At 56.6% G+C, this 50,865-nt stretch carries 41 protein-coding genes and 2 pseudogenes; 12 read left to right on the top strand and 31 right to left on the bottom strand.

Features of this window, described 5'->3' with window-relative positions; genetic code table 11:
- The first annotated feature begins 248 nt into the window (after positions 1-248).
- The 3 genes and pseudogenes from ABD76_RS28720 to ABD76_RS28710 all read left to right on the top strand — a co-directional run bounded on the left by ABD76_RS28720 (position 249) and on the right by ABD76_RS28710 (position 3,259).
- Positions 249-1,483: pseudogene (locus ABD76_RS28720) on the top strand (IS110 family RNA-guided transposase).
- Positions 1,484-1,710: 227 nt separating this feature from the next.
- On the top strand, positions 1,711-2,295 hold the full coding sequence (locus tag ABD76_RS28715) for a putative ABC transporter permease (RefSeq protein ID WP_197260265.1): 585 nt from the start codon (positions 1,711-1,713) through the stop codon (positions 2,293-2,295).
- Positions 2,296-2,500: 205 nt separating this feature from the next.
- Complete coding sequence (locus tag ABD76_RS28710) at positions 2,501-3,259, top strand: MBL fold metallo-hydrolase (protein WP_242069870.1); 759 nt, start codon at positions 2,501-2,503, stop codon at positions 3,257-3,259.
- A 54-nt stretch (positions 3,260-3,313) separates the two neighbouring features.
- On the opposite strand, the gene ABD76_RS28705 is transcribed toward ABD76_RS28710, so the two are convergent.
- The 3 genes and pseudogenes from ABD76_RS28705 to ABD76_RS28695 all read right to left on the bottom strand — a co-directional run bounded on the left by ABD76_RS28705 (position 3,314) and on the right by ABD76_RS28695 (position 5,313).
- On the bottom strand, positions 3,314-3,769 hold the full coding sequence (locus ABD76_RS28705; protein WP_197260270.1) for an SgcJ/EcaC family oxidoreductase: 456 nt from the start codon (positions 3,767-3,769) through the stop codon (positions 3,314-3,316).
- A gap of 95 nt (positions 3,770-3,864) precedes the next feature.
- Complete coding sequence (locus ABD76_RS28700; RefSeq protein ID WP_197260264.1) at positions 3,865-4,449, bottom strand: nucleoside/nucleotide kinase family protein; 585 nt, start codon at positions 4,447-4,449, stop codon at positions 3,865-3,867.
- A gap of 174 nt (positions 4,450-4,623) precedes the next feature.
- A pseudogene (locus tag ABD76_RS28695) lies at positions 4,624-5,313 on the bottom strand (MerR family transcriptional regulator).
- A 169-nt stretch (positions 5,314-5,482) separates the two neighbouring features.
- Here ABD76_RS28695 and ABD76_RS28690 point away from each other — a divergent pair.
- Complete coding sequence (locus ABD76_RS28690) at positions 5,483-6,574, top strand: MFS transporter (protein WP_197260263.1); 1,092 nt, start codon at positions 5,483-5,485, stop codon at positions 6,572-6,574.
- 616 nt (positions 6,575-7,190) lie between these two features.
- Here the strand turns inward: ABD76_RS28690 and ABD76_RS28685 are convergent.
- The 6 genes from ABD76_RS28685 to ABD76_RS28660 form a co-directional block, all read right to left on the bottom strand.
- Entirely contained in the window at positions 7,191-8,207 is a 1,017-nt protein-coding gene (locus ABD76_RS28685) for an MBL fold metallo-hydrolase (RefSeq protein ID WP_197260262.1), read from the bottom strand.
- Positions 8,208-8,349: 142 nt separating this feature from the next.
- Positions 8,350-9,084, bottom strand: a complete 735-nt coding sequence (locus ABD76_RS28680) for a methyltransferase domain-containing protein (protein WP_197260261.1) — start codon at positions 9,082-9,084, stop codon at positions 8,350-8,352.
- A 457-nt stretch (positions 9,085-9,541) separates the two neighbouring features.
- Entirely contained in the window at positions 9,542-10,264 is a 723-nt protein-coding gene (locus ABD76_RS28675) for a ThuA domain-containing protein (protein WP_197260260.1), read from the bottom strand.
- 121 nt (positions 10,265-10,385) lie between these two features.
- Complete coding sequence (locus ABD76_RS28670) at positions 10,386-11,354, bottom strand: sugar phosphate isomerase/epimerase family protein (protein WP_197260259.1); 969 nt, start codon at positions 11,352-11,354, stop codon at positions 10,386-10,388.
- An 84-nt stretch (positions 11,355-11,438) separates the two neighbouring features.
- Positions 11,439-12,521: a Gfo/Idh/MocA family protein gene (locus ABD76_RS28665; protein WP_197260258.1), complete on the bottom strand. Its 1,083-nt coding sequence runs from the start codon at positions 12,519-12,521 to the stop codon at positions 11,439-11,441.
- 88 nt (positions 12,522-12,609) lie between these two features.
- Positions 12,610-13,368, bottom strand: a complete 759-nt coding sequence (locus ABD76_RS28660) for a sugar phosphate isomerase/epimerase family protein (RefSeq protein ID WP_197260257.1) — start codon at positions 13,366-13,368, stop codon at positions 12,610-12,612.
- Positions 13,369-13,576: 208 nt separating this feature from the next.
- Here ABD76_RS28660 and ABD76_RS28655 point away from each other — a divergent pair, with 208 nt between their 5' ends.
- From ABD76_RS28655 to nagA, 4 genes are all read left to right on the top strand, one after another.
- Complete coding sequence (locus ABD76_RS28655) at positions 13,577-14,434, top strand: AraC family transcriptional regulator (RefSeq protein ID WP_197260256.1); 858 nt, start codon at positions 13,577-13,579, stop codon at positions 14,432-14,434.
- A gap of 282 nt (positions 14,435-14,716) precedes the next feature.
- Entirely contained in the window at positions 14,717-15,574 is an 858-nt protein-coding gene (locus ABD76_RS28650; RefSeq protein WP_197260255.1) for a MurR/RpiR family transcriptional regulator, read from the top strand.
- A gap of 10 nt (positions 15,575-15,584) precedes the next feature.
- Positions 15,585-16,313, top strand: coding sequence for a glucosamine-6-phosphate deaminase (gene nagB / locus ABD76_RS28645; RefSeq protein WP_197260254.1), 729 nt, complete (start codon positions 15,585-15,587; stop codon positions 16,311-16,313).
- The gene (nagA, locus tag ABD76_RS28640; protein WP_197260253.1) at positions 16,306-17,490 is read left to right on the top strand and encodes an N-acetylglucosamine-6-phosphate deacetylase; all 1,185 of its coding nucleotides are present in this window, start codon (positions 16,306-16,308) and stop codon (positions 17,488-17,490) included. Before nagB ends, nagA begins: the two co-directional genes overlap by 8 nt.
- 112 nt (positions 17,491-17,602) lie before the next feature.
- Here the strand turns inward: nagA and ABD76_RS28635 are convergent, their stop codons facing one another.
- From ABD76_RS28635 to ABD76_RS28625, 3 genes are all read right to left on the bottom strand, one after another.
- Positions 17,603-17,857 carry a hypothetical protein gene (locus ABD76_RS28635; RefSeq protein WP_197260252.1) on the bottom strand — a complete coding sequence of 85 codons (255 nt, stop codon included), beginning with the start codon at positions 17,855-17,857 and terminating at the stop codon, positions 17,603-17,605.
- Between the two features lie 1,398 nt (positions 17,858-19,255).
- Positions 19,256-19,480 (bottom strand): helix-turn-helix domain-containing protein, encoded by a 225-nt coding sequence (locus tag ABD76_RS28630; RefSeq protein WP_006288225.1) that lies wholly within the window; start codon positions 19,478-19,480, stop codon positions 19,256-19,258.
- A 237-nt stretch (positions 19,481-19,717) separates the two neighbouring features.
- Positions 19,718-20,713 carry a YhcN/YlaJ family sporulation lipoprotein gene (locus ABD76_RS28625; RefSeq protein WP_197260251.1) on the bottom strand — a complete coding sequence of 332 codons (996 nt, stop codon included), beginning with the start codon at positions 20,711-20,713 and terminating at the stop codon, positions 19,718-19,720.
- Positions 20,714-20,983: 270 nt separating this feature from the next.
- Here ABD76_RS28625 and ABD76_RS28620 point away from each other — a divergent pair, with 270 nt between their 5' ends.
- Positions 20,984-21,985 (top strand): ketoacyl-ACP synthase III, encoded by a 1,002-nt coding sequence (locus ABD76_RS28620; RefSeq protein WP_197260250.1) that lies wholly within the window; start codon positions 20,984-20,986, stop codon positions 21,983-21,985.
- A 47-nt stretch (positions 21,986-22,032) separates the two neighbouring features.
- Here the strand turns inward: ABD76_RS28620 and ABD76_RS28615 are convergent, their stop codons facing one another.
- From ABD76_RS28615 to ABD76_RS28530, 18 genes are all read right to left on the bottom strand, one after another.
- Entirely contained in the window at positions 22,033-23,022 is a 990-nt protein-coding gene (locus ABD76_RS28615; protein WP_197260249.1) for a DUF4340 domain-containing protein, read from the bottom strand.
- Positions 23,019-24,401 (bottom strand): GldG family protein, encoded by a 1,383-nt coding sequence (locus ABD76_RS28610; RefSeq protein ID WP_197260248.1) that lies wholly within the window; start codon positions 24,399-24,401, stop codon positions 23,019-23,021. The genes ABD76_RS28615 and ABD76_RS28610 overlap by 4 nt, the downstream gene beginning before the upstream one ends.
- Before the next feature lie 7 nt (positions 24,402-24,408).
- Positions 24,409-25,122, bottom strand: coding sequence for an ABC transporter permease (locus ABD76_RS28605; RefSeq protein ID WP_197260247.1), 714 nt, complete (start codon positions 25,120-25,122; stop codon positions 24,409-24,411).
- On the bottom strand, positions 25,115-26,266 hold the full coding sequence (locus ABD76_RS28600) for an ABC transporter ATP-binding protein (RefSeq protein WP_197260246.1): 1,152 nt from the start codon (positions 26,264-26,266) through the stop codon (positions 25,115-25,117). Before ABD76_RS28600 ends, ABD76_RS28605 begins: the two co-directional genes overlap by 8 nt.
- A 151-nt stretch (positions 26,267-26,417) precedes the next feature.
- Positions 26,418-27,971, bottom strand: a complete 1,554-nt coding sequence (locus ABD76_RS28595) for a glycosyltransferase family 4 protein (RefSeq protein ID WP_242069869.1) — start codon at positions 27,969-27,971, stop codon at positions 26,418-26,420.
- A gap of 95 nt (positions 27,972-28,066) precedes the next feature.
- Entirely contained in the window at positions 28,067-29,164 is a 1,098-nt protein-coding gene (locus tag ABD76_RS28590; protein ID WP_242069871.1) for a CgeB family protein, read from the bottom strand.
- A gap of 260 nt (positions 29,165-29,424) precedes the next feature.
- On the bottom strand, positions 29,425-29,694 hold the full coding sequence (locus tag ABD76_RS28585) for a hypothetical protein (RefSeq protein WP_197260244.1): 270 nt from the start codon (positions 29,692-29,694) through the stop codon (positions 29,425-29,427).
- Positions 29,691-29,999: a hypothetical protein gene (locus ABD76_RS28580; protein ID WP_197260243.1), complete on the bottom strand. Its 309-nt coding sequence runs from the start codon at positions 29,997-29,999 to the stop codon at positions 29,691-29,693. The genes ABD76_RS28585 and ABD76_RS28580 overlap by 4 nt, the downstream gene beginning before the upstream one ends.
- A 19-nt stretch (positions 30,000-30,018) precedes the next feature.
- Entirely contained in the window at positions 30,019-30,354 is a 336-nt protein-coding gene (locus ABD76_RS28575; RefSeq protein WP_197260242.1) for an alpha-helical endospore appendage domain-containing protein, read from the bottom strand.
- 20 nt (positions 30,355-30,374) lie between these two features.
- Entirely contained in the window at positions 30,375-30,662 is a 288-nt protein-coding gene (locus ABD76_RS28570; protein WP_197260241.1) for a nucleoside-diphosphate sugar epimerase, read from the bottom strand.
- A gap of 161 nt (positions 30,663-30,823) precedes the next feature.
- Positions 30,824-32,200: a glycosyltransferase family 2 protein gene (locus ABD76_RS28565; RefSeq protein ID WP_197260240.1), complete on the bottom strand. Its 1,377-nt coding sequence runs from the start codon at positions 32,198-32,200 to the stop codon at positions 30,824-30,826.
- A gap of 24 nt (positions 32,201-32,224) precedes the next feature.
- On the bottom strand, positions 32,225-33,268 hold the full coding sequence (locus ABD76_RS28560; RefSeq protein WP_206765846.1) for a GT-D fold domain-containing glycosyltransferase: 1,044 nt from the start codon (positions 33,266-33,268) through the stop codon (positions 32,225-32,227).
- A gap of 77 nt (positions 33,269-33,345) precedes the next feature.
- Positions 33,346-34,338: a dTDP-glucose 4,6-dehydratase gene (rfbB, locus tag ABD76_RS28555; protein ID WP_197260239.1), complete on the bottom strand. Its 993-nt coding sequence runs from the start codon at positions 34,336-34,338 to the stop codon at positions 33,346-33,348.
- The gene (locus tag ABD76_RS28550) at positions 34,335-35,066 is read right to left on the bottom strand and encodes a sugar phosphate nucleotidyltransferase (protein WP_197260238.1); all 732 of its coding nucleotides are present in this window, start codon (positions 35,064-35,066) and stop codon (positions 34,335-34,337) included. Before ABD76_RS28550 ends, rfbB begins: the two co-directional genes overlap by 4 nt.
- 104 nt (positions 35,067-35,170) lie before the next feature.
- On the bottom strand, positions 35,171-36,370 hold the full coding sequence (locus ABD76_RS28545; RefSeq protein ID WP_242069868.1) for a glycosyltransferase family 2 protein: 1,200 nt from the start codon (positions 36,368-36,370) through the stop codon (positions 35,171-35,173).
- 4 nt (positions 36,371-36,374) lie between these two features.
- A complete protein-coding gene (locus ABD76_RS28540; protein WP_242069867.1) occupies positions 36,375-37,184 on the bottom strand; it encodes a glycosyltransferase family 2 protein in 810 nt (269 codons plus the stop codon).
- 196 nt (positions 37,185-37,380) lie between these two features.
- The gene (locus ABD76_RS28535; RefSeq protein WP_197260237.1) at positions 37,381-44,799 is read right to left on the bottom strand and encodes a WIAG-tail domain; all 7,419 of its coding nucleotides are present in this window, start codon (positions 44,797-44,799) and stop codon (positions 37,381-37,383) included.
- 141 nt (positions 44,800-44,940) lie between these two features.
- Positions 44,941-46,089: a glycosyltransferase family 4 protein gene (locus tag ABD76_RS28530; RefSeq protein ID WP_197260236.1), complete on the bottom strand. Its 1,149-nt coding sequence runs from the start codon at positions 46,087-46,089 to the stop codon at positions 44,941-44,943.
- A gap of 198 nt (positions 46,090-46,287) precedes the next feature.
- On the opposite strand from ABD76_RS28530, the gene ABD76_RS28525 reads away from it, so the two are divergent.
- Complete coding sequence (locus tag ABD76_RS28525; RefSeq protein ID WP_197260235.1) at positions 46,288-47,376, top strand: YheC/YheD family endospore coat-associated protein; 1,089 nt, start codon at positions 46,288-46,290, stop codon at positions 47,374-47,376.
- 161 nt (positions 47,377-47,537) lie between these two features.
- Positions 47,538-48,356, top strand: coding sequence for an archaetidylserine decarboxylase (gene asd / locus ABD76_RS28520; protein WP_197260234.1), 819 nt, complete (start codon positions 47,538-47,540; stop codon positions 48,354-48,356).
- 70 nt (positions 48,357-48,426) lie between these two features.
- Here asd and ABD76_RS28515 read toward each other — a convergent pair whose 3' ends face one another.
- Entirely contained in the window at positions 48,427-49,212 is a 786-nt protein-coding gene (locus ABD76_RS28515) for a helix-turn-helix domain-containing protein (RefSeq protein ID WP_197260233.1), read from the bottom strand.
- Positions 49,213-49,460: 248 nt separating this feature from the next.
- Between ABD76_RS28515 and ABD76_RS28510 the strand changes: the two genes are divergently transcribed.
- Positions 49,461-50,756, top strand: a complete 1,296-nt coding sequence (locus ABD76_RS28510; protein WP_197260232.1) for an aminotransferase class I/II-fold pyridoxal phosphate-dependent enzyme — start codon at positions 49,461-49,463, stop codon at positions 50,754-50,756.
- The last annotated feature ends 109 nt before the right edge of the window (positions 50,757-50,865 follow it).

Genomic DNA, 50,865 nt, shown 5'->3' with positions numbered 1-50,865 from the left:
AAAACCCCCACGGCCTGACGGCCACCACGATGGATGAAAATGGGGACTTGTAATTTTGAAGTTCTTCTGAGCAAATAAAGATAGGCAGATCAAAGGTCGAATTTTTTTTGGTGAGTCACATCCCGTACAGAAAACGGGCCTATTGCAGCTTTGAGCACCGCCGATTGTTGCCCTGAGCACGTGTACAAAAGTACACTTCTCGTTGCTGCATGTTCTGCTGAATCCAAAAGCAAGGAAGTGAAGCTGGAATGGATGCGATTTTGGAACGGTGCGCAGGGTTGGATGTGCATCAGGAAACGGTCGTCGCCTGTGTACTGGCAGGGCCACTCAACAAGAAACCACAGCAAGAAATCAAAACGTTTGGAACAACGACCAAGGAATTGCTAAAACTCCATGATTGGCTGTTGGAACAGAAATGTACGCATGTCGCGATGGAGAGTACCGGCGTTTATTGGAAGCCCGTATGGAACCTGCTGGAAGACTCGTTCGAACTTATCTTGGCCAATCCGCAGCGGATCAAGAATGTGCCGGGCAAAAAAACAGACATGAAAGACGCCGTCTGGATCGCACAATTGCTACGTTGCGGGTTGATAGAAGCCAGCTTCGTGCCACCAGAAGATATCAGGGATTTGCGTGATCTCACCCGGTATCGCCGGAAGCTAGTCAACGACGCGACAGCGGAAAAGAACCGTATCCACAAAATTCTTCAAGACGGGAACATCAAGTTGACCACCTATATCAGCGATGTATTTGGTGTTTCAGGTCGCGCTTTACTGGAATCAGTTATGAACGGCGTTGTTCTGTCACCGGAAGACGTGAAAACTATGGTCAAAACCCAAGTCAAGAAAAAAGTACCGCAGTTGGTTGACGCCTTGAACGGACGAGTGCGGGCCCACCATCGCAAGATGATCCGCAGGCATTACGACCATCTAGAGTATTTGGAAAAAGAAATTGCAGCTTTGGAAGCTGAGATCGAAGAACTGCTGAACCCTTACCAGAAGGAAATCGAACTGCTCGATACCATACCGGGGATTGATAAGGATGCCGCGGCGAGCATCCTTGCGGAAATTGGACCCGACATGTCGGTCTTTCCTTCGGAAGGGCACCTCGCCTCTTGGGGAGGATTGAGTCCAGGCAATAACGAAAGCGCAGGAAAAAAAAGAGCACGAGAACCCGTAAAGGGAATAAAGGTCTAAAGTCCGTGCTTTGTCAGGCAGCCTGGGCCGCTACCAAAACAAAAAACACGAGATTGTCCGCTTTTTATTACCGGCTGGTCAAACGACGAGGGCCGAAAAAAGCAAACATGGCGCTGGCTCACCTGTTACTACGAATCATCTTTATTATGCTGCTCACCGGTGTCCCCTATGAGGAACTGGGGCCGGATTATTTACCGAAAAAAGAGAAAGACGTCGACTTCTGGATACGAAAAATTCAACAGTTAGGCTACAAAGTGGACATTCAAGAGCTAGGAGACACCGGATAACCCCTATATTTCCCATTAGTTGGTAAAATTGACTTGTAGGGGGGCTTTTTGTGCTATTTTACAGAAACCTTCTACTCCGGTGCAAAGACCCATATCTTGCTACTTCGTGCATAGAGACATTTTCGTACAAAAAAGTTAGGAATGTGCCGGATCATGAATAATTCCAACATATGGAGAGAAATCTACTGCATAGAAGAGAAAACGATGATGAGAGGTGGTTTCGCGATATGTTTCATCCTGCAGGGGAACTGGTGCCGCAGACATCGTTCCTGCATGAAGCGGCGGCCGTTGGGTTCTTTTTTACTATCTACTCGTTGTTGGGCTGGTTGTTGGAAAATATGTATAGTCTGGCTACGACGCGCGTGTTTTTCAAGGATGGGTTTCTATGGGGGCCGTTCAAGCCGATGTACGGCTTTGCGCCGCTGCTTCTCGTCTATTTATCCGGGCCGGATACGCACTGGGCTGTCGTCCTCTTGCTCTGCTTCCTCGTGCCCACCGCAGTGGAATATGTGAGCGGCTGGCTGCTACAGACCTTTTTCCGGCGCCAGTGGTGGGACTACTCGAACCTGCCGCTGCAGCTTCACGGTCATATTTGCCTGTCCTATTCCGTTTGCTGGGTTTTCCTCTCCTATCTGTGCCTGCGGTGGATCCATCCCGTCCTGGTCTCCGTCTATCGGGCGGCGGAGCCTTTCTGGCAATGGGTATTCCCTGCTGCTATATTGTATTTCGCCATGGAGCTGCTGTTCGCTATCCGGCGCCATTCGCCGCCAAGCGAGTCTGCGGAGGAGCAGCAGCCGAGCCCGGCCCCGTAGCCGGCACCGCCGCGCCTGTCCTCCGGCGGCTCGCTTCCATACCGGTCCATCTGCCGCGACTTGCGCGAGCAGTGCCAGTATAAGCCCACACAAACTCACTCTTGACAAAATAATATTTTTGTGTTATAATAATAAATTTACTTATTTACAAAATGATATTCGACTGATACGATGTGATTGAACATGGGATTGGAGGGGATATCATATGACGCGCAAGAAGAGTGGAATTCACATGCTCGAGGTTACGGCGGACATGATGGGCCGAACCGTGACGATTCATCCGACCGTATTATGGGATGAGGACGATCTGGTACTGGTGGATACAGCCTACCCCGGTCAGCTTCCTCTGTTGACTTCCGAGGTGTCTCGTGCCGGCCTGTCCTTCGATCGGTTGAGCAAGGTCATTATTACGCATCAGGATCTCGATCATATCGGGGGCCTGCCGGCCATCGAAGAACGATTCGCCGCCCGGGTCGAAGTGATGGCCAGCCCGCTCGAGAAGCCGTTCATCGAGGGAGAACAGCAGCTGCTGAAGCTGACTCCCGCAGCGATAGCGGAAGCGGTCAGCTCTCTGCCCGCCAACGTACCGGAGCAATGGAGGCTCGGATTCAAGCATACGCTGGAGAACCCGCCCAGGGCTGCGGTGCATTCGATCCTAACGGACAAGCAGCGCTTGCCGATCTGCGGCGGAATGATCGTGATCGGCACGCCGGGGCACACTCCCGGACATATCAGCCTGTATCATGAACCGAGCCGCACCCTCATCGCGGGAGACGCCTTAATCGCAGAAGAAGGTCAACTGTACGGACCTGATCCGCAATACTGCATCGACTACGAATTGGCGCAGCAATCTCTCGCTATTCTGCTGGATTATGACATTCAACAGGTCATTTGCTTTCATGGCGGTCGGTTCGAGGGGGATGGCAGACATCGAATTGCCGAGCTGCTGAGACAGAAGCGATAGCGAAGCCAAGAGCTCACGCCAGGGCCCGTGTGACTCTGCCGCCGGCCTGCACCGTCATGTACGGTTCAGCTCTTTCGTCAATTCTTCCGTCATTTCCCGGACCAGCTCCGGCCGGCCATGGAACTGAGCCGGCGTATTCTGAAATAATTCAATCCGCCACTGTCCTCCGTAGCGAACCGCAACCAGCGTGTGATGGGTATTCACGTCCGGGTTCAGCTCCGATTGTCCGGGCGGCACCATGCCGGCAATCGCCCGCAATAAGGCGGTATTCGAGTCAAGCAAGCGGACATGTTTCACTTTGGCCGTAAAAGGAGCTGTCGAGTGATGTTCAAAGATGGGCTGAAGATGCCCAAGTATGTTATCCGGGCCGCTCGCCAGACTGCCGTCGAAGCCGATTAACTCGCCGTCCGCGGCGAACAGCTCCGCCATTCCGGCAGCATTGCGGCTGTTCCATGCGTCTATCAGTTGATGGTACAAATTCTCTGCTTCTTTGGTTGCCTGCGCTTGCATGGCGACTCCTCCTTTTCGTTCGGCAGCTTGCATCGACTCTCCTTCGCTGAGCCCAATTGTCTGATCCCTGCCTGTCATCGGTCTCATTATCGGCTCTAACGCTCCTTGTCATTCATCACCCGAACCTTGAATCTCGCCTCTGTCTCGTCCAAGATTCGCTTCACGATGTCATCCACCGGCAGCGAGCCGTCAATGACAAAGTCTGAGTTCGGCTTCACCGCGGACAGCATTTCGGCGTAGGCCATTCTCCCCTCCTGGAGGTAGCCCGTGACATCCTCTCGCACATCGTCGATGGACCCTTCGGAGTAATCCCTCAAGATGCGACGGGCCAAGGCAATATCCAACGGCGTATCAATGAAAATGGACAAATCAATATGACCGCGCAGGGCGCTGTTCAAATAAGCAAACGGGTAATCCAGTATAACGATAGAAGGCGGCGGCTGGGTCCGAAGAAGGGATTGCAGATCGCGGGCAAGCGGAGCCAGATTCCAATCGTCGTAATCCGCCCCGTTCTCCACCCATTCGCAAATATCCTCCGGACATTCCTCGAACGTATAATCATCAAAATAAAGTGCAGCGGCATGAGGCAACGTTTCCGTCAATCTTCGGGTAATCGTCGTTTTCCCTCCGCCGGAGACCGCGGCAATGGCAATGACGCGCGGAATAGAAGTCGTGTGCATAGCGGAACACCCCCCACTCAATTCGGTTGGCCGGAAGCCATTTTATACTATTCTCTCTCCCCCTCCCAATCCCTTGTCTGGCCTAGAAAAAATATCGGCTCCCGACTCAGCGGGAGAGTGAAACAGGGCGGGAAGACCAGCTCCCCGCCGTTCCCGCCGTTCGCACGGCCATCGTTATTCCGCGGCGCATGAGGCTGCGGCGGCGGCAAGGTAATAAGCCAGCCCGGTCTGCTGCCCTTCGAGCATGCGGAGATGGAAATCGTCCTGCAGGAAAAAGCGGGTCTGCGCGGCAAAATCGGCCGCGGACACCGCATGCCCGTGCCTGCTCAAAGCGGCGAGATGAGCCCGGATAGCCCGCTGCACTTGCTCGTCTTCGTGCTTCGCGCCGCTGCGCAGCGCTGCTGCCATGTCCTTCATAAACGCCATCGCTTCCTGCGCCTGTTCATTCAGATGCTCTCTCTGCTCGCTCAGCGCTTCCTCCCATTCTTCCTCGCTGGCAAATCCTGTGAACAGCTCGGATGGACTTTGCGGTTCGCCGCCGGCCATGCTGTGCTTAGAGGCTTGCAGCGTGTCAATAATCTTGTCCAGCCGGCGCTTGCGGGCAAGCAAGAGCTCCTCCTGCCGGCTCAATATCGTCTATCGATCGGATTCCGTCTCGAGCAGTTCTTTAATCGCTTCGAGCGGGAAATCCAATTCTTTATAGAAAAGAATGTGCTGCAGCCGTTCCAGTTCCTCCTTCCCATACAGCCGGTACCCCGCCTCGCTAATCTTACGCGGCTCAAGGAGGCCGATTTTGTGATAATGATGAAGCGCCTTGATGGTTACATTCGTCAATGACGATACTTCCTTCACCGTGTATAGCATGTGTCCTCGTTCCTTTCTGAGTTCAGGCTACAGGCTCCCCTAAGAGGAGAGTCAAGTCCTTCCCGGGAAACCGGCAACGGGTAATGCAGGCATCCGCAATTCCTGGTTGACTCTGCCCTTGCAGGAGGACGTAAGATGAGTCCGAATTCAACCAAGGAGGGTTATATGTATGTCCGGTTCCGTCCCGCATTCATTTGCGCTGCTTCGCCAATCGTTTGTGCGCGCCGTGTTTCTGTCCCAATTGTTCTCCCAATGCGGAATCTGGATTCGCAATTTCGCCGTGCTGCTCTATGTTACGGAGGTGACCGGCGGAGATGCGTTTGCCGTCTCGATGATTTCCGTGGCGGAATACGCGCCTATTTTCGTGTTTTCTTTTCTTGGCGGCGTCTTTGCCGATCGGTGGCGCCCCAAGCGGACGATCGTTTGGTGCGAGTGGTTAAGCGCCGGCTCGGCAATTATCGTATTTGTCATGCTCGTTTCCGGTTCGTGGGAAGCGGTATTTGCCGCCACGGCTTGCTCTTCTATTTTATCGCAATTTGCCCAGCCGTCCGGCATGAAGCTGTTCAAGCTTTACGTCAACGATGCCGAAGCGCCTCTGTGCATGTCTTTGCTCCAGCTTCTGTCTTCCGTCTTCATGATCATCGGACCGATTATGGGGACCTGGGTGTATCAGCAGACCGGCATTGGCTCGGCTCTCTTCGCGACCGGCACAGCCTTCGGACTGTCCGCTCTGGCGATGCTGGGCATTCCTGCCGATCCGCTCCCTGCGGACAAGGCAGCAGGCTCGGGCTCTGTGCTGCGGGAGATGGCCGATGGCATCCGCTACGTCGTCTCGGTCCGCATCCTGAGGTGGCTGAGCCTCTCCTTAATACTGGTCGGCCTGGGAGTCGGACTCATCGCGCCGCTGTCGATTTTTCTCGTAACCGAGCGGCTGGGGCTGACAGCCCGGCATTTGCAGTGGATTACGATTCCTTACGGAGCCGGAGAAATTATTGGCGGCCTCATCGCATTCCGCCTCGCGGCCCGCGTACCGCCCAAGCTGTTCCTGACAATCGGTCTGTTGGTCAATGGAGCCGGAATTGCCATATGCGGCCTCTCTGCCGAACTGTGGCTGACGATGGCCGCACAATGTCTCGTCGCACTTTTTCAGCCGGCTAGCTCTCGCTCAAATTCAAACACAGCTTGGAGCTGCATAGGGGTACTGTCAGCTTTTTTAGATTTACATTTTCTTGAAGTGTTTATTGGCATGTACAGTAATTAAACTAACATTGGACTGTAATAAGTCGACATGGGATCTCCTTCAGTTGATTCGCATCTATGCGGAAAAACCATGGGAAAATTTGATCGCTGCACTCAACCGCAAGCCGACCCGAACATCTAGGGGACGACCAAAGCGAAATGGGAGACGTCCGAAAAAGGCAACGAAGTCGATGAAACCGAAACTGATTGTGAGGTAATGACAAACGAAAAATACTTTTACATATAATGGATAACGCGCAGGGTCTATTTCCAGCTCGACTTTTTTAGACCTAGCGCGGACATTGCAGATGTAAATATATATCATATATAGATGTTAATTGAAATTAGATTATGAACTAACCGCTCGATGCAACGCTAGTGGTACTTTTGCAGGAATTTCATCAAATAGCGGCTTAAAGAGCGAAAATTGATGCATCCACGCAGGATTTCACTGCCTCATCCATCTTCCACCGTTTTGCGCGTCGCCGTTTTTCCCGTCTCCAAAATCTCGGTGCGCCCGTCGCCGTTTTTCCGCCTGCACAATCTCGGTGCCCCCGTCGCTATTTTTCCCATCTGTACAATCTCGGTGCCCCCGTCGCTCCAACCTTTTGGCGATGCCCATGGGAACCCCCATGGCGTCAGCCAGAGCGGAAGCGGATGGGCCCGGATGCGGACGGACGGCTCCGGAGCGCCTGTCCCCGCCGCTCCAGCTCCAGCAGATGAGCGAGCGCTTCCCCCATCGCGAAGCGGAATTGATGGGTGGTGAGGCGCTCCGGACTGCCGAAGCATCCCACGCATACGTCGTATGCGGTGCGTGATCCCTCCGCCAGCAGCGCCGCTATGGCTGCAAGCCGCTCCTCATGGTGGCGCAGCAGCTCATCGATGCGGGCCGTATAATGGCGGAACGGATGGCGGTGGCCCGGCAGCGCCAGCTCCACCTGGAAGCTCCTCAGCCTCGCGAGACCGTCCAAATATGATTGCAGCGGCTGCGGGTCGCTCCCCGGCATATAGCTCACATTCGGCGAAATCTGCGGCAGCACATGATCCCCTGCCAGCATCAAGCCGCTGGCGGCATGATAGAAGCTGAGATGACCGGGGGCATGCCCGGCCGTCTCCAGTACGTCCCAGGTCCGGCCGCCGAACGCGGCCTGCTCGCCGTCGCGAAGGAACTCCACCTCAGGAAGCGGCGCGACGAGCGGCAGGAAGCCGTCCATATGCGCCTCGATGGACGCGACGATCGGGGCCGGAACGCCATGCTCCGCGAACAAGGCCATCATCGCTTCGGCCATCCGCTGGCCCGGCCCCCACATGCGCAGCGCATGCTCCCACCCGGTCTCCGAGATCGATACCGGGATGTCCAACTGCCGCTGCAGCCGCCCGGCCATCCCGAGATGATCCGGATGGTAATGGGTCAACACAATCCGCTCGACGGGTCCGTCCAGCTCGCCCAGCAGCGCCGCCCAGCAGGCTTCCGCCTCCTCGGTTCCGAGGCCCGGATCGACAATCGTATATCCTTCCGGCCCGGTTAAGATATAGCTGTTCACCCAGCGCAGGGAGTACGGAACCGGAATGCGCGCCTGCAGCACGCCGTCGGCCGGACGGTGAAGCTGGACCGGACGGTCCCCTCCCTCCTGCGTATGTCGGATATCGCTCACCTATGTATACCTCCCTTTCCTGCCCGGGAACTGACTCCGGGAGCGCCGCGGATCCATGCGGCCGAAGCCCTCTTCCAGACGGATCATCGCCGTCCGGCAGACGGCGGAAGCCGATGTCCGGCGGGCTAGGCTGGACGGCTCGCTATGGCCGGCGTCCAACCATAATCATGCGCTTGGACTGTCCCTCGTCATAGGCGGCGCCGTCATAGCCGCCATATACCTGATCGATGACAAGCCCGGCCTCGTCCATCATGGTCCGGAAATCCGCCAGTTCATACAACCGGACACGTTCTTCATAGTGACGCGGCTCCCCGCCGGAAGCATCCGTCAGGGATATCTCCTTCTTGACGAAGCCGTTCTCGATGCGGCGCCGCTCCTCGATCCGCGTCCCGCCGTCCGCCCGTTCCGAATGCGGCACCAGGTGCTGCCGGACATAGGATGGATTCAGAAAATCGACGATAAAGCGGCCCTGCGGCTCCAAAACGCGATAAATCTCCTGAAAGACGCGGGCATTGTCCGCATGGTCCGCAAAATAACCGAAAGACGTAAATAAATTCACGACCGCATCATACGGTCCGTCCACAGGCAGCTCTCTCATATCGCCGCGGAGAAACTTCACCTGGCCGCGGGTGTCGTGCGCCATCGCCTCCTCCAGCAGCACTTCGGACAAATCTACCCCGGTGACCCGGTAGCCCGCTTCCGCCAGAGCCAGCGCATGTCTGCCCATGCCGCAGCACAAATCGAGGATCGATGAGGACGCCGGCAGCCGAAGCCACTCCATCATCCCGTGCACTTCCTGCGTCGCGCCCTGAAAATCCCGGTGGCGGTATACGAGCAAATAATCGCGGCCGAAGCTTCGTTCATACCATTCTGTCACTGCAATCACCTCTTCTATTCTATACCTCATTGTAACGGCTGCATTCGCTTTTGCATAGGTGTGCCAGGTGCGGATCCGCCGGTCTGTCGTGACCGTTCGGGAGAACGGAGGTGATTCTCCATGCATCCTCAGCCAGGCAATCCGGGGACGTTAGATAACGGCGCTCCGGCTGCCATCAGCCAAAAAGACCCCGCCTTCCCAGCGAAGTTCGCATAAGTTCCGTTCAATTGAGCAGCGCCCGGATCAAGCTCCATGCTGCATTGAAGATAAAGCGGAGATCCGGCCCTTCAATCCGCCCGTGCCGAGGCCTGCGGTCATCTGGCGCTGCAGCGGCGCGTAGGCGGTCTTTTTACTTCCCCCGGATCGTCAAAAAGCCCCGGGCGGAAAAGAACGAAGCTCGTCCTTCTCTCTGCCCGGGGCATTCATTGGCGTACCAAAGTGTGATCTTTTCTGCTATTCAGTTCATCGGTTCCAACGGCTTCGCATTGCCGTAATTCGGATAGGCCCGCTTCGTCGGCGCCGCCCACTCGACTGCGTTGGCGATGACCCGCTTCACGTTCTCGTTGTAATACGTAGGATACGTTTCATGGCCCGGACGGAAGTAGAACACTTTGCCCATGCCGCGATGGTAACAGCAGCCGCTGCGGAATACCTCGCCGCCCGTGAACCAGCTGACGAATACCAATTCGTCCGGCTGAGGAATATCGAAATGCTCGCCGTACATTTCCTCCCGCTCCAGCTCGAAGTACTCCCCGATGCCTTCGGCAATCGGATGGTTCGGAGCCACGACCCATAACCGCTCCTTGTCATTCGCTTCGCGCCATTTCAAATCGCAGCCTGTTCCCATCAGCTTTTTGAAGATTTTGGAGAAATGGCCGGAGTGCAGAACGATGAGCCCCATGCCGTGCAGCACCCGCTGATGCACGCGCTCCACGATGGCGTCATCCACCTCTTGGTGAGCCATATGCCCCCACCAGATAAGGACATCGGTATCGTTCAGCACCTCTTCGGTCAGGCCGTGCTCCGGCATGTCGAGGGTAGCGTAGCGGATATCGTAACCCGGGCCCAAGCCATCGCCAATCGCCTGATGAATGCCCTTCGGGTACACTTCGGCAACTTTGGGGTTGTTCTGCTCATGCCGGTATTCATTCCAAATCGTTACTTTGCGTCGCTGTGTCATCGTTGTCTGCTCCTTTCGCGCCCCGCAGGGCCCGCCATGCATCGGGTTGATGACGGGCTTGCGAAGCGCGGCTTCCATCTTGTATGTTGCGATGCTCCGTTGCGCAGCCTGTTCCGGCGGCTTACACCCACCACATCTCGCCGAGAGGCTCTTTCATCAGCAGCGGCTGCAGGTTTTGCACCGCTTTGGTGAAGCCTTCGTCAATGGACATCAAGCCGTCTTCATGCTCGATGCTAACCACATAATCGTAGCCGACCAGACGAAGCGCGCTGACGATATCCGCCCACGTTTTCACGTCATGACCATAGCCTACGGTGCGGAACTGCCAAGCCCGATCGAGCATCATCGTATACGACTGCATATCGGTAACCCCATGCTTGTTCACATTGATCGGATCGATGGTCGTATCCTTCGCATGGAAGTGATGAATCGCGTTTTCCTTGCCGAGAATGCGGACCGCCTGCACCGGGTCGATGCCCTGCCACCACATATGGCTCGGATCCAGGTTGGCGCCAATCGCTTCGCAGGTCGCTTCGCGGAGGCGAAGCATCGTGCCCGGGGAATGCACCGAGAACCCGCCGTGCAGCTCCAATCCGATCTTGACGCCCCGATCCTGGGCGTACTTGCCGACTTCCTTCCAATAAGGAATGATCTTCTCGTTCCACTGCCAGTCCAGAATCTCCTGGTAATCGTTCGGCCATGGCGCTACCGGCCAGTTCGGGTACTTCGCGCCCTCATGATCCCCCGGACATCCGGAGAAGCCGTTGACGACCGGCACGCCCAGCTTTGCCGCCAGATCGATCGTCGCCATGAAATCGTCATGGTATGCCTTGGCGATATCCTTCTGCGGATGGAGCGGGTTGCCGTGGCAGCTCAGCGCGCTGATGATCAAGCCGCGGGACTCGACCGCTTCCTTGAATGCCCGCTGCTTCGCTTCGTCAGCCAGCAGCTCGTGCGGATTGCAATGCTTGTTGCCCGGGTAGCCTCCTGTTCCGATCTCTACCGCTTCGACTCCTTTGGCCGCTACCGTATCGAGCGCCTCTTCCAGTGACAATTGTCCGTACAGTACCAAAAATACGCCTAGTTTCACGTCGCTTCCTCCTTCAATTATGCTGGTTCCTCATGAATGTCTTCGCCGTCCAAGCTATGGCTTATTGGCGGGCCAAGCTATGTCTTAGTCGAAATAGATGGCTTTGCCCGTGCGGGACGACTCGTAAATGGCCTCCAAAATTTCCGAGACCACGCAGGCCTGCTCCGGCGTAACGACAGGCTCTTTGTCCTGCTCGATCGCCTCGATCCAGAGGCGCATCTCCAGGTCCGGAGCATTTTCGGCCTCTCCGTCATAGAAGTCGACCCCGCCGGCGGTCAATTCGATCTTCTGGTCATACAGGCGGCCGTATTTCTCGCCGTTGATGTTGAGGCCGTTCCACATGTCGGCCCCGGCCTCGGTGCCGCACAGCGTGCACTTCGCTTCTCCGGACTGCGCAACGTTGAGCGCCCAGCTCGATTCCAGTACGATCGTGGCGCCGTTTTTCATGACGATCATGCCAAAGGCGGAATCTTCGACCTTGAATTTCTCCGGATCCCAGGAGCCCCATGCGTTGGCCGCGTTCGGACGGCTTCCGAGCTTGTGGAAGGAAGAGCCGAGCACGATCTTGGGCTCGTAGTTGTTCATCATCCACAGCGTCAAATCAAGCGCATGCGTGCCGATATCGATAAGCGGGCCTCCGCCTTGCTTCTCTTCGTCGAGGAACACGCCCCACGTTGGAACGGCGCGGCGGCGAAGCGCATGGGCTTTCGCATAATAAATGTCGCCCAGCGTTCCGTCCTCGCACAGCTTTTTCAAATATTGGCTGTCCGAGCGGAAGCGGTTGTTGTACCCGACCGTCAGCTTCTTGCCCGTGCGCTTCGCGGCCTCGACCATGCGGCGCGCATCCGCCGCCGTCTTCGCCATCGGCTTCTCGCTCATGACATGCTTGCCGCTCTCCAGGGCGGCAATCGTAATCTCCGCATGGGAGTCGTTCGGCGTACAGACGTGAACGATGTCGATGCTGCCGTCTTTCAGCAGCTCCTTGTAGTCGGTATATACTTTCGCGTCTTCCGCGCCATATTTCGCCTTGGCTTCTTCGGCACGCTCCGGAATAATATCGCAGAATGCCACCATCTGCACATTGTCCAGCTTCTTGAGGCTTGGCATATGCTTGCCGTTCGCGATTCCCCCGCAGCCGATAATTGCGATCTTGTAGATGTTAGACATATTCATTCTCCTCCTGTAGGCGTTGTTCGCTATATAAGTTACTTGGCATGTCATTTGCTTAAATGAGTGAAGTTCCTATAGGGCATTCTTAGCAGCCCAGATTGTTCTTGATCCATTGTCTGCTGTTGCCGATGCTCTCCAGACTCGGACGCTGGCATTCATCCTGCTCGACAATAAGCCACTCCGCGCCGGCTTCCTTCGCCGCGCCGGCAATGGAGACCAGATCGAGCTCGCCTTCTCCCAGTTCGACGGTAAGCGGGCGTCCTTGGTCATCGCGCCGCAGATCTTTATAATGGACCAACGGAATTCGCCCCTTATAGCTCGCGATGACGCTAAGCGGGTCGTACCCGGCATACTGCACCCAGCAGACATCAAGCTCCGTGAAGAGCTTCTCCGCGGGAACGAGCCGGAACAGTGTATCGAAGACCGTATCGTTTCCGAGTTTTCTCGTAAATTCGAAATCATGGTTATGATAGCCAAGCTTAATTCCATGCTCAGCAAGCCGGTCGGATGCGTTCGCCAGCTGCTCTGCCGTATGCAGCAGCGCTTCGAGAGAGCTGTACCGCGATTCCTGAATCCCCGGGCACGCAATGTACCGGTTGCCGATCGCCGCGTTCATCTCGATCTGCTCGTCGAGGTGGTCGACCAACTGTTCGATGCTGACATGGGACCCAGCTGCAGCAAGATTCAGCCGCTTAAGCGCGTCCGCCAGTTCTTGCGGCTTCAGTCCGCCGTAGCCGGCAAATTCAACGCCTTCGTAGCCCATCTCCGCGATTTTTTCCAGCGTGCCGATGAAGTTCTTTGCGGTCTCGTCTCTCACCGTGTAAAGCTGCACTCCGATTTTCATGGACCAAGCACCTCTTTTAAATTCAATATTGGATAGGCCGCCTTATTCATTCGCCGCGCATTCCTCTGAAAAGGTTTACATCGGACTTCATTCATTGTGCCACATTGTATCCGGGCTGTGAATGAAGGATATCTTTTTTACATGAACAATCTTGCTATTGTCTGATATAATCGATGTATACGACAACATGAGAAATAGGGGGATTCACATGTCTCAGTCCAGTGAACCGCGGCAGGACATCTCCTTGCTGTTCGCCGGACATGCCCGGCACAGCAAAGCAATGACGCTCGTCATTCCCGATCTGAAGCACTACCTGGTCCGGATCCAGCTGGAGGGCAGCGGCCACACGTGGCTGGACGGAGGGTACCGGGAGCTGAAGCCCGGCGATCTCCTGATGCTCGGCCCGGGGGAGTATTATGATCTGAAGATTGGCTACCGCAATCCCGAGGCATCCGATCCGCTTCGCAAAGTGCACAGTCTCGACTATTATATGATTCTGAACGGCCCTTGGGTCGAACAATGGTGGACCAAGCGCGAGCGCCCGGGCAAGTCCGCGATCGGCATCGACGACCATCTGCTGTCCCTCTGGCGCGAGATAATGCAGGAGCAGCGCCTCTTCGGCTCGATCAAGGTGAACGATATTGTCAAGCATCTCACCTTCGCCTTCTTCGGCATGCTCGAGCGGACGCTAACGGAACGGACGCATCCGTCCTTCGTGAACATGAACCGGACGGCGCAGCTTGCTCACAGCATCAAGCAATATGTCGAAGTGAATGCAACCGAGCCGTTCTCGCTCCAGGATGCCGCCGATTCCGTTCAACTGAGCGTATCGCGGGCGTCCCATGTGTTCAAGGAGACCTTCCAGCAGTCGATTATGGATTACGCGATCCAGGTCCGGATTACGCTCGCCTGCGAACGTATTCTGCATGGCTACATGCCGCTGGAGCAGATTGCCGAGATGTGCGGCTTCCAGAGCTACACCTATTTCTACCGGACCTTCAAGAACCGGATGGGCTTGTCCCCGCGCCAATTCCGGGATCAGCGCCAGCTTACCGCCGAAACTTAAGCGCTTGCTTTTCCCGCCGGCAAACCTCACATGAGCGGAAGATGGAGTCTTCCGCTCTATCGTTCCTCCTTTTCCGCCATGGCGATAGAACGCGTTTTCCGAACTTTCCGATCTCCCGTCCCGGATTCGATCAACAATTCGATATATTTGTGTCTTTCCTTCCGCTTACCTTGTATTCTTTTTACCGATTGACTATGATAAGAGTGAAAGAATAATTTTCATATCAGAGCACTAATTTATCAAAATTTTTTTCATCTATCTGACCGTAAAAGGATGATTGGTTTGTCCACAATATTGCAGGCGATCCGGCAAAAGTTCGAAGAATATCACCCGCAGGAGCGGAAGGTAGCCGATTACATTTTGCAATTTCCGGGAAATGTAGTGACGATGGGCATTACGGATCTTGCCGAACAATCGGGCACCTCGCCCGCGACGGTGACGAGATTCTGCAAATCGCTCCTCTTCCGGGGATATCCCGATTTCAAGACGAAGCTCGCTGCCGACCTGGCTCAACAGAGCGTTCCGCTCACCTACCAAGACATCATTGCAGGCAACCCGCTGCCAGACATCATTGCCGCTATCGAGACCAACCATATCCGTTCGATCTCCGATACGACCGGATTGTTGGATCTGGAGACCTTGGAGCAGGCCCTGCAGGCGCTTCTTCACGCCCGGCAAACCGATCTTTACGGCATGGCCACTTCCGGTATCGTGGCGTTGGATTTTTATCAGAAGCTCATTCGTATCGGCAAGCAGGCATCCTGCTTCTCGGACCCGCATATGCAGATTACATCGGCTTCCCGGCTCGGACCGGGGGATGTCGCGTTCGCCATCTCCTATTCCGGCGAGACGCCGGAGACGATCGAGGCGCTGTTGTGCGCGAAGGAACAGGGAGCGACCACCATTTCCTTGACGAAGGTGGGAGCGAACCGTCTCGCCTCGCTGGCGGACATTCGGCTTTTCGCTTCCTCGCTGGAGGAAGGCATCCGGCGCGGCGATATGGCCTCGCGCATCGCACAGCTCCATATCATCGACATTCTGTTCGCGGGCATGACGAGTGAGCAGTTCCACGAGCGCATTCCGATGCTGGAACATTCGTACCGGATGGTGCGGAAGTATCGTAAAGTTAAAGGGAGGTAACACCAACACAATGAACATTTTGACGTTCGAGACCAATGAAGAATTGAACCAGAACGGGGCCGGCATTATTGCGAGTCTCGTGCAGACGAAGCCCCAGGCCGTGCTTGGCCTGGCTACGGGAAGCACGCCGATCGGCATCTATCAGGAGCTGATCCGGCTCTGCGGGAAAGGATATGTCAGCTTCAAACAGGTCACCTCGTACAATCTGGATGAATATGTCGGTCTGCCTTCCGATCATTCGCAGACCTACCGCAGCTTCATGAACAAGCAATTATTTGATCACATTGACATTGATAAAGCGAACACCCACGTGCCTGACGGCAACGCGGCCGATCTGGAGGCAGAGAGCAAGCGCTACGACAAAATGCTCTCTGACGCCTCCATCGACCTGCAGCTGCTGGGCCTGGGCCACAACGGCCATATCGGCTTCAACGAGCCGGACCGCCACCTGCAGAGCGGCACGCATATCGTCACGCTTAAAGAAGAGACGCGACAGGCGAACAAGCGCTTTTTCAACTCGATTGACGAAGTGCCGACGCAGGCGATTACGATGGGCGTCGGCTCCATCCTGAAGGCGAAGATGATCATGCTCGTCGTCCGCGGCGCAGACAAGGCGGATATCGTTCACCGCGCGCTGACCGGGCCGATTACGACAGATATTCCGGCTTCTCTTCTTCAGACCCATCCGAACGTCGTCGTATTACTCGACAAGGAGGCGGCAAAACATTTCCATGAATAAGTCAACTTTTACGGTGAAGCATGCCCGCGTCGTGACGCCGAACGGCATCCTGGCGGATGGCGTCGTCCGCGTAGAGGAAGGGCGCATTGTCTTCATCGGGACACCAGGACAACTGTCGGACAAAGATCTCGTGTGGCTTGACGAGGCCATCGATGCCGAAGGCGGGTATTTGCTGCCCGGGTTCATCGATGTGCATGTGCACGGCGGCTTCGGCGCCGACTTCATGGACGCGACAGCGGAAGCTTATGACACGATTACGCGCTTCCATATGGAGCATGGCACGACGGCGATGCTCGCTACGTCCATGACGCAGTCCCGCGAAGCGCTGGACAAGGTCGTCGCGGCAGTAGACGCTTATATGAAGCAGGATATGCCTTATGCGCAGCTGGCGGGTCTTCACCTCGAAGGGCCGTTCGTCAATCCGAAGTACAAAGGGGCGCAGAACGAAGCCTATATGCTCGATCCGCAAATCGAGTGGCTGGAAGCATGGGATACAAACCATCCGGGCGTGATGAAGCAATTGAGCCTCGCTCCGGAGCGGCAGCATGCCATCGAAGCGATCCGCTGGTCCCGGGATCACGGCATTAACGTCGCGGCGGCGCATACCGACGCGACGTTCGAACAGGTGACCGAGGCGGTCAATGCCGGCCTGAACCAAGCGGTGCATACATTCAACGCGATGTCCCCGGTCCATCACCGCAATCCGGGCGTCGCCGGCGCGGTCCTGACCGACGATCGGATTACGGCCGAAGTCATCGCGGACGGTCATCACGTGCATCCTGCTTGCATCAAGCTGCTCGCCCGCTCCAAAGCGCCGGGCAAGCTCGTGCTCATCACGGATGCGATGTCCGCCGCGGGCATGCCGAACGGAGCTTACGAGCTGGGCGGCCTCCCGGTCACCGTGAAGGACGGAGTGGCCCGGCTGACGGAAGGCGATTCGCTGGCAGGCAGCACGCTGACGATGATCGGCGCCGTCCGCTTCGTCATCGAGCAGGTGGGCCTGTCCATCGAGGAAGCGTCCCGCCTCGCGAGCATCAATCCGGCGAAGCAGCTTCGTATCGATGACATCACCGGCAGCATCGAAGTCGGCAAGCAGGCCGATCTCGTCTGGACCGACCGCGATCTGAACATCCGCCGAGTCTGGGTCAAGGGGCGCAGCCATATGCAGCAAGCCTAAGCCCGCTTCACATTCATGCTATTTATTATCAAGGCCCGTGCTCCCGAGCACGGGCCTTGACTGTCGACAATGGCTTTGCCGAGATAGGCCCCCTTGTAGACGGTGTCATTCGTCAATTCCTGATAGGCGGTCGATTCCATTCCGTGAGAACCAACTCCTTGTCAGACAACCCTTGCTCGGCCAGCAGCCTCATCTCCTGCGCAAGCATGTCCCGCAAGTACACCGGATTCGGAGAGATCCCCATGAACTCCTCCAATATTCGGCGGTCCCGATGCAAAGGGAGCCCCAGCGGAGCGGCCAGTTCGGCGTGAAGCACCTCCTCGATATGGTCATGCGGATAGAAATGAAGCGGGATGAAGTCCGGCAATCACGGATTGCTGCGGCAGAACGCAAAAAATTCATCATTCAGCCGCGGCGAGCGGATGGTGATGATCCGCCCTGGCGCGCAGCGCTCCGAAAGACATCTCCATATCATCTTCCATCGTTCCCGGCCAGAATGTCTGCAGCTCCGGTCATCCACTCCACTAAAGCTGCAGTATCTCCCGCCACTCTAGTCATCTGCTCCGCCAATACTGCAAGAATGCAGCAATTTCATTGACACGAGGTTGCGAAAATACGATTACTGCAAAAATACAGCAATTACCGTGCGGCGAGGCATAAATAGCGTTTAAAATGTCGAAATAATGTAATTTTTCAGGATTTTCTCGGAATTTAGCCTATTGAGGTTAAAAATGCTGCGCCTGTGCAGCAATTTTATGCGGGGACCCGCTTGCTTCATGCGCGGACCAGCTTGCCCTAACCTAACCTGTTCTGCCTTCCCCGGCCCCTCCCTTCCTAAGAAAAAAGACTGTCGACAGGACTTTGTCGACAATCTGGGCCCGTGCTCCTGAGCACGGGCCTTCTCTATGCAGTTGAAGAGGACAAAAAAATTAGCGTCTAACTGCCAGACCCTGTGTGCAGGCAGCCGGCAGACGACGCTGTGATCTATGGAATGCAAGCCGTAACGACTTGTTCCGGTTGAAATGTCTACTTTACATTTTGAGACGAGCAAAGTTTCAGTTTCTCCATGTTCACAATAAAACCGTATGTTTTCAATATATCTAATCCAAGCAATCCGTTATGGGACTTCGGAAGAATTCCAGCTTCATAGACGGGGTCTCCATTCTCATATGTAACACCGATTTCCTCGAGTACAGTAGGGCTGAATACAGTATGAGACGAGCCTGTATCAATCTTTTCGAAGGTGAATGACACATTCCTCATTAGAGGTATGATAAACGATACTCCCCGGTTCGGCTTTAAAAAACTCTCTATTAGCATCCTTATCGGATATTGTGCGGACAGAAGCCAATTCTGTTATGATTTTTTGTCATCTTCCTCACGGTAATCAAGTATGGTAAGCAGTACAAATTGGTCGGGAGTCGGGAAACAATTCTCTGACTTGTTGCCATCTCATCGAAATTCCTCACCTTATATATTATTCGTATCCTGCTTTCAGCTTATCACAATTTGCTTTCAAGTCGAGGAAGCTGATAGAGATGGTATATATAATTCGCCAAGTGTCAGAAACAACTTCTCCGTTACGGGACATGAGCAAAAAAATTAGCGTCTAACTGCCAGACCCTGTGTGCGGGCAGCCGGCAGACGACGCTGTGATCTATTGAATGCAAGCCGTAACGACTTGCTCATTCAAGAACTTCTGTCCTTGGTTGAGATGCTGCCGCAGGAGCAGAAGTTAACAATGGTCAGGGCGATGGGCTCATCATCAGATTTTTAACTCCCCAAGCTTGATCAGTTCGACAACCGCTTGCGACCGACCTTTCACATTTAATTTTTGCATCACGTTGGAGATGTGGTTTCGGACTGTCTTCTCGCTAATGAACAGCAGTTGCGCGATGTCGCGGGTCGTTTTGTCTTGAACAAGCAATTCAAAGACTTCGCGTTCACGGTTCGTCAACAGGAACTTGCTTTTGTGATCGCTACCCTTCAAGTGTCACCCCTCCTTGCCCGAATTTTTGTTATTTAACAAGGTTAAGGGATACAGTCAAAGTTATAGTATGAAGGACATTCTCACTTGGTGCGGTGCTTCTCAAAAATGGGCCTATCCTCTGCGGTCCCGTCACCTTTGCATAAATTCGGACCAAATGCTGAACGATAAGCCTTAGTATGTAGCGAAAAGGACCGCGTCTCTCCGCCAGCAGCGCAGAACGCGGCTCCTTCCCGTTTGTTATCTCAATCCGGGAGCCATATTATTCAGACGTCTCGGATGAGTATTGGTCATTTGTCTCGTCGATCCATATTCTTGTGTCGGGAAGATACGATAAACCATTTCTTGGAATTCTTGCGCAAATCCAGACAACGGACGGCCTTCTGCCGAGCTCTTCATGAACTGGTTCATCCGTGCAACGAAGTCAGGGTTGGCTGACACGTATACTTGATCGCATTGCGGCGCATCGTTTTTGACGATTTGAGCGATTCGTCCCTTCAGATCCGAAGGCACGTCATTGGCGCTCATATCCGCGCTGTTATTGAGTGTATGGCTCTTGGAGCGCGCATCCAGATTTCCGGTGCCGCCCGCGCGTCCCATGCTTCTATTCATGCCGGTTCCGCGTGTCGTTCCTTTGGCGTTAACTTGTGTATCAGTTGTTACGGCCACATAGGCGTTATTGTTCGTAAGCATTACGTTTGCCGTTTTTACGCCCTTCATTCGGGTGATCTTGTCGGCAATTTTCTTGCTCATCTGCATATTGGTGATGGTATGCGCATTGCCATAGCCTGTGCCGTTGCCGTTCAACCGGTTGCCGTCAACGCCATAACCCGTGAAGTTGTTCATGCCGTAATTTCCGGTACCGTAAGTCCCGAAGCCATTCATGCCAAACCGGTTGCCATTCGTGCCCAAGCCGTTCAGGTCGTCGTTGATGCCAAATCCGTTCGGGCCAAGCCCGTTCATGCCGGTTCCGCGAGTCGTGCCGCGAGTACCGGTGCCGTCGAGACCGTTGCGGGTTCCGTTGACGCCATTGCGCTGACCGTTAAACCCGTTTGTGTTGGTATCCAGATTCGGGTTCATGCCGAGCGGATAGATTCCGTCCTGAGCGGTACGGGTACGCATGTTGTTTTTAGCGCCTCTCGTTGTCACGTTATCGGGATTCGTCGTGCAGCCTGTCAACCCCATGGACATGACCATTGCCGCTGCCAGCGTGAGCAGGACCAACTTTTTACGCATCGCTTTTCCTCCTTGTGTAGATGATTTCAATTGGATTACCACCCCACTTAGCATGCGCCGACGCCGGGATGTTATCCCGATAGGTTTTACCGCCCCTGCCACTCCTTTCTGCGCTATGCAATTTTCCGCAGCAAGGCAGATCACTTCATGGATAGCCACCCATCCGGCTGTCCGACATCCCTTTTCGACATACCTTTTCGTTGACAACGAGATATCGGAGCCTTATTATTTAGTACCAGGTACTAATCTTAGCATACCGGAGGGAAACCTATGCCAATAACACGTTTGCATACGAAAGCTCGCATTACCGCTTTTGGCTCCTATGTCCCCGAGCGCCGATTGACCAATGACGATCTCGCCGCAATGGTGGATACGAATGACGAATGGATTGTTACCCGAACCGGCATGAAGGAACGCCGTATTGCCGCTCCCGACGCCTACGCTTCCGATCTGGCGGTGATGGCGGCCAATGATTTGGCGGAGCGCCATGGAATTGACTTGCGGCAGGTGGATGCGATATTGGTTGCCACGTCCACTCCGGATGCATTTTTCCCGAATACCGCCGCTCTTGTTCAGGCTCGGCTCGGAATGGATGATGCGCTGGCCCTCGATATTTCCAATGCGTGCGCAGGCTTTGTCAGCGGACTTCAGTTAGGGATTGGCTTAATCGAAGCAGGCCTGCATCAGCGCGTACTCGTTCTCGGAACGGAAGTATTGAGCAAAACCGTAGACTACACCGATCGGAGCACCTGCATCCTATTCGGCGATGGCGCCGGAGCGATGCTGCTCGAGGCGGATGACCGAAGAGACAGCTTTGTGGCCTCCTTGTCCGACACGACGGGCGATACGGAAGCGGTCTTGTACCGTCGCGCCACCGCCGACCGGATTGGAGAAGCGGAACTGAGAGAAGATGGGAAGTTGGTCCAGAACGGCCGCGTACTATATAAATGGGCGCTGCAGCAAATCCCTGCCGGGATTGGAAAGATCCTGTCCCTTCTTCAATGGAATGCGGATGCGGTGGACTGGTTCATTCCGCACAGCGCCAACCTCCGCATGATTGAAGCGATAAGCGAACGAAGCGGCATTCCAATGGAACGGACATTAACGAGCGTCGCCTATTATGGCAATACATCGGCGGCAAGCATTCCGCTGTCCATCTCCCTCGCTCTGAAAGAAGGGAAGCTGAAGCCCGGCGACATGACGCTGCTGTACGGCTTCGGAGGAGGCTTCTCACAAGCGGCGCTTCTGCTTCGTTGGCCTCGATTGCAATGAGTTCAAAAAGAAGACACGGCTCCCGCGAACGGCAGCCGTGTCTTCTTTTACTTTTGATTGGATTCAGGTTCATCCGGCTTCTTATCATCCTGCCACGTCTGAACCGCTTCCTGGAAGGATGCTTCGCCGACCGGATAGGCCCATCCTTCGCCATCCGGGATGATCCATATATGATCCTCCTTCATGTAACCGCCATATTGCTTCGTCACCGGTTTTTCTTGCGGCTGTCCGGGGTCAATGGCTTCCGGCTGCAGGGTAACCGTCAGCGACCAGTCCTGCTTCGATCCGGAGCCCGTCAAGGCGTCGGCCCGTTGCGGCTCGCGATCGATCATCAGGAAGCGGAAGGCATTGATAAGCGAGGAGGCTTTTTCTTGGGCAATGGTCTCGCCGTTCAAGCTCCAATTCTCCGTTTCATCAGCCGAATTTTCCTTTTTCGGCGCCTTTTTCAAATCATAGGTTTGTCCGCCCCATGACCACTTGAATTCCCGGACTTCCTCCAGCGCAAACGTCAGCGGTTCCTTCCGGGCAAAATCAAAGGCCGAGCGCTTCAGGCCCGACAAGTCGGATTCGGATACTTGATAGACCGTGTTCGTGCCATCTGTCCGGGCGTAGACCGTTCCGGGAACCGGGGTGTTCGCTCCGACTTCGATTCGGCGAACGTGTCCGCCTTCTGTAATGGAGTACACGGCAGCGGGATGATCAAGGCCGTATTTGGCCATATCGGCCGCCTCCTCTTCCACCACGGCTTGCCCGGCCACGCCGGTAAACGTTGTAATCCAATCGGTAACCGCATAAGGACTTACCGGATAATCCTCATTTCCCTGCACCTTCCAATCTTCCTTCACCTTAACCAGCTTCAACGGCTTGCCATCGGCATTCAATTCAATGGCGACCACTTGTTCCGCCGCCGCCTTCACGAGGACAGGCGGGGCTTCCGCTTCCTTGTCTGTCTCGATAAAGAAATGATTGGAAGATGCATACCAATACAGAATGCCGAAGACAATAAGCAGCAGAACGGCTGGCATCAGCTTTTTCATGACGCATGTCTCCTTCTCCACCACAGTCCCGCTCCAATCAGGAGCAGCACGGCCGGAAATCCGATGACGCTCACCCACAAAATCGTTTTTCCCTGAGCCGGCGTCAAATACGCAAGCTGGTAGGCGGCCTTCTCACGCGGCCGGATCGTAACCTGATCCTGATTCTCCTCCAGCCAATGGATGCTGTTCAGCGCGAAGTCCCGATTGCCCTGGGTATAGATATAAGCGTCCGCCATAAAGCTGGAACCGCCGATTACGACGGCTTTCGGCTGCCCGTCCTTCGACTGGACGACCGCTCCGAGCGTCAACGGACCTGCGATATCCTTGTCATCCCGTTCGCTTCCTTCTTGAACCAAGCGCGGGATATCCGTCTCTCCATAAGCTTTTTCAGTCGTGTGCAAAATTTCTTGCGCTTCGAACGAATCGTTGTTGCTAATCTTCAGCGGAATGCTTAATGACAAGGTCATCATCATCCGGTACTGGATCAGCTTCTCTGTCATCTCGTGCTGGTTATAATCCGGCATAATCGTGAACGGATCATACAGCAAGCCTTCAGACGGCTCGACGGCGACCGAGTTTGTGCTTTCGACGCCAAGAGATTTCAGCAGCCCGTGAATATTCGGCCATTCCGTGGCCATCTTTTCATTGAACCCAAGCGCAATGTACAGCTTTCCTTTGCCTTTCGCATACTTCTGCAGCAGCTCCGCTTCCTTACCGCTCACATCCTGCTTCATGCCGATTAGCATCACGAGATCGGCATCCTCCGGCACGCTGCCCTTCTGCAACAGGTTCAGCTCCTCAAGCTCCACATTATCCTCTTGCAAGCTGGTCCGCAGCACATTCATTTGCGCCAACGGCATCTCCTGATGCCCGCTAAGAACGTAAGCCTTGGTTTTTTTGTCTGAAGCCAGGCTTCGCAGCGCCTGCGTCATTTTTTCCTCGCCGCTGAACTGATAGGAATACCCTTGCCCGGCTTGGAACATTTCAAATAAGCCGACCGTTTTGCGCTGGCTTCCCTGCTCGAAGACGATCGAGCTCGCCGTCAGCTTGTACTGCTCGGCCAGCGAAGGCTCCTTCAACAGATCATATCGCTTGAACGAAATATTCCGGTTGCGCTTCGCATATTCCTCCGCCATGTCGGCAACCTCGCGAACCAGCACTTCATCATCGTTCGGGGTCGTGAAGAGCTTAATCGCGATCGGCTTCTCGACGGAAGCCAGCGTAGACAGCGTCTGCTCCGACAGGGTGAAGGATTTGTTCTTCGTTACGTCCCACTGCCACCCCGAGAAGGACTGGAATATATAAGTCATCAATACGAAAATCCCAACTACCGCGGCCGAGATCATTGCCGCATTTCCACGACGCAGCCATGTTTTCATCTTCATGTTACCTCCACCGCTTTCTGTCCAACACTTGAATACTCAGCACAATGAATACGGCGGACAGCGTCAAGAAAAAGAGAACGTCCGCACCGCTGATCACGCCCTTCATGAACGACTCCAGACGCAGATTCATGGCGAAGGGCGCAAGCCAGCTTCCCCATTCCGGAGAGGTGGATGCAGGCATATCAAGCAGCCAAAAGGCAAGCAGCATGACCACGCCCGCAATCGCCGCCACCATCTGGTGCTGGGACAGTGTCGACGCGAACAAGCCGACGGCGGCCATCGTTGCGCTGAGCAGCAGCATCCCGAGAACCGAAGTGAGCAGCACCGGCCAATCCAGCGGGCCGAAGAACGACATAATCAGCGGGTACAGCAGGCTCAGACAGACCAGCAGCACCATGACGACAAGCGCGGCCGCATATTTGCCGAGCACAATGTGGCTCAACCGGGCCGGTGAGGTCAACAGCAGCTCATCCGTGCCTTGACGGAATTCGTCCGCCAGCAGACGCATCGTCAACAGCGGTATTACGAACACATACATGAACACCGCGTTCCCCGAGACAAGCCGGAAGTCGATGATACTCGGCTGGAACATGACGAAATTCAAATAAAACATAATACTGGAAATCAGCACATAAACGGCAAACGCCGCGTAAGAGGCAGGCGAGGTGAAATAAGCTTGCAGTTCCTTGCGGAAGATCGCTCGAAATCTACGCATCTTGCACCTCCTCCTCGGTCGTAAGCCGAATAAACACGTCCTCGAGGCTGGTTGCGTCCCGCTTCATCTCGAGAATCGGATATCCCGCCTTCGCAAGCGCGAAAAAAATAGACTCCCGCGCATCCGTCTGTTCCGCCGGGATGACACGCAGCGCAACGATCCGAGCGCCGGAATCCGGCTGCGGCACTCCGGTATGATCTTCTCCGGCTTCTGTCACCGAGCCAGCTTCATCCGCGTTCGCAGGCTCCGCCTCCATGCCGGATGCTGCCTCCGCAGCCGGGTTCCCGGAAAGCGTATCGGTAATAGAATCAGCCCCGGCACCGCCATTCTCTCGCTGCTCCTCCGTTCCGTTCCCGGCGTCAGGTTCTTTTACATCCGCAAGGACATCGACGGACGCTACCTCGGGAAGGGCTGTCAAAATCGATATGATTTCAGGCTCGCGTCCCTTCACTTCCAACTGCAGCGAGGAGGCCTGTCCCATAACCGATCCAAGCCGATCCTGCCGTTCATCCAGCACAAGACGGCCCTGATGAATAATGAGGACCCGATTGCACAGCGTATTCACCTCAGGCAAAATATGAGTGCTGAGCAGTACGGTATGCTGCTCTCCCAATTCGCGAATCAGCTCGCGTATCTCGATAATCTGGTTCGGATCGAGCCCGGACGTCGGCTCGTCCAGCACGAGCAGATCGGGCTTGTGAATAATGGCTTGCGCCAAGCCCAGCCGCTGCTTGTACCCTTTCGACAAGCTGCGAATAATCTGCTTTTCTCTTCCGCGCAGCCCCAGCTTGTCCAGCATTTCGGCGATGCGCTGCTTCTGTTCCCGGACAGGGACTCCCCGCAGATCCGCGATAAAGGATAAGTACGCCTTCACCGACATGTCAGGATAGAGGGGCGGAGTTTCGGGCAAGTAACCGATTTTGCTTCTGGCCTCGGCGCCGTGCTCCGCCATCGTCAAGCCGCCGATCGAGATGCTCCCGCGAGTGGGGTTGAGATACCCCGTAATCATGCGCATCGTCGTCGTCTTGCCTGCCCCGTTGGGCCCGAGGAAGCCGACTATCTCGCCTTGCTCGATGGCGAACTGAAGATCTTCCACGCCCCGGCGGTCGTCATACCATTTGCTGACGTTGTTCACTTCTAACATCGTAGACCTCCCGTTTCCTTTGCGATAACGGACGCACCGCCTGCCGGCGGCGCGCCGCAGTCTCTCTCACCGATCATAAGCCGATATATCTAAAGCAAGATTAAACGGAAATGAAACGAAACTTAAAAAAATGTGTCTATTTTGTGAACGGTCAATATTTTTTTCGAAAACGCTTGCCTCGGTGCATCCGGGAGCGATGGATCCCCTTCCCCTTCCCCTTCCCCTTCCGCCTGCGGGCTCGCAACGCCCGCGGCCAATGGCGCCTGCGGCGGCGATGTCGCCCGCCCCGCCTCACCCTCCGCCTGCCGCGCAGTCGCGGGTGGCGGAACAAGGGCAGCCGCAGTTGGTCGTCCGGTGAACCTGCGGGAGACATAACGCCGTACAGGATGTCGGCGGGAATCCGGCGTGCCTGGGGCAGCAGTGATGCATATTCCGACATGCCGGGAGCAACGCAGCGGTACGTGCCGCTATCCGATTCGGCGACGAACACATCGGGAGCATCCCCTTGGATGACTTGGTATTTGTGCCGCTGGTGAAGGACCTGACTAATAAGCAGCTTCTTCAGCCGAGCACGGAACACGGCATGGCCAAATACCCGAACTACGTTCTTCCCGTTGCGAATGCCCGCCCTTCTCCATACCGAAGGGCTGCGGGTCGCATTAACAACGGCCTGTGTCAGTCGCTCCTCGTCCCCGGTCTCTATCGAGTAAGCGGAGTTCCCCGTCGCCGCTAATATTTCCGCTAACCCGCCTGACGCGTAAGCAATGACCGCCTTGCCGAATATCATTCCTTCCAGGGCCGTTAACCCGAAGCCCTCCGGCAGCAAGCTGGGCACCACGACAATATCCATCGCCGGATACACATGCTGCACCGACGCCTCGAAGCGAATGAACCGGAACCGATCGGCGTATGGCGAATTCGCAATCATCCCGAGACAAGCATCGTAGTAACCGTGATCCGTCGGCTCTCCGAGGATGACGAAGCGGGCGAACGGCCTCTGATCCGCCACTCGAAGCGCCATTCGGACAAAATGGTCCAACCCTTTTTCGGGATAGAAGGAAGCCGCTATATATCCAATCAGCACATGTCCTGCTGCTATCCCCAATTCTTTTCTCTTGCTGCGGCGAAAGCGGGGCCAGGAGCGAGGCTGAAGCGCGTTCGGGTGCCACGATGGAGGCAGCAGATAGAGCGGGGTGTCTCCCGCCGCAGGGCGGATCGGTTGAAGCGTCGTCTCCGATGTACCGATAATGCCATCGGCATGCGAGCTGATAAGCTCCGCGGCGAGGGAGGTGTGCGGAGTAGCGGCGATGGTCTCATTGATGACCCACAGGGTTGGAATTCCCAGCGATGCGGCTGCGGCGGCCGGAAGCTGGTGGATCGCCGTATTCGTCAAGACGATGTCGGGTTGCATATACCTCAGCAGGCCGACGGTAGCCTCGAATTCGGGAGTCCGCTTCCAACGCTCCCATTCCTCCGGGAGATCGGCGTCCGGCCGGATGAGAGAATACATCAGCGGGCAGGGCATAATCTCGCTTCGAATGCCGGCTTCCCGGGCCAGAGCCGATAAGCGGCCTTCCTGCGGCACGATGATAATGCATTCATACCAGGTCCTTAACTCGTGAGCGAGAAAAAGAAGATGTTTCTCCGCCCCGGTAATAAAATCTTGGTTGCACATATGCGAAAATAACATCATTGTCGGTTTCATTTGCGTGGCCCGTTCCTCGTAAGAGATACGGAAGCCTTCACCTCCAGAAGCAATGGAATGGCATAGGATGGCACCGTCCCTGCGATCGTGCCCTTCTACTCGAATATGGTAGCCAGCACCTGGTTCAAGCGGTGCGCATACGTATGTTCGCGCATCGTCCGGGCCAAGGCGCGGAGCGCGATCTCCCGCCGTTCTTGTTCATGGCTTAAATAGTAGTCGATCTTGGCCAGCATCTCTTCCGGGGAAGAATAGGTCTCTATTTCCGCGCCGGGGGTATAGAATTGGGAGATATCCGATCGCACGTCCGTCAGCTGCAGCGTTCCGCAGGCACAGATTTCGAAAGTCCGCGGGTTCGGGGAATTGGCCGGAATATTGATCCGGTTCTGGTTGCTCGACTCGTCGTCATGACCGCGGTGCAAATTAATGACAATCTTGCTGCCGTTGTACACCTCGGACGTCTCATACGGGTCCATCCAGCGGTTCAATTCGATCTGATGGGCGTATTGAGGAAATTGAGACAGCCGTTCCCACCATAAGCCGGTCAGAACCAAGCCTCGCTTCATCAGTTGGGGCAGAATCGGCTCTATCATCCGAATCCGGTTCCAATAGGCGGATCCGATGAAGCTGATCCCCCTTCGTACCTTAGCGGGGCTGCGAAGAGGCCGGAAATGGCCATGATAGACGCCAAACGGCAAAAAGTGCACGTTCGCCCCAAGCGAACGGTAATACTCGACGCTGTTCGCTTCCAGAGTGAAAACATAGTCATAATGCGTCACTATGGAGCTCATCATATCGGTGTAATAGGGATCGTCCGTAATCCATAGGGCAGTTCGGATCCCAAGCGCCCGCACCGCATCCACTTGCTCCACCGGAAGATCCATGCCGTCCAGGGCAAAAACCAAATCGGGCCGCTGTTGGCCCGCCACGGCGGCAACGCCATCCCGCGGCCCGCATACCGACACTTGGCTGACCAGTTCCTGCCATGTGTTACGCATGCCTTCATCCAGCGGGGCATAAGGATACCCTTTGCCCGTTGTCACATAGCAGACATGGAGCGGCCGCATCGGTATCGGCTCCCTCGGCGTCTTCATAATGACATCCGCCCGTCCGCGCAGATAGCCTTCCTGGAATCCATCATTGAACCCTGCGTTGCGTCCTTGATGACGGGCGTTGTATCGAAATTGCTGATTCATATGAATTCGGGCTTGCTGCCTGCGTGAGCGTGATGTACGCATGGGATCGCTCCTTTTTACATTCATTTCTAATTGGCATTTGCGAGGCGGCAGACGCCGCCTCGCAAATGCTGTATCGGTAGTCTAGCATCCCTTCATCATATGCCGCTCCGTCAGGTGCATCATGGACGGTTATCCATCCATGGTCAAAAAGGGCTTCCGAGCAAAGAAAAAACAGCCAGCGGCCGCCGATTGCGGCAAGCATCTGACTGTTCATAGGCCTATCCTGTATGTTCGGAATATGTCAACTGGTGGCCATCCTCGAAGCCTTTGGCAAAGCCGACATTGTACCCTGCCTGATAAGAGCCGTCATAGCCCTTTTTATGGGATTGAGAAGAACCTCTCCTCCCCCGGCGGACGATTCGCAGCCCCCTTCTCCGCCGGTTGCGGGAGCGGCCGGATAGACGCCGGCCAACTCCTTTGCGGGCGCGAACGGGGCCGCTGCGCACGGTCTTGCGCCCCGGTCTTCGTGTGTGTGAACTCTTTTTCAATAGATTCTCCCTCCTGTACTCCTGGGGTCAAGTACGGCTCTGTCGAAATAAGCTGGATTGAACCAGGGCGTTGCAGGGGTCCCGGTTGTCTTGTGACGGGAACGCCAGCCGGTGATCATGCCGCATAGCGCCAGCTGGTAGTTCGACAGCAGCCGGATATCCTCTTTAATTCCTTTGGCGGAGCCTTCCGCATGCTCGGTGACATCCGCAAGCTGCTCCAACATCCGGGCCAGCGCAGACTGGCTGCGGACGATGGCCTGTATCATTTCAAGCTTGACTTCATCCTCCTGCGATCTATGCATCATGCCCGTTTATCTCCCCAAATCACATTGAATCAAAATCTCCGCTAAAAGAGTCGCCTCCTACCCCGTCTCCCATCGACTCCGGTTCTCCCCGGTTAAGGACGATCTTCATGTTCCGGGCGAGACTGAGCTGGATTTTGGTTAATCCGTCAAGGACCTCAACAATTTGATCATGAATTTCCAACGGATCACTGATTTGCTCTTTATGATTGACAAAAGCGGTCTCCGTCAAATGATTCAGCATCCAATTTCGCGTTTTTTCTGCTTCCACCGCTTTGGCTTCCAAAATCATGGCGACATTCCACTGCATCTTGGCTATCGCATCCAGTATAAGATGATAGGAGTGCTCTCTGCTCAACCGGTCTCCCCCCTATCAATTCATTCTTCGCTAACGTCGTTCAATTCTTTGATAACATGTTCAAGCTGCTCGGCCAACGCCTCTTCCAGCTCCGCGATTCCGTTCAGGTAAGCCACGATATTTTTTGTTAATGCTGCGGATTGCGCCTTCAGTCCGCTCAGGCCGGCAAAATCGGGATTAACGTCGGGCAGGCCGTGAATAAGCTGTGCCATTCGGACCGCAACCTGACGTTCCGCGTCTAGAACGCGTGCCATATGCTGATGCGTATGGGACATATGAACAATAATTTGGTCCACGACGTTATGCATGCTTCTTCCTCCCCGGCAAAATAACGGATCGCGCACAGGTGATAGCTCCACTTCCTTGTCTTAACATATGCGGGCCACAGGCAAGTGTATACGGGCCATCCGCCCAAAACTGCCCACAACCGCCGCCTTTTCTAAAGCCCAGCCTCATCGGCAGTCAAAGCTTACAAGTGAAAGGAGGTAATAACCGGCGCCGGAATGATCGGAAGCCCCTCTTTCAATTCGTCTCTCTCTTTATCCGTTCGCGGCTGCACCCGGTTCTCCAACTGCCATCTGCGAAGGGCATGCTCGCTGATGATTTCGCGGTATTCCTCTCCTTGACGCTGGTACCATTTTCCCGCTTCGGTCGTGAATACGGCCCCATCTGCGATCTCCCCGTTCGGTTCGGATTGGCGCTGCCATTTGTCACGGGCAGCCCCCGCATCCATGGCCGGTCCCGTCGGCCAGCCCCGCAGGTCAATTTGCGAGACAGTTACGATCGGGACGCCGATATGGCCGACAAGCGGATATTTTGTGCCGTGCTCAACCCAATAGACCGTATCGGTCAATCCGGTGACCGCAACATGCGTCGGGTAGAAATCATGGCATCGGGCAAGTCTCGAACCCATGTTCGCTTCCCTCGCGCGCTGCACCAAGTTAAATGAATTTCCCCATTTGTCACGGAAAAATGACGCGTTTTTGTCATTGATAATCTCAAACTGTTCCCCGAGTTCCCTCATCGTTACGCTGCCGTAATGATGGATGAACGTATCCCGCGCAATCACGAGCTTGCGTCCGTTCAGGCGAACACGAAGCACATAATCTTCATCTTCGAAATTGCCGATCTCGAAGCCTTCGTCGAGATAGCCGGTCGTCTCGAACAGTTCCCGGCGGAATAGGAGGCAAAACCCGACTATCCGATCCGTTCCTTGCCATTTTCCCGCATTCGGCACATTATGTGTCGCTGCGAACGAATACATATCCTCAATGCTTTGATAAGGAACTTCAATCAGTTGTTCTCCACTGATGAAATTCGTCACTGGCCCGACCATTCCGATTTTGTCATCGCTCTGGAGGCAGTTAAGAAGATTATTGAGCCAGTTCGGAGTTACGAGAATATCGTTGTTCAGTATGCAGATCGTCTGTCCCTTCGCCATCATCAGCCCCGTATTAACCGCTCCAGCGAAGCCGCGGTTATGCTCATGGATATGGAAGCGAAGCTTCCCGGTATTCCGGTGAAGATAGGCAGCAGTGCCATCTGTCGAGGCGTTGTCGACGACGATGATTTCATGGGAGATCGGTGTATGGGACTCGATGCTGGCAATACACTGCTCTAACAGGCCGGCCTTGTTATACGTTGGGATGATGATGCTCGTGCCGTCGAAGGGAACTCCGTATTGGGCCTGCCCGACACGCAACCCTTCCGCATAGCCGCGGGCATATCCTCGATCGTATCGTTGTTGTCTGCTCCGTCCGGATGCAGCCCGCATGAAAGATGCGGGGACGCGCCGCTTGCCTGCGTGCACACGGCGAATGTCACGGCGGGAACGCACTGGTGGCATCTCGGCGCACCTCCTTCATTTGAGTTAAGATATTTGAATCTTGCCTTCTACTATAAGATTCGCCAAATGTCCAAAATCAATGGCGACCTTGCCGAACTGTTCGGCAAGGCGCTGAACCAGGATGACGGCAGGAATGCCTGCAGCGACAACAGCCAAATCATAATCATGCTCGGCGGCTTCCTCGAGAACGGCAGGAATGTCATGAATGCCTTTAACCGGGGAGATTGCACCAGCGATAACAGCTCCTTTGCCGGCAAGAACCGCGGCAAGCGAATGGGCCGTATTGCCGATGACGAGCACGCGCCTGCCTTGGATCAGCCGAGTCAAATAACCTTCCTCGGCCAACAAATAATTAATGGTAGATAAAGTAAACCGGCGTGGCGCGATTTGGATACCGTACGCTTGAAAAACGGGGAACAGCAGCCCCTGGAAGTTCGGTTCCGGGGCAACTGGCACGCCGATAATCGAAGCTGTGCGCACTGCCTCCGCCAGTTCATCCCGATGGACGTAATTCGGAATACTCATGCCCGAATATTCGAGGAATGTGCCCTCCCTCCGCACTAATTCCGCGCTCAGCACGGTGTCATGCGCCAATGCCATCAGTTCGCCGTCTCCCAGCCGCACGAGCGAGCACGGAGCGCGCTCCTGCAGTGCCTTCTCCAGCTCCTGGAACACTTCCTCCACTCCCATCAGCGGCTTCAGCAAATGGCGGACCTGCTCCACTCCCAAGGAGATGACGTGCTCCACCGAGATATCCGGAAGCAGGGTCATGTCAGGAAGGAACCGGGCCAGGATGCGTTCCCCGCCCTCATACTTTCCTTTGCGGAACCCGTCCTCAAAACTGAGCCGCCGTTCGGTATCCACGTCAGGCGGCGTCTCCTGCGTCGTGCCGGCAGCAGGCTCGGCAGCAGGCCTACGATTGCGCTTAATCTGCCGTACCGGCCGCTCCCCGGGCGGCTGCCGCCTGCGATACAGATGTGCTGCTCTGCGGGACAGGCGTCCCTTACGGCTAGCCCGCAGCATCCTTACACGAGAAATGCGCCGGCGGCGAACCGTAATTTTTGCCATTCATGTCTCCTCCCTTCCTGGCTTCATCTGTATGGCGAAGAGGACAGCGCGCCGGCTTCGGTATAGAAATCAGACAACTATCTTCCGTTCAAATACGCTCCGGACAGGACACGTTCCCACCATGAGCGGTTGTTCACATACCAAGATATTGTCTCCTTCATCCCTTCGGCCAAGCTTACGCTCGGAGTCCATCCGAGCTCGCGTTCGGTCTTGGCAGGATCAATCGCATAACGCAGATCATGACCCGGGCGATCGGAGACGAAGGCAATGAGCGATTCTGGCTTCCCTAGCTCGTTCAGCACCATTCGGACGACTTCCAGATTTGTGCGCTCCTGGTGGCCGCCGATATTATAGACCTCACCCGGCTGCCCATGCCGCAGCGCTGCGTCAATGGCTGCGCAATGATCATTGACGAAGAGCCAGTCGCGCACATGGGAACCGTCCCCATACACGGGAATCGGCCGATCCCGAATCGCCTGCGTAATAATGGTAGGGATAAGCTTCTCCGGAAATTGGCGCGGTCCGTAATTGTTCGAGCAGCGGGTAATAATGACTGGCATGTCATACGTGCGGGCATAGGAGCGTGCCAGCATATCCGATCCAGCCTTGCTGGCGGAATAGGGGCTGTTCGGCATGAGCGGGGATTCTTCAGTAAAAAATCCGGTCGATCCTAGCGTTCCGTACACTTCGTCGGTCGACACGTGAATAAAGCGGGGAATGCTGTGGCGGCGTGCCGATTCCAGCAATCGGAACGTGCCTAGCACATTCGTGCGGACGAATGACTCCGGATCGGCAATGCTGCGATCAACATGGGATTCGGCGGCAAAGTGCACGATCGCATCGAATGCTCCCTCCGCCATAACCTGTTCCACAGCCGCCGCATCCGTAATATCGGCCCGTACGAATCGATAGGCTTCGCTATCGGCAATATGCTGCAAATTATCCGGATTGCCTGCATAAGTGAGCACATCCAGGTTCGTAATGTGCATTTCCGGGCGACGGGACAGCATATAGAGAATGAAATTACTGCCGATGAACCCCATGCCTCCGGTTACGAGAAGCCGGTTCATAACTCGACCTCCTTCAACTCTTGAGCCGCTTCATGCAGCGACTCGAACGTGCCCGCATCCGTCCACCACGATCGAAGCACATCATAGTGCAGCTTGCCTGCGGCCGCGTACCGGTTGTTGACATCCGTAATCTCCAATTCCCCGCGCTTGGATGGCGCAATCGCCTCAATATGCTGAAAGACATCGGTATCATACATGTAAATGCCCGTGACGCAATACGATGATGGCGGATGCTCCGGCTTCTCTTCAATGCGGACGATCCGCTTCGGATTGGCGCTGTCGAAGACAGGCACTCCGTATCGCTCCGGGTCGGACACTTCACGCAGCAGAACGCGTGCCTCGCCAGGCCTCTGATCGCCGAATGCCGCTGCATACGAGGCCAGATCGTCCCGGAATAAATTATCGCCGAGCAGTACGATGAATTTCTCTCCTGGAGCAATATACGGCTTCGCCAGCGAGAGTGCTTGGGCGATGCCCCCCGCTTCCTCCTGGATGGCAAAGGTCAAATGAACGCCATAAGACCGCCCGCTCCCATAATACTCTGTAAATAAGGAGGCTGACATTTTCCCGATAACCATAATAATCTCCGTAATGCCCGCCGCACGCAAGCGTTCGATGCCATAGCTGGCCATAGGGTGCCTGCCAACAGGCAGCAGATGCTTATTCATAAGCTTCGTCAATGGATATAGACGGGTGCCTGTACCTCCCGCCAAAATAATTCCTTTCATTCGATTCCCTCCTAAGAGTATGTTGGGGAAGCCGCCGCTCTGTGAACGGTACGGGGCTTACACGAATACGCTTCATATGCGCCCTGCCAGGCGGAGGATACAAATCATCCCCGGTTCCTCCTCTCGGCAATCTGCTCGCGTTGGTGCCTCTCGCTGAAGAATGACGCATTTTCCTCCCATAAGGAGTGAAATGCCTCCACATGATCCCCGATGATAAGCTCGGCTACCGGATTCGATGCGCCTACATTCGTGCGGCGTATGCGATTCCTTCCGATAACGTCGACCGCATGCACCGCTTCCGTGCGCAAGCCCCGGGACAAGGCAAGAATCTGGAATTTGGGAGGAACGATTAAATTCTGCACGCCAACGGTATCCAGCGCGCGGCGAGTAATGGCATGAGGGACAGCGGTCAGCGAATTGGCATGCAAATCGGCGCGGCCCAGACTGCGGTTCAGCCACTCTTTGCAGTGTGTAATTCCATCCCGCTTGAAGAAAGGTCCCAAGAACGGACTAATGTCGTTAAGAGCCACATCGACCCCATTGTCGCATGCCCATATAAAAGCGCCGAGCTCTTCCGCAGCAATCGGGATATCGGCATCCGCGAATAACAGAATCTCCGCTTGAGACAGACTCGCCCCGATAGCGCGCCCAACGTCATGGCCAAGCGCTTCCGGGTAGTGAACGATGCTGGCGTCCTCCGAAGCTTCCAGCACCGCCTGCAAGCTGCCGTCCGATGAGCCGTTCACCACGACGATGGTGTGCGACAGCGGCAAGCGACCGAGCTCCTTCAACACTCCTGCGATGCTGTCTTCTTCATTTTGGGCGCACACGATTGCATCTATCGGCCTCGTGGTCGGAATCAGTACGGCTTCCCTCCCGTTCTGGTACCTTCCTGTCGTAAATCCGGCTCTGTACGCTTTCGCCAACTCCCTGACTTCCGAGTAGGATAAGGGTTCCAGCCGGTATGGCGCGAGGAACTCGGTGAACCGGCTTTGCATGAAGAGGACGATGTCCTTGCACGTATCCAGCCCGCCCAATGCGGCATATTCGTCGCCGTGCCGCCTTCCCGCATCCTGGGCAGCCTGGAGCCATGCTCCTTTTGCCCGCGACTCGGGAAGCTGTATCTTCCATTGCGGAAGCTGCTTATGTCCGCGTTTCCGGAGCCGGCTTCGTCTTATCATGCGGCCTGCCGGCAGTCGCCGGGAACCCTTTCTTCTTCCCCGAATCGGCTGGCGTCGGCGGGCGGAACGGCGCAGTCCCCGGATAACGTTCTTTATTCTGCGGAAGGATCGCTTCCTTCTCATGGCATCATGTCACCCGCTCCCGTTGTCTGGTCAAATCCGAGTGGCCGCCCCGGGGGCCCCGCTGTTCCATCAGCCAGCGAATCGCCTGCAAATGATCTTGGCATATCAGCGGCTCGAGCGGATCCTCGCCCGGTCCCCGCACGCGTATCCGGTTCATGCGGCCAACGTCAACCGTATGCACCGCGTGGACATCCAGTCCGTACACGATAGCCATCGTATGCGCAAGCGGCGGGACGGACAGCGCGTCGGCACCCATCAGGTCAAGCGCCCGGCGGCTCAATGCATGGGGAACGGCCGTCAAGGAAGCTCCCCCCAGATCCTGCCGGGACAGCATGGCATTCAATGCGTGCTTTGCAAGGACAACGCCGTGTACATCATGCTTCCGGACAGGCCCCTGATAATTATTGAGAGCGACATCGACGCCGTTGTTCACCGCGTGAACGAAAGGGCGCAATTCTGACGCAGGCAGCACAATATCGCCGTCGATGAACAGCAAAATGCGTCCTGCCGCTACTCGGGCTCCAACGGTTCTTCCCTTATCGTGGCCAAGCGGAATCCCGAAGCGAAGGACGCGGGCTCCCATCTCTTCTGCGATGCGATCTGAACCGTCCGTCGTTCCGTTCGCGACGACAATGACCTCTGTGGCCGGATGCACCTGTGCCGCCCGTGTAATGACACGGGCCAGTGTCCGCCGTTCATTCAACACCGGGATGATGACCGACACCAAGGGATCGGAAGAACTATGGATTCGATATCGTCGTACCTGCCGGCGGGTACGCTTTCGCGCAGAACGATATCTTTTGGAATGAGCCATTGCACGTCTCCCTCTCGGGCAAATTGCACATGTATTTACATCCCATTGTATGAGGCATAGTCCAGAGTGCAACGGCTCATGTGCACATTCGGCCATCTTCCTTCCATATAACCCGGCGGATCGCCCCGGATGCGCAAAAAAAGCCGCCAGTTGGCATCTGGCGGCTTCCTTGCTTCACCGGCGTATCGGCGGCAAGCTAGCCGATCGCAATCCAGGATACGCAGCCGAACGGCTGCGACTGTGGATCTTTGCGGTGTACTTCCAGAACGGCGCTGTGCGTTGCTTGCGATTTCAGCACGGCATGGCATTCCGGATGATTGGTCATCGCGACAAGAACATATTGATTATTCGGGAACGGCTCATCGAAGGCAATCCGAACGTCTACCCGGTCTGTCTCCCCCTGAAGCAGAAATGCGCTCATCCCGAATTGCTGCAGCGCTCCGGCGCGCGGCATCGAAGTCCGCACGGGAACGAAGGAACAGGTCTCCGGTGTAACCGTTCCAGGCTGGAGCACAATCGAATCCAAGACCCCCTCTTCCAAATGCTCGGCCCGGATGCTCCCCGCGGCGATATGTTGGCCGGAAACTTCCCCTTCGCCAATATGGCGGCTCGTGACTTCGCCCGTACCGATATGACGGCCGGTGACCTCGCCCTCGCCGATATGGCGGCCCAATACTTCGCCTGCTCCGAGATGATGACCGGTGACCTCGCCTTCGCCAATATGGCGGCCCGTTACTTCACCCGCTCCAATATGATGGCCGGTGACCTCGCCTTCGCCAATATGGCGGCTCGTGACTTCACCCGCTCCGATATGATGGCCGGTGACCTCGCCCTCGGCGATATGGCGGCTCGTGACTTCACCCGCTCCGATATGATGGCCGGTGACCTCGCCCTCGGCGATATGGCGGCCCGTTACTTCACCCGCACCGATATGATGACCGGTGACCTCGCCTTCGCCAATATGGCGGCCCGTTACTTCACCCGCTCCGATATGATGGCCGGTGACCTCGCCTTCGCCAATATGGCGGCTCGTGACTTCACCCGCACCGATATGATGGCCGGTGACCTCGCCCTCGGCGATATGGCGGCCCATGACTTGACCCGAACCGATATGATGGTCCGTAACCGCTCCTTCGCAAATATGACGGCCCGTCACTTGACCCGAACCGATATGATGGTCCGTAACTGCTCCTTCGCAAATATGACGGCTCGTTACTTCCTCCGTACCGATATGATGGCCGGCTACCTCGCCCTCGGCGATATGGCGGCCCGTTACTTCGCCCGCTCCGATATGGCGGCCGGCTACCTCGCCTTCGCCGATATGACGGCCGGCTACCTCGCCTTCGCCGATATGACGGCCGGCTACCTCGCCTTCGCCGATATGACGGCTCGTGACTTCGCCTGAACCGATATGTTGACCGGCTACTTCTCCGTCGGCGATATGCTGGCCTATTACTTCACCTGCACCGATATGACGGCCGGCTATCTCGCCCTCGGCAATATGAGCGCCCGTTACTTCGCCCGCTCCGATATGACGGCCGGCTACCTCGCTCTCGGCGATATGGCGCCCCATGACTTGACCCGAACCGATATGATAGTCAGCGATCGTTCCTTCACAAATATGACGGCCGGTGACTTCGCCCGTTCGGATATGCTGACCGCCTATCTCGCCTTTGGCGATATGACGCGCAGTCACTTCCTCCGAACCGATATGCTGGCCGGTGACCTGGGCTTCACCGATATGAGAGGCGTTTATTTCCCCTGCCCCGACATGTTGGCCGGCAACTTCGCCTTCGGCAATATGGCGGCCGGTGACTTCGCCTGCTCCGAGATGATAGCCCATAATCTCGCATTCGGCGATATGGCGGGCCGTGATTTCTGCCTCTCCGATATGCTGGCCCGTTACCTCGCCCTCCGCGATATGACGGGCGGTGACTGCTCCTGTGCCAAGATGCTGACCGGCTACCTCGTTCTCCGCGATATGGCGGCCGGTAATTTCTCCCTCTCCGATATGCAGGCCCCTTACCTTGCCCTCCGCGATATGACGCCCGGTGATTTCGCCTGTTCCGATATGCTGACCCGTTACCTCGTTCTCGGCGATATGGCGGCCGGTGATTTCTCCCGCTCGGAGATGTTGGCCTCCTACCTCGCCCTCCGCGATATGGCGGCCGGCGATTTCCCCCGTTCCGATATGCTGACCCGTTACCTCGTTCTCGGCGATATGGCGGCCGGTGATTTCGCCCGTTCCGATATGACGGCCCGCTACCTCGTTCTCGGCGATATGATGGCCGGTGATTTCTCCCGCTCGGAGATGCTGGCCTCCTACCTCGCCCTCCGCGATATGGCGGCCGGTGATTTCTCCCGCTCGGAGATGCTGGCCTCCTACCTCGCCCTCCGCGATATGACGGCCGGTAATTTCGCCCGCTCCGATATGCTGACCGGTTACCTCCCTCTCCGCAATATGACGGCTGATAATTTCGCCCGCTCCGATATGCAGGCCCGTTACCTCGCCCTCCGCGATATGACGGCCGGTGATTTCTCCCGTTCCGATATGGCGGCCGGCTATCCCGACCTCGGCGATATGACGGCCGGTGACTTCACCCGTTCCGATATGATGGCCGCCTACCTCGCCCTCGGCAATATGGCGGCCTTTTACTTCGCCTGCCCCGATATGCTCTCCGGCTACTTCGCCTTTGCCGATATGGTAGCCCGCAACTTCGCCTTCCGCGATATGGCGGTCCGTGATTTCGCCTGCGCCGATATGCCAGCCGGATACCTCGCCCTCCGCGATATGGCGGCCGATGATTTCACCTGCTCCGATATGACGGCTCGCGACCTCGCCTTCCGCGATATGGCGGCCGGTGACTTCTCCTGCTCCGATATGATGGCCCGCTACCTCGCCCTCGGCGAGATGGCGGCCCGTGATTTCGCCCGTTCCGATATGATCGCCCGCAACCTCCCCTTCCGCGATATGACGGCCGATGACTTCTCCTGCTCCGATATGACGGCTCGCTACCTCGCCCTCGGCGATATGGCGGCCGGTGACCTCGCCCGTTCCGATATGGCGGCCGGCTACTTCTCCCTCGGCAATAAGGCGCCCGGTGACTTCTCCTTCTCCGATATGCGAACCGGTGACCTCGCCTTCCGCAATATGGCGCGCTGTGACTACCCCCGCGCCGATATGCGATCCCGACACTTCCCCTTCGGCGATATGACGGCCGGTGACCTCGCCTGCTCCGATATGCGAACCGGATACCTCGCCTTCCGCAATATGGCGCCCTGTGACTGCCCCCGCGCCGATATGCGATCCCGACACTTCCCCTTCGGCGATATGGCGGCCTTTTACTTCGCCCGAGCCAATATGCCACCCGGCCACTTCTCCCTTGGCAATGTGATGGCCTGTTACGACGCCCGCACCGATATGCTGGCCGGCAACCTGGCCCTCGGCAATATGATGAGCCGTTACTTCGCCTGCGGCCAGATGGCTGCCGACTACGGATCCGCCCGCAATATGCTCGGACTGGACAGCGCCGGCGCCGATATGCTCACTGGCGACCGCTTGCCGGCGGATATGCCGCCCCTCCACCGCCGCTTCCTCCAAATGCGAGGACTGGATCGCCTGCTCCTGCAAATGGATCGAGCCGACGCTCTGATGAGCCAGCTTCGCTGCCGTAACGGCTCCGGCATGCAGCATTTCCGTCTCGATCGATTCTTCCGGAATGACAATGGCCTCCGCCTGCGGCGGCGTTGCCGCAGTCGTTAACAGCTCCATGACCTCTTCGTTGAGATGCGACAGGCCGACCGCTCCGTCTGCCAATTGCTCGCTTCCGATCGCATCGGTCTGAATATGGGCGCTGCCGATAGCGCCAAGCTGCACATGGAACGAATGAACCGCGCCGCCCGCCAGCTCGGCGCTGCCGATCGCTTCCGGCTGCACATGCTCGCGTGCGACGCTGCCCGACTCCAGCTTGGCGCTCGTCACGCAGCCGTCGCCCAGGCTCCGTTCCGTCACGGCGCCGTCCTGAAGCATATCCGCACGAATGCTTGCCGCCTGCAAATGCTGTTCTCCGATTGTCTGCTCCCGCAGATGATGCGGAAGCACAGCCCCTTCGCTTATATGAGCGGAGGCGATCAAGCCGGGCTGGAGATGCTGGCTGTCAATCACCCCCGGCTGCAAATGGCGTCCCGTGACCGCAGCCTGCCGAATATGCTCGCCCGTAACCGCCTCCTTCTGCAGATGCTCGGCTTGAATCGTGCCGGAGGCGACATGATGGCTTCGCACCGCGCCGGCCAAGAGATGGCCGCTGCCGACTGCGCCTTCCGCCAACGCCTCGCCGCCGACCGAATCCGAAGCGAGATGCTCGCCCGACACCGAGCTGGCGGCAAGATGCTCCGAACGGATCACTTGCACCGCGATATGGCGGGAGTGAACCGAATCATCGGCCAGATGACCGGCCTGGATGGCGGCATCCGTCACATGCCCGCTCGTCACGGAACGGGGTTGAAGCTTGCTTCCGGCCAGACTGCCGTCCGGGATAATGTCGCCGGTGAGGACATCGGCCCCCAAATGCGCCATCGTAATCGTGCCTTTGCGCAGATGGTAACCCTGAATCGATTCCGCCTGGACGTGCTTGCCGGATATCGCTTCCAGCGCCACATGCTTCTCCATGATGGACTGGGGAGCGATGCTGGCCGCAGTTACGCTGTCCTCCTGCAGCATCCCTGCAGATATCGCTTTCGGCTGAATCTGATCCTCGCCGACAGAGTGCGACGCCAGATGGACGGACCGGATCGCCCCTTCCCGGACGTGGTGAGATCCGATCGAACCGGGGGCCAGCTTTATGCCGGTTACGGCTTCCTCCGCCAAATGATCGGTCTCTACGCTGGCCGCTTGCAGGTTCCGGGCGGCAACGCTCTCGTCGGCCAATTTATCTCCTGTCACGGCCGCATCGCCGAGATGATCTGTCCCGATGCTCCCGTCCGCGATATGCCTGGCCTGAATGGCTCCCTCGACCACGTGCTCGCTGGCTACGCTGGCTGCATCAAGCTGAACCGAGCCTATGCTGCCGGGAAGAACATGCTCGGCGCGAATCGCCCCTTCTTGGATGGCCGCCCCCGAGACCGACCCGGGCTGCAGTCGATCCGCCCCGACCGAATTCGGAGCGAGGTGCTGCGCCTGTACGCTTTCCTCCGCCAGGATGTCGGACGTGACGGCTCCGGAAGCGAGATGTGCAGCCGTCACGCTGTTCTCCGCCAGTTTGTCTGCGGTTACGCTTCCGTTCGTCAGCTTGGCGGTCGTGATGGACAAGTCGCTCAGTTTATCGGTCGACACGCTCTCCGGAGACAATTTCAAAGACGTAATAATATGGTCGGCCAGATGATGGGAATAGATGACTCCCGTCCCGATATGGCGCTCGCAGACGGCATTTACCGACAGCTTCTCGCTCGTGACGGCCTCCGGAGCCAGCTCGGTGGACTGGATGGACTGCGGATAGATATGTCCCGACCGAACCGCTCCGATGGCGATATGGTCTTCCTGCACCGCCTGCGGGCCGATAGCATCGGGCCCCACCGCTCCCTCCGCCAGATGATGCTGCTGCACGCTGGCATAGGCGAGCTTCTCCGGCGTGACGCTGGCAGACGCCAGCTTCCGGGCTATGACCGCTTCATCCGCCAATTGGTCGGACGAGACGGCGGCCGGAGCCAGCTTGGCGGTAGTGACCGCCTCTTCGCCAAGATGCCTGCTCTCGATCGCCTGATCGGCTACATGCCGGCCTTCCACCGCATCATCGGCAAGATGAGCGCCGTGAACCGCTTCCGCCATGATATGGATACCATTGACAGCACCCGGTGCAATGTGTGTCTCATTGATTGCCGCCTCAGCAATGTGAAGCGGCTCGACGGACTCAGGGGCCAAGTGCTGTCCGTCGACCGATTGCTTGGCGAGGTGCCGGGAACGGACCGCTTCATCCGCCAACTTCGTCGAGAGCACGCTTTGATCCGCCAGCTTGGAGGAGGTGACCGCGTGCTCGACAAGCTTCATCGTGCTGACAGATTGATCCGCCAGCTTGGCGGTAGTAATGACTCTGTCGGCCAGATGGCGGCTGCTGATCTGTCCGGGGCCGATATGACCCTCGCGAACGCTATCTTCCGCCAGATGACGGGATTGCACCACCTCGTCGGCCAGCGGCTCGCTGGTGACGCTCTTCGCTTCCAGCATCGCACCGGAGAGCGTGCCGGGCGCGATATGAGTGCTGTCGATCTGCCCGGGGCCGATATGGCGGCCCTCCACCGCCTGCATTCCGATAGCGCGGCCTTCAACCGCCCCTTCGCTGAAATGGCGGGCATCAAGGCAGCCCGGCGCCAGCTTGTCGCCGGTAATCGCCCCGGCGCGAAGCTTGGAGTTCGTAACCGATTCGGGCGCCAGCTTGGAGGCGTCAACCGATTCGTTTGCCAGATTTTCCGTGCGAATGGCACCGCTGCGGATTTTCTCCGCGGTAATCGCTTGATCTTGAATGAGATTCCCCGAAATAAGCAGCTCGCTCAAATGCTTCGCCTGGATCGAGCCTTCCGCGATCTTGGATGAATCGATCGTTTTGTCCGCCAGCTTCTCCGATGTGATGCTGCCATCCTTAATTTTCTCCCCCGTAACGGAACGGTCGCGCAGCTTTCCCCCGGACACGGCATTGCGGATTAAATGCTCCCCGGCTATCGAGTTGGGAGCAATTTTGGATCCGGTTACCGCCTCCTCGGCGATTTTCAAGGATGTAACGGCATAGTCCATCAGCACGTCGGTCCCGATGCTCTCGCGCCGCAGCTTCGATCCGCTGATCGAATAGGCGGCCAACTTCTCCTCCGTCACCGCTTCATCCGCGATATCATCGGTATAGATAAAGGCGGTTGAACGCGCCGAACTCCGCTTCTCGGCCAGCAGCTTCTCCTTCGCCTTGCGGGTCTCGGCGGCATTCGCTTCAGGCTGAGCGGGTGGCGGAGAGACCGGGGCGGCCGGTTCGTCCGTGCCTGGCCGTGCGGCGGCAGCATCGCGCGCTGCAGGCCCCATCGGCATTGTTCCCGGCATGTTGAATGCCGACGTATAGGTCGGATGCTCTTCTTGGCTTTCCTTGCGCGCGGGCCGGTCCTCTTCGCCCGGCCGGGAACGTTCCGTACCGGCATACCGCTTCGCTGCGCGCTCAATGCGGCGGCCGCTCCCTGCTTGACGGGACGTCGGCCTTCCCGGCGGCGTCAGTTCACCTGTCCCTTCGGGTTCTTCCGGTTCCACCGCTGCGGGCGGGTTCTCGGGAAGCAGCCGCTCCTCTTCGGCCTCTGCCGCCTCCGTCTTCGCTTCCAGTTCTTCCTTGACTTCGTCGGCGGACCGGTCCCGCTCGGATACAGCCGTGATCGGCGACAGAGCAATCTCTTGCTCCGGCTCTACGGCTTCCAGGGCAGCCAACGCATTGACGCTTGCCCTTTTGGCATCGTCCGGCGGCTTTTTCGTTGAACTGAGACGGTCCAGCAGCGATAACTCCGACTGGTTCGGATTGTCGACAAAGTATAGCGGCTTTTTGGGCGATTTCTTTAATCCCTTGGTTGTCCGCTTTTCATTTTTCTTTTTCATGTGCTCTCTCCTTTCCGTTCTATGCCCAACATATAGAGCATCATATGCGGTATAGGCCCATATCGTCACTCGCCTATATGGAGAGAATGAGATGTCAAGGAACGGACAAGATGCACGGCGGTTCCACGGACAGGGCCTGCTTCAGCCGGAGCGGTCAATGAAGCCGGCCCAGCGCTCCGCCGTCTTCTCCCAGGTGAACGTCCCGCGGACATGCCGGTCAGCGGCCTCCCCCATCCGCCGCAGCGCTTCCCTGTCCCGCAGCAGCCGGACGAAGGCGGACGCCAACCGAACAGGCAGACGGTTCGGCGGGACGAGCAGCCCGGTCTCTCCGTCCCGGACGATTTCCTGAATCCCCCCCACCCTGGAGGCTACGACCGGGACTCCTGAAGCCATCGCCTCCAGATTGACCAGACCGAACGCTTCCCGGCGCAGCGACGGGACGGCAAGAAGGTCGGCCATCGCGTACCAAGCCGGAATTTCCTCATGCGGGACATAAGGCACCATCCGGATGTGATGCGGGTACTTGCGCGCGAACCGTTCCAGACGGCGCACGTACGCCGTCTTCCAGTTCAATCCGTAAGAAGCGCCCCCGACAATGACGAACAGCGCCCGCGGATGCTCGCGGATGACCCGCGGCACGGCCTGCAGCAGCTCCCAGACGCCTTTTTGCGGAATAAGGCGGCCGACATACAAGACAATGTCCCGCTCTTCCCAGCCGCGCGCCCGTTTCCCTTCCTTGTAACGTTGGATCCCTTCCTCGCTCCAGCGTGAAGGGAAGCGCTCGACGTCCACCCCGAGCAAGTTGATGGCCGTCTTCTCCAGACATCCCGGACATGCCCGTATCACCTGCCTTTCCAAATAGCGGCTGTTCACAAATATCTGATCGGCGGCAGACAGCGCCCTTCGAAGCCCGGCTGGCGAGATTGCCTGTCTGTGCATGAAGGTGGTGGAATGAAGCTGGAGCCAGATGCGCGCGTGCGGAAAATGCTGCTTCAAGATCGGAATGTAGCGGGGACGGTTCTCGATCTGGATAATATCGGGTTGGAACGGAGCCATGCACCGGATCGCTTCATACACATACAACCGCAAGGAAACCGGTCCGACCCGTTCGACTTGGACGCCGCGCACCCATTCCGATTCGGCCTGCCCCGGCCATCTACGGCCGTACACGCGAACGTCCGCACGGGACGACACGAGACCCGTGACATTCTCGACCACTCGCTCCACCGAACTGCTGGAACCTGACGGATAAGGATAGGATCCTGGGGTTAGGATTGCAACCTTGGGCATAAGCTTTCTCCTTTCTAAGTGCTTCGCCGGACATGTCGGCTTGCGGCAGGACAGGTCTGCCAGCCTCCGCCGGTCAAGCTGGATCGGTAATTTGGACTAACATCCGTCTACACTCGTCCATGCGCGGCCGAAGGGGCGTTCATACAATACAGCAGCGACAGCGAGTCAGTGGACCAGTAGTTCAGAGGAGGTGCTTCCATGGCAGACAACCGCATCGGCATCCTGTTCAATTCGAACATGCTGCGGGGATTGCTGCGGAACAAGAGAGGGCATGAAGCCATAGCCTTCTACGAGGAAGCCGGGAGGCGCCACGGCGTCATTCCCTGCTTCATGCGCGTGGAAGATGTGAATGTGAGGCGGATGGAGGCCGTTGCGTATATAAGAGAAAGTACGGGCTACGCGAGAAGGCGCATCCCCGTCCCGTCCGTCATTCATAACCGGGCGATCTATTTTCGTGCCGGGGCTCATGCACGAGTCCAGTCGATGGTGAACCGCGGCACGGTTATTTTCAATCAGGTGAATCGATACGGAAAATGGAAGCTCCACGTTCTGCTTCAGCAAGATCCCGCGCTCGTGCCTCATTTGCCGATTACGGCCCCTGCCCGGCCGGGAACCGTCGCGGCAATGATGGACAGGTGCGGCGCAGTCGTGCTGAAGCCGGACAACAACAGTGTCGGACGCGGCATTATGAAGCTGGAGCGCAGCAGCGCCGGATGGACCATCGTCTACTCCAGACGAACAGCCGGCGGAGCGAGAAAGTGGCGGAAGGCGAATCTCCCGGGAGGAAGGCTGCCGCGCTTCGTGATTGCCCAGCTGCGGCGGACTCCCTATCTTGTGCAGGAGCTGCTTCCGCTCGCCCAGTATCACGATCGTCCTTTTGATTTGCGTGTCTCTGTCCAACGCGACGGAAGCAGAGAATGGCAAATCACCGGCATCGTCGGCCGGGTCGCGCCTCGGCATACCTTCGTTACCAACGTGGCGCAGGGAGGGACGGTGCATCGGCTCGAAGAGCTTGTTGCCGGCGCTTTACCGCATTGCTCCGTCGCGGAGGTGGTGGAGCGCGTCAGCGTATTCTCTCTGCATATCGTGAACCGCCTTTCGCGCAGCTTGAGCCATCTGGCCGATGTCGGACTCGATATCGGGTTGACGTCGGACAGCAAGCCGTTGTTCATTGAATGCAACGGGCGCGATCAACGCTACAGCTTCCGCGAAGCCGGCCTGCACGACATCTGGGAGGCCACTTATTGCAATCCCATCGCTTACGGAGCTTCTTTCCTGCAAAGCTAGCCAGGCGGCATCGTATGGATTATCATATTGAAAAAACAGGCGTTCTGTGTCAAGATAGTCCACAGAAGAGCGGTTTGCGCTCTCTTCTGCGGAATACAAATATACAGGACGCCTGTCCCGCTCCGCGGAGAATAGGCGCCTGCACTAGGTGATGAACAATCATGAAGAAACGATGGATGCGCCTGCTGACCGAATTGTCTTCCCGCAAATGGGTATCGCGCACAGCCGGGCGCGCGGCAAGCTCGGGATGGAGCCGCCGATGGATTCCTTCCTTTGCCAAGGCCTATAACATACAAGTGGACGAGGCGGAGAAGCCGATGTCTGAATACCGAACGCTGAACGAATTTTTCACCCGCCGCCTGAAGCCGGGGATGCGGCCGCTTGCTGCCGGCGAGGATACTTTGCTTAGCCCGGTGGACGCGCTGATTACCGGGATGGGGCCGATCCGGCAAGGTACGATCCTGAACGTCAAGGGGCAGGATTATACGTTGGACGAGCTGCTGCACCGTTCGCCTTACCAGCAGAAATATATGCATGGCTACTACTTCGTGCTCTATCTGAGCCCGACGGACTACCATCGCATTCATTCGCCGGTCACCGGCAAGCTGGTAGAGAGCGAGCACGTGCCGGGACGGGTTTATCCCGTCAATGACTTCGGTCTTCGCCACATGCCCCGCGTGCTGAGCCGGAATGAGCGGCTCATTACGTATCTTCGCCATGCGCATGGCGAAGTGTCCGTCGTCAAGGTCGGAGCGTTGAACGTGAGCAGCATCCACTATACGGACGGAACGCCGCTTCCCGCGTACGAGCGGGGGCAGGAGCTTGCCTACTTCGCTTTCGGCTCGACCGTTGTTCTATTGACGGAGAACGGCACATTCGAGCCGCGGGACGACTTGACTGTCGGATCCGCCGTGAAGATGGGAGAAGGCTTGGGCCGGCTGCAGGACACAGGGAACAGCCCGCGAACGGGAGAAGCATGAAATGCCCGCAACGAAGGATGGCCGCTTATCGATGAACGAAGGAACGTTCGCGATAAGCGGCCTTTTTTTGTCAGCGTATTTCGGAAGGGCTTCGCCCTGTGTACTGCTTGAACTGTCTGCTGAAAAAGAAGATATCCCGGTACCCGAGCGCGTCCGCCACTTCCGTTACATTCATCCCTGCATGATGCAGCAGATGCTCTGCCCGTTCAATGCGGGAGCGGATAATATACGTTTGCACTGAGGTACCGATCAGCTCTTTGAATTTGACCGAGAAATAACGCGGCGACAATTGGGCGCGCTGCGCCAAATCTTGGATGCGGTGATTGGCCCCCGGATTTTGCCGGATATAGTTGGCAATCTCATGAATCGCCTCGGAGAGATGATAGCTTGTCTTCCGTTCTCCGGTTCCTTCGCGATCGATGCGCAGCAGATGAATCATCAGCTGCTTGAGAACCAGCTTCGCCTCCTCCTCCGCCCCATAAGAGCGGGACAAGAACAAGCGGACGTAACGGGCCAGCAGATGCTCAAAATCGACTGTCTCCTCCAGAACGCGGTATGGCTCGGGGATCTCATCGACGGGACCTTCCACGTCAAAATGAATGTACGTCAGCGTCAGCGGCTTCTGCGCATTATGGGAAGCGACCGTATGGTCGCCCGGCCGGAAGAGGAAGCAGCTGCCTTTGCTGAGTTGATACGATACATCATTCAACTGCAGTTCTCCTTCTCCGTTCCATACATAAAAGAGATCATAATTCGGCATCGCCTTCTCGCGCTTATGCCATTTCCAGTTCGGCTCGCAAGTAATCTTCGCGCAGGCCGGCTTGATGACGTATCGGTTCGGTTCGGCGTTCAACACGGATGGTTCCTCCCTCCTTCCCGGATTCCATTCGGGAATTCTCTAAAGATGTGAATGTATTGCACCTTGTTCCACGCCTTTTATCATTTGCACTATTCTACTACAAATCGCTTCGTGAACACAATCATGCCGACCGCGAAGCTGCCGGCTTGCTGCGGGCGTCTTCGTTCCAACCCGTGACGAAAGCGGAAATTTGATGATATAATTAGGAAAAATCAATTTAGAATGATGTTGGAAGGATGGACGAAATGAACTCACTGGCTCAGCAATTGAATGACACGATTCAAAGAGACAACCCGAACATTTATGCCATGCTTTCGTGCCTCGGCCGCCAGATCTATTTCCCGAAGGAAGGGATATTAAGCCAATCCGCCGAAGCGGGGAACAAGGCGAAGCAATTCAACGCGACGATTGGCATCGCGACGGAAGGCGGCATTCCGATGCACCTGGACGTCATCCAGGAGACGCTGTCGGCCTACAATCCGAAGGACATCTACCCGTACGCGCCGCCGGCGGGCAAGCCGGAGCTGCGCAAGCTGTGGAAAGAGAAGATGATCAAGGAAAATCCTTCCCTTGCCGGCAAGCATATCAGCATGCCGATCGCCACCAATGCATTGACGCACGGATTGAGCATTGTCGCCGATTTGTTCGCCGACGAAGGCGACGCCGTCATTATGCCGGATAAAAATTGGGAGAACTACGAGTTGACCTTCAGCATCCGCCGCAGGGCCGAGATGGTCTACTATCCGCTGTACGACGACAATTGGAAGTTCAATAGCGCCGGACTTCGGGATGCGCTGTTCGCCCATCGCGACAAGGGCAAAGCCATCGTCGTGCTGAACTTCCCGAACAATCCGACCGGATATACGCCGGGCCGGGAAGAGGGCCAAGCGATCGTCAAGGCCATTCTTGAGGCGGCGGAAGCAGGCATGCGGCTCGTTGTCGTGACGGATGACGCTTATTTCGGTTTGTTCTTCGAGGATTCGATGCATGAGTCCCTTTTCTCGTCTCTCGCTTCCCTGCATCCGAACGTGCTGCCGGTCAAGGTGGATGGTGCGACCAAGGAAGAGTATGTATGGGGCTTCCGTGTCGGCTTCATTACCTATGCGGCAGAGTCCGAAGCGCTGCTCGCGGCGTTGGAGCAGAAGACGATGGGCATCATTCGCGCTACCATTTCCAGCGGGCCCCATCCTTCCCAGACCTTCGTCCTGCGCGCCCTGCAATCGCCGGAATTCGAAGCGCAGAAGCAGGAGAAGTACCGCATTATGAAGGCGCGTGCCAACAAGGTCAAAGCGCTGCTCGACAGCGGGAAATACGGGGACGTATGGAGCTACTATCCGTTTAATTCCGGATACTTCATGTGCCTCAAGCTGAACACTGTACCTGCGGAGAAGCTTCGCACCCATTTGCTGGACGCGTATGGCGTCGGAACGATCGCGCTTGGCGATACCGATCTGCGGGTTGCCTTCTCTTGCATCGAGGAACAGGATCTCGAGAAGCTGTTCGACACCATTTATCAAGGCGTGCTTGATATTAGCCGATAAAAGCTGCGCGGCCTGCGCAGATAAATCGAGTAGGAGGGGGCGCCTAGCCCCCGACCTCTCACACCACCGTACATACCGTTCGGTATACGGCGGTTCATGTTATATTCCG

This window comes from Paenibacillus dendritiformis, from assembly GCF_015845845.1.
In the GTDB taxonomy this organism is placed as follows: Bacteria; Bacillota; Bacilli; order Paenibacillales; family Paenibacillaceae; genus Paenibacillus_B; species Paenibacillus_B dendritiformis_C.
Note: the sequence above shows the minus strand (reverse complement) of the source record. Positions and strands in the feature narration are given on the sequence as shown.

What these genes read in the sequence shown, in the direction of transcription:
- ABD76_RS28660 (WP_197260257.1), bottom strand. Translation starts at nt 13,368, where the DNA reads ATGAAAATCGGAGTGCAGCTTTACACGGTGAGAGACGAGACCGCAAAG.
- ABD76_RS28565 (WP_197260240.1), bottom strand. Translation starts at nt 32,200, where the DNA reads ATGCCACCAGTGCGTTCCCGCCGTGACATTCGCCGTGTGCACGCAGGC.
- ABD76_RS28710 (WP_242069870.1), top strand. Translation starts at nt 2,501, where the DNA reads ATGACGCGCAAGAAGAGTGGAATTCACATGCTCGAGGTTACGGCGGAC.
- ABD76_RS28605 (WP_197260247.1), bottom strand. Translation starts at nt 25,122, where the DNA reads ATGCGTAGATTTCGAGCGATCTTCCGCAAGGAACTGCAAGCTTATTTC.
- ABD76_RS28600 (WP_197260246.1), bottom strand. Translation starts at nt 26,266, where the DNA reads ATGTTAGAAGTGAACAACGTCAGCAAATGGTATGACGACCGCCGGGGC.
- ABD76_RS28655 (WP_197260256.1), top strand. Translation starts at nt 13,577, where the DNA reads ATGTCTCAGTCCAGTGAACCGCGGCAGGACATCTCCTTGCTGTTCGCC.
- ABD76_RS28665 (WP_197260258.1), bottom strand. Translation starts at nt 12,521, where the DNA reads ATGTCTAACATCTACAAGATCGCAATTATCGGCTGCGGGGGAATCGCG.
- ABD76_RS28615 (WP_197260249.1), bottom strand. Translation starts at nt 23,022, where the DNA reads ATGAAAAAGCTGATGCCAGCCGTTCTGCTGCTTATTGTCTTCGGCATT.
- ABD76_RS28540 (WP_242069867.1), bottom strand. Translation starts at nt 37,184, where the DNA reads ATGGCTCATTCCAAAAGATATCGTTCTGCGCGAAAGCGTACCCGCCGG.
- ABD76_RS28530 (WP_197260236.1), bottom strand. Translation starts at nt 46,089, where the DNA reads ATGCCCAAGGTTGCAATCCTAACCCCAGGATCCTATCCTTATCCGTCA.
- ABD76_RS28675 (WP_197260260.1), bottom strand. Translation starts at nt 10,264, where the DNA reads ATGACACAGCGACGCAAAGTAACGATTTGGAATGAATACCGGCATGAG.
- ABD76_RS28560 (WP_206765846.1), bottom strand. Translation starts at nt 33,268, where the DNA reads ATGGCAAAAATTACGGTTCGCCGCCGGCGCATTTCTCGTGTAAGGATG.
- ABD76_RS28525 (WP_197260235.1), top strand. Translation starts at nt 46,288, where the DNA reads ATGGCAGACAACCGCATCGGCATCCTGTTCAATTCGAACATGCTGCGG.
- ABD76_RS28625 (WP_197260251.1), bottom strand. Translation starts at nt 20,713, where the DNA reads ATGCGTAAAAAGTTGGTCCTGCTCACGCTGGCAGCGGCAATGGTCATG.
- ABD76_RS28570 (WP_197260241.1), bottom strand. Translation starts at nt 30,662, where the DNA reads ATGCATAACGTCGTGGACCAAATTATTGTTCATATGTCCCATACGCAT.
- ABD76_RS28595 (WP_242069869.1), bottom strand. Translation starts at nt 27,971, where the DNA reads ATGAAACCGACAATGATGTTATTTTCGCATATGTGCAACCAAGATTTT.
- ABD76_RS28580 (WP_197260243.1), bottom strand. Translation starts at nt 29,999, where the DNA reads ATGATGCATAGATCGCAGGAGGATGAAGTCAAGCTTGAAATGATACAG.
- ABD76_RS28620 (WP_197260250.1), top strand. Translation starts at nt 20,984, where the DNA reads ATGCCAATAACACGTTTGCATACGAAAGCTCGCATTACCGCTTTTGGC.
- ABD76_RS28550 (WP_197260238.1), bottom strand. Translation starts at nt 35,066, where the DNA reads ATGAAAGGAATTATTTTGGCGGGAGGTACAGGCACCCGTCTATATCCA.
- ABD76_RS28705 (WP_197260270.1), bottom strand. Translation starts at nt 3,769, where the DNA reads ATGCAAGCGCAGGCAACCAAAGAAGCAGAGAATTTGTACCATCAACTG.
- nagB (WP_197260254.1), top strand. Translation starts at nt 15,585, where the DNA reads ATGAACATTTTGACGTTCGAGACCAATGAAGAATTGAACCAGAACGGG.
- rfbB (WP_197260239.1), bottom strand. Translation starts at nt 34,338, where the DNA reads ATGAACCGGCTTCTCGTAACCGGAGGCATGGGGTTCATCGGCAGTAAT.
- ABD76_RS28610 (WP_197260248.1), bottom strand. Translation starts at nt 24,401, where the DNA reads ATGAAAACATGGCTGCGTCGTGGAAATGCGGCAATGATCTCGGCCGCG.
- ABD76_RS28590 (WP_242069871.1), bottom strand. Translation starts at nt 29,164, where the DNA reads ATGAATCAGCAATTTCGATACAACGCCCGTCATCAAGGACGCAACGCA.
- ABD76_RS28715 (WP_197260265.1), top strand. Translation starts at nt 1,711, where the DNA reads ATGTTTCATCCTGCAGGGGAACTGGTGCCGCAGACATCGTTCCTGCAT.
- asd (WP_197260234.1), top strand. Translation starts at nt 47,538, where the DNA reads ATGAAGAAACGATGGATGCGCCTGCTGACCGAATTGTCTTCCCGCAAA.
- ABD76_RS28535 (WP_197260237.1), bottom strand. Translation starts at nt 44,799, where the DNA reads ATGAAAAAGAAAAATGAAAAGCGGACAACCAAGGGATTAAAGAAATCG.
- nagA (WP_197260253.1), top strand. Translation starts at nt 16,306, where the DNA reads ATGAATAAGTCAACTTTTACGGTGAAGCATGCCCGCGTCGTGACGCCG.
- ABD76_RS28510 (WP_197260232.1), top strand. Translation starts at nt 49,461, where the DNA reads ATGAACTCACTGGCTCAGCAATTGAATGACACGATTCAAAGAGACAAC.
- ABD76_RS28690 (WP_197260263.1), top strand. Translation starts at nt 5,483, where the DNA reads ATGTCCGGTTCCGTCCCGCATTCATTTGCGCTGCTTCGCCAATCGTTT.
- ABD76_RS28545 (WP_242069868.1), bottom strand. Translation starts at nt 36,370, where the DNA reads ATGAGAAGGAAGCGATCCTTCCGCAGAATAAAGAACGTTATCCGGGGA.
- ABD76_RS28700 (WP_197260264.1), bottom strand. Translation starts at nt 4,449, where the DNA reads ATGCACACGACTTCTATTCCGCGCGTCATTGCCATTGCCGCGGTCTCC.